45 protein-coding genes and 1 tRNA gene (1 of these 46 cut by a window edge) are annotated in these 42,722 nt (G+C 68.5%); 30 read left to right on the top strand and 16 right to left on the bottom strand.

Annotated elements, in window-relative coordinates; genetic code table 11:
- Positions 1-76: 76 nt before the first annotated feature.
- On the bottom strand, positions 77-691 hold the full coding sequence (locus IEW15_RS07205) for a TetR/AcrR family transcriptional regulator (protein WP_188576259.1): 615 nt from the start codon (positions 689-691) through the stop codon (positions 77-79).
- A gap of 179 nt (positions 692-870) precedes the next feature.
- On the opposite strand from IEW15_RS07205, the gene IEW15_RS07200 reads away from it, so the two are divergent.
- Entirely contained in the window at positions 871-1,854 is a 984-nt protein-coding gene (locus IEW15_RS07200) for an alpha/beta hydrolase family protein (RefSeq protein ID WP_188576256.1), read from the top strand.
- 122 nt (positions 1,855-1,976) lie between these two features.
- Here the strand turns inward: IEW15_RS07200 and IEW15_RS07195 are convergent, their stop codons facing one another.
- The 5 genes from IEW15_RS07195 to IEW15_RS07175 all read right to left on the bottom strand — a co-directional run bounded on the left by IEW15_RS07195 (position 1,977) and on the right by IEW15_RS07175 (position 8,303).
- Positions 1,977-3,203 (bottom strand): PepSY-associated TM helix domain-containing protein, encoded by a 1,227-nt coding sequence (locus IEW15_RS07195; protein ID WP_188576254.1) that lies wholly within the window; start codon positions 3,201-3,203, stop codon positions 1,977-1,979.
- Between the two features lie 10 nt (positions 3,204-3,213).
- The gene (locus tag IEW15_RS07190) at positions 3,214-5,685 is read right to left on the bottom strand and encodes a TonB-dependent siderophore receptor (RefSeq protein ID WP_188576252.1); all 2,472 of its coding nucleotides are present in this window, start codon (positions 5,683-5,685) and stop codon (positions 3,214-3,216) included.
- Between the two features lie 152 nt (positions 5,686-5,837).
- Positions 5,838-6,845, bottom strand: a complete 1,008-nt coding sequence (locus IEW15_RS07185) for a FecR family protein (RefSeq protein WP_229707886.1) — start codon at positions 6,843-6,845, stop codon at positions 5,838-5,840.
- Complete coding sequence (locus IEW15_RS07180; protein ID WP_188576251.1) at positions 6,842-7,369, bottom strand: RNA polymerase sigma factor; 528 nt, start codon at positions 7,367-7,369, stop codon at positions 6,842-6,844. Before IEW15_RS07180 ends, IEW15_RS07185 begins: the two co-directional genes overlap by 4 nt.
- A 130-nt stretch (positions 7,370-7,499) precedes the next feature.
- Entirely contained in the window at positions 7,500-8,303 is an 804-nt protein-coding gene (locus IEW15_RS07175) for an enoyl-CoA hydratase/isomerase family protein (protein WP_188576249.1), read from the bottom strand.
- 116 nt (positions 8,304-8,419) lie between these two features.
- Here IEW15_RS07175 and IEW15_RS07170 point away from each other — a divergent pair, with 116 nt between their 5' ends.
- Together IEW15_RS07170 and IEW15_RS07165 are read left to right on the top strand one after the other, a co-directional pair.
- Positions 8,420-9,139, top strand: coding sequence for a TetR/AcrR family transcriptional regulator (locus IEW15_RS07170; RefSeq protein ID WP_188576248.1), 720 nt, complete (start codon positions 8,420-8,422; stop codon positions 9,137-9,139).
- Positions 9,117-10,322 (top strand): aromatic ring-hydroxylating oxygenase subunit alpha, encoded by a 1,206-nt coding sequence (locus IEW15_RS07165; protein WP_229707885.1) that lies wholly within the window; start codon positions 9,117-9,119, stop codon positions 10,320-10,322. The genes IEW15_RS07170 and IEW15_RS07165 overlap by 23 nt, the downstream gene beginning before the upstream one ends.
- Positions 10,323-10,364: 42 nt before the next feature.
- On the opposite strand, the gene IEW15_RS07160 is transcribed toward IEW15_RS07165, so the two are convergent.
- The gene (locus IEW15_RS07160; protein ID WP_188576246.1) at positions 10,365-10,730 is read right to left on the bottom strand and encodes a RidA family protein; all 366 of its coding nucleotides are present in this window, start codon (positions 10,728-10,730) and stop codon (positions 10,365-10,367) included.
- Positions 10,731-10,883: 153 nt separating this feature from the next.
- Here IEW15_RS07160 and IEW15_RS07155 point away from each other — a divergent pair, with 153 nt between their 5' ends.
- A complete protein-coding gene (locus IEW15_RS07155) occupies positions 10,884-11,774 on the top strand; it encodes an RluA family pseudouridine synthase (RefSeq protein WP_188576244.1) in 891 nt (296 codons plus the stop codon).
- 11 nt (positions 11,775-11,785) lie between these two features.
- On the opposite strand, the gene IEW15_RS07150 is transcribed toward IEW15_RS07155, so the two are convergent.
- The 3 genes from IEW15_RS07150 to IEW15_RS07140 form a co-directional block, all read right to left on the bottom strand.
- The gene (locus IEW15_RS07150) at positions 11,786-13,099 is read right to left on the bottom strand and encodes an adenylate/guanylate cyclase domain-containing protein (RefSeq protein ID WP_188576242.1); all 1,314 of its coding nucleotides are present in this window, start codon (positions 13,097-13,099) and stop codon (positions 11,786-11,788) included.
- 8 nt (positions 13,100-13,107) lie between these two features.
- On the bottom strand, positions 13,108-13,548 hold the full coding sequence (locus tag IEW15_RS07145) for an HIT family protein (RefSeq protein WP_188576240.1): 441 nt from the start codon (positions 13,546-13,548) through the stop codon (positions 13,108-13,110).
- 112 nt (positions 13,549-13,660) lie between these two features.
- Positions 13,661-14,113 (bottom strand): PaaI family thioesterase, encoded by a 453-nt coding sequence (locus IEW15_RS07140; protein ID WP_188576237.1) that lies wholly within the window; start codon positions 14,111-14,113, stop codon positions 13,661-13,663.
- A 164-nt stretch (positions 14,114-14,277) separates the two neighbouring features.
- On the opposite strand from IEW15_RS07140, the gene IEW15_RS07135 reads away from it, so the two are divergent.
- From IEW15_RS07135 to IEW15_RS07105, 7 genes are all read left to right on the top strand, one after another.
- On the top strand, positions 14,278-15,225 hold the full coding sequence (locus IEW15_RS07135) for a hypothetical protein (protein ID WP_188576235.1): 948 nt from the start codon (positions 14,278-14,280) through the stop codon (positions 15,223-15,225).
- Between the two features lie 70 nt (positions 15,226-15,295).
- Positions 15,296-15,955, top strand: coding sequence for a c-type cytochrome (locus tag IEW15_RS07130; RefSeq protein ID WP_188576233.1), 660 nt, complete (start codon positions 15,296-15,298; stop codon positions 15,953-15,955).
- Positions 15,952-16,854 (top strand): phytanoyl-CoA dioxygenase family protein, encoded by a 903-nt coding sequence (locus IEW15_RS07125; protein WP_188576231.1) that lies wholly within the window; start codon positions 15,952-15,954, stop codon positions 16,852-16,854. The genes IEW15_RS07130 and IEW15_RS07125 overlap by 4 nt, the downstream gene beginning before the upstream one ends.
- A gap of 225 nt (positions 16,855-17,079) precedes the next feature.
- Entirely contained in the window at positions 17,080-18,393 is a 1,314-nt protein-coding gene (gene gltA / locus IEW15_RS07120) for a citrate synthase (RefSeq protein WP_188576229.1), read from the top strand.
- A gap of 274 nt (positions 18,394-18,667) precedes the next feature.
- On the top strand, positions 18,668-20,497 hold the full coding sequence (locus IEW15_RS07115) for a PAS domain-containing protein (protein WP_188576227.1): 1,830 nt from the start codon (positions 18,668-18,670) through the stop codon (positions 20,495-20,497).
- A gap of 109 nt (positions 20,498-20,606) precedes the next feature.
- Positions 20,607-21,542 carry a 4-hydroxy-tetrahydrodipicolinate reductase gene (dapB, locus tag IEW15_RS07110; protein ID WP_229707884.1) on the top strand — a complete coding sequence of 312 codons (936 nt, stop codon included), beginning with the start codon at positions 20,607-20,609 and terminating at the stop codon, positions 21,540-21,542.
- Complete coding sequence (locus IEW15_RS07105; protein ID WP_188576225.1) at positions 21,539-23,230, top strand: FMN-binding glutamate synthase family protein; 1,692 nt, start codon at positions 21,539-21,541, stop codon at positions 23,228-23,230. The genes dapB and IEW15_RS07105 overlap by 4 nt, the downstream gene beginning before the upstream one ends.
- A gap of 160 nt (positions 23,231-23,390) precedes the next feature.
- Here IEW15_RS07105 and IEW15_RS07100 read toward each other — a convergent pair whose 3' ends face one another.
- Positions 23,391-23,867: a MarR family winged helix-turn-helix transcriptional regulator gene (locus IEW15_RS07100; protein ID WP_188576223.1), complete on the bottom strand. Its 477-nt coding sequence runs from the start codon at positions 23,865-23,867 to the stop codon at positions 23,391-23,393.
- A gap of 98 nt (positions 23,868-23,965) precedes the next feature.
- Here IEW15_RS07100 and IEW15_RS07095 point away from each other — a divergent pair, with 98 nt between their 5' ends.
- The gene (locus IEW15_RS07095) at positions 23,966-24,187 is read left to right on the top strand and encodes a hypothetical protein (RefSeq protein ID WP_188576221.1); all 222 of its coding nucleotides are present in this window, start codon (positions 23,966-23,968) and stop codon (positions 24,185-24,187) included.
- A gap of 11 nt (positions 24,188-24,198) precedes the next feature.
- The gene (locus IEW15_RS07090) at positions 24,199-24,717 is read left to right on the top strand and encodes a hypothetical protein (protein ID WP_229707883.1); all 519 of its coding nucleotides are present in this window, start codon (positions 24,199-24,201) and stop codon (positions 24,715-24,717) included.
- Positions 24,718-24,830: 113 nt separating this feature from the next.
- Here the strand turns inward: IEW15_RS07090 and IEW15_RS07085 are convergent, their stop codons facing one another.
- Both IEW15_RS07085 and IEW15_RS07080 read right to left on the bottom strand, forming a co-directional pair.
- Positions 24,831-25,658, bottom strand: coding sequence for an alpha/beta fold hydrolase (locus IEW15_RS07085; protein ID WP_188576218.1), 828 nt, complete (start codon positions 25,656-25,658; stop codon positions 24,831-24,833).
- Positions 25,659-25,839: 181 nt separating this feature from the next.
- Positions 25,840-27,069: an ImmA/IrrE family metallo-endopeptidase gene (locus tag IEW15_RS07080; RefSeq protein WP_188576216.1), complete on the bottom strand. Its 1,230-nt coding sequence runs from the start codon at positions 27,067-27,069 to the stop codon at positions 25,840-25,842.
- A 426-nt stretch (positions 27,070-27,495) separates the two neighbouring features.
- Between IEW15_RS07080 and IEW15_RS07075 the strand changes: the two genes are divergently transcribed.
- The 6 genes from IEW15_RS07075 (at position 27,496) to IEW15_RS07050 (ending at position 33,352) form a co-directional block, all read left to right on the top strand.
- Positions 27,496-28,356 carry a branched-chain amino acid ABC transporter permease gene (locus IEW15_RS07075; RefSeq protein ID WP_188576215.1) on the top strand — a complete coding sequence of 287 codons (861 nt, stop codon included), beginning with the start codon at positions 27,496-27,498 and terminating at the stop codon, positions 28,354-28,356.
- 4 nt (positions 28,357-28,360) lie between these two features.
- Positions 28,361-29,500: a branched-chain amino acid ABC transporter permease gene (locus IEW15_RS07070; RefSeq protein WP_188576213.1), complete on the top strand. Its 1,140-nt coding sequence runs from the start codon at positions 28,361-28,363 to the stop codon at positions 29,498-29,500.
- Between the two features lie 6 nt (positions 29,501-29,506).
- Positions 29,507-30,283, top strand: coding sequence for an ABC transporter ATP-binding protein (locus IEW15_RS07065; RefSeq protein ID WP_188576211.1), 777 nt, complete (start codon positions 29,507-29,509; stop codon positions 30,281-30,283).
- Entirely contained in the window at positions 30,270-30,977 is a 708-nt protein-coding gene (locus IEW15_RS07060; RefSeq protein WP_188576209.1) for an ABC transporter ATP-binding protein, read from the top strand. The genes IEW15_RS07065 and IEW15_RS07060 overlap by 14 nt, the downstream gene beginning before the upstream one ends.
- A gap of 109 nt (positions 30,978-31,086) precedes the next feature.
- Positions 31,087-32,304, top strand: coding sequence for an ABC transporter substrate-binding protein (locus tag IEW15_RS07055; protein WP_188576207.1), 1,218 nt, complete (start codon positions 31,087-31,089; stop codon positions 32,302-32,304).
- A gap of 187 nt (positions 32,305-32,491) precedes the next feature.
- A complete protein-coding gene (locus tag IEW15_RS07050; RefSeq protein ID WP_188576204.1) occupies positions 32,492-33,352 on the top strand; it encodes an NAD(P)-dependent oxidoreductase in 861 nt (286 codons plus the stop codon).
- Between the two features lie 21 nt (positions 33,353-33,373).
- On the opposite strand, the gene queF is transcribed toward IEW15_RS07050, so the two are convergent.
- A complete protein-coding gene (queF, locus tag IEW15_RS07045; protein WP_188576202.1) occupies positions 33,374-33,853 on the bottom strand; it encodes a preQ(1) synthase in 480 nt (159 codons plus the stop codon).
- A gap of 121 nt (positions 33,854-33,974) precedes the next feature.
- Positions 33,975-34,050: transfer RNA gene (locus IEW15_RS07040), tRNA-Ala, on the bottom strand.
- A gap of 200 nt (positions 34,051-34,250) precedes the next feature.
- Between IEW15_RS07040 and IEW15_RS07035 the strand changes: the two genes are divergently transcribed.
- The 3 genes from IEW15_RS07035 to folD are packed head-to-tail and all read left to right on the top strand — an operon-like array spanning position 34,251 to position 35,923.
- Positions 34,251-34,565 (top strand): YggT family protein, encoded by a 315-nt coding sequence (locus IEW15_RS07035; RefSeq protein WP_188576200.1) that lies wholly within the window; start codon positions 34,251-34,253, stop codon positions 34,563-34,565.
- Complete coding sequence (locus IEW15_RS07030; protein WP_188576197.1) at positions 34,549-34,968, top strand: DUF167 domain-containing protein; 420 nt, start codon at positions 34,549-34,551, stop codon at positions 34,966-34,968. The genes IEW15_RS07035 and IEW15_RS07030 overlap by 17 nt, the downstream gene beginning before the upstream one ends.
- A gap of 43 nt (positions 34,969-35,011) precedes the next feature.
- Positions 35,012-35,923 (top strand): bifunctional methylenetetrahydrofolate dehydrogenase/methenyltetrahydrofolate cyclohydrolase FolD, encoded by a 912-nt coding sequence (folD, locus tag IEW15_RS07025; protein WP_188576195.1) that lies wholly within the window; start codon positions 35,012-35,014, stop codon positions 35,921-35,923.
- A 36-nt stretch (positions 35,924-35,959) separates the two neighbouring features.
- On the opposite strand, the gene IEW15_RS07020 is transcribed toward folD, so the two are convergent.
- Positions 35,960-36,607 carry a LysE family translocator gene (locus tag IEW15_RS07020; RefSeq protein ID WP_188576193.1) on the bottom strand — a complete coding sequence of 216 codons (648 nt, stop codon included), beginning with the start codon at positions 36,605-36,607 and terminating at the stop codon, positions 35,960-35,962.
- A gap of 151 nt (positions 36,608-36,758) precedes the next feature.
- Here IEW15_RS07020 and ccmA point away from each other — a divergent pair, with 151 nt between their 5' ends.
- The 8 genes from ccmA to IEW15_RS06980 all read left to right on the top strand — a co-directional run.
- Positions 36,759-37,421, top strand: coding sequence for a heme ABC exporter ATP-binding protein CcmA (gene ccmA / locus IEW15_RS07015; protein ID WP_229707881.1), 663 nt, complete (start codon positions 36,759-36,761; stop codon positions 37,419-37,421).
- Positions 37,418-38,131, top strand: coding sequence for a heme exporter protein CcmB (ccmB, locus tag IEW15_RS07010; protein ID WP_229707880.1), 714 nt, complete (start codon positions 37,418-37,420; stop codon positions 38,129-38,131). Before ccmA ends, ccmB begins: the two co-directional genes overlap by 4 nt.
- A 211-nt stretch (positions 38,132-38,342) precedes the next feature.
- A complete protein-coding gene (locus tag IEW15_RS07005; RefSeq protein WP_188576189.1) occupies positions 38,343-39,068 on the top strand; it encodes a heme ABC transporter permease in 726 nt (241 codons plus the stop codon).
- 197 nt (positions 39,069-39,265) lie between these two features.
- Positions 39,266-39,532: a heme exporter protein CcmD gene (ccmD, locus tag IEW15_RS07000; protein WP_229707879.1), complete on the top strand. Its 267-nt coding sequence runs from the start codon at positions 39,266-39,268 to the stop codon at positions 39,530-39,532.
- Positions 39,516-40,088, top strand: a complete 573-nt coding sequence (gene ccmE / locus IEW15_RS06995) for a cytochrome c maturation protein CcmE (protein WP_188576188.1) — start codon at positions 39,516-39,518, stop codon at positions 40,086-40,088. The genes ccmD and ccmE overlap by 17 nt, the downstream gene beginning before the upstream one ends.
- Entirely contained in the window at positions 40,085-42,115 is a 2,031-nt protein-coding gene (locus tag IEW15_RS06990) for a heme lyase CcmF/NrfE family subunit (RefSeq protein ID WP_188576186.1), read from the top strand. The genes ccmE and IEW15_RS06990 overlap by 4 nt, the downstream gene beginning before the upstream one ends.
- 11 nt (positions 42,116-42,126) lie before the next feature.
- Positions 42,127-42,663 (top strand): DsbE family thiol:disulfide interchange protein, encoded by a 537-nt coding sequence (locus IEW15_RS06985; protein WP_188576185.1) that lies wholly within the window; start codon positions 42,127-42,129, stop codon positions 42,661-42,663.
- A gap of 29 nt (positions 42,664-42,692) precedes the next feature.
- Positions 42,693-42,722, top strand: the 5' portion of a protein-coding gene (locus IEW15_RS06980; RefSeq protein ID WP_229707878.1) for a cytochrome c-type biogenesis protein. 747 nt of this gene lie beyond the right edge of the window; only the first 30 of its 777 coding nucleotides appear in the window; the start codon lies at positions 42,693-42,695; the stop codon falls past the right edge of the window.

The following is a 42,722-nucleotide window of genomic DNA, read 5'->3' as shown; positions in this document are numbered from 1 at the left end:
AGGCGCCGGCCGCAGGCTCAAGGGCGGATCTCACTGCGATCGCGACACATTCCGAAGACCCATTCTGCAACAGGCTCTATGGGTGACGACGCAACCCGTCGATCAGCAGATCAACCATGCGCCTGGTATGGGCGATGCCGTCCTCATCCGATGAAACCGACAGATTGCCGATCGCGCGCAGCAGGTCGAAGGCCGGGATGTCGTCGCGGATCCGGCCGGTGGCGGCGGCAGCATTCAGAAGGGCTGTGAGGGCAGGTTCGAAATGGGCGCGGAAATAGGCGGGCAGTACATCGAAGGCCGGGTCGCCCGAATGGAGCGCGGCGGCGAGGCCCTTCTTGGTGGCGATGAAGGCGGTATAGCGGCGGAGCCACAGGACCAGCGCTTCGGCTGGCGGATGACGGGCGGCCAGGGATGCGGCCTCGGCGGCGCAGGCATCGACCTCGCGCCGGAACACCGCCGCCACCAGATCGGCGCGTTTCGGGAAGCGGCGATACAGCGTGCCGACGCCGACGCCGGCGCGGCCTGCAATCTCTCTGACCGGCGCCTCGACGCCTGAGATCGCAAACACCACCTTTGCCGCTTCGAGCACCGCATCCTCGTTTCGGCGCGCATCGGCACGCACGCGCCGTTCCACAGGCGGCATGTCGTCGTGCGGCGTGCCGTCCTGCGACACTGTCGGGTCGTGGGACATCGGGCCTCCATTGCCGGTCGGGCACGCTGCCGTCACCGGGCCTGTTGATAAATGGAACGAAGTTCCGTATATGATTCCCATGCGGATCAACGTTCCGTTTTTCGACAGGCTGGTCCGCTTCTCCGCTCTATAGCGACGTGGCGCCGGTTCCACCATCCCGAAACAGGGGCATCACCGCCATGAACAATCTGATCCGCCCGGCCCGGCACATTCCGGTCACCGATCCGACGCCCACCCTCTCGGTCAATCCGGTGACGTTGCCGGCGGCCGGACGCGGGCTGCCGCTGGAACTGCGGGTCACGGCGCCGGTGAGCGGGCATGATCTGGGCGTCATCCTGATCTCGCATGGCCATGGCCCTTCGCTCTATCTGCCGTCGAAGGATGGCTATGGGCCGCTGGTCGATTTCTATGCCGCGCGCGGCTTCGTGGTGATCCAGCCCACCCATGCCAATTCGAAGGTGGCCGGGCTCGCCCCCGATGCCCCGGGGGGGCCGCTGTTCTGGCGGTCGCGGGTCGCGGATATGACGCTGATCCTGGACCGGCTCGACGATGTCGTGGCGGCGGTTCCGACACTTGCCGGCCGTGTCGATCGAAACAAGGTTGCCGCGGTCGGACATTCCATGGGTGGCCAGACGGTGGGCATGCTGCTGGGCGCCCGGCTGACCGATCCCAACGACGCGACCGCGACCGATGTGTCGCTGATCGAGCCGCGCATCAAGGCGGGCGTCCTGCTGGCCGCCCCCGGCCATGGCGGTGACAGCCTCAGCGATTTTGCCCGCACGGCATATTCGGCGCTGAACCCCGATTTCTCCCAGATGACCACGCCCACATTGGTGGTGGTGGGCGACAGCGACGTGAACCCGCATCTGAGCCCGCGCGGCGCGGACTGGCACACCGACCCGTTTCACCACAGCCCCGGTGCCGACCATCTGCTGACCCTGTTCGGCGGCCGGCACGGGCTGGGCGGGATCGCCGGCTATGACGCCAAAGAGACCGATGACGAAGATCCCGACCGTCTGGAGGTCACCCGGCGCCTGAGCTGGGCCTATCTGCGATCGGCGCTCTATGCCGGCGATCCGGCGTGGGCCCTGGCCTGCGCTGCGCTGGCGGCGCATGCCGGCGCCAGCGGCCGGGTCGACGGCAAGCGGCGCCTCACCCCCTGAAGATCACCCGGCGGTGATAATCCAGAAAGGCCGGGTGCGGGTGCAGATCGCGTGGGCCGCCCGATCCCGCCTCCGGCTGCGCGCAACCACTGTTGATTGCGTCGAGGCGAAATCTTACAGCATCAAGGGGTGGCTCGACCAGGTGCCGCAGCGGGCGGTGCTCCGGCCGACCGGGTGGCGATCTGGCGGCGGGCGCGGCGCTTGTGCCACCAGATCACCACCCCGGTGATCGAGACCAGGGCGAGCGCCACACCCGCGACCGCGATCAGAATACGGCCGGCAAGCCCGCCGATGCGGCCGGAATGCAGCGGGAACTGAAGCTGAAGGAACACATCGCCCACCGTGCCCTGGCCGGGGATGCTGGCCAGCAGCACCGCACCGGTTGAATCGTCGAGATAGAGATGCGGATGGCCGGTGTCGATGGCCCAGGGGCCATGCGGTTCCGGCTCGTCGAGGCTGATGATATAGACCCCGAACGCCGCGTAATGATAGGCGTCGACCGCCTGCGCCGGCAGGCCGCTGGCGGCGGCATGAGCCTCGCCACGGGCCGCGGCCTGTTCGAAACTGAGGCCGGGCGGGGGCGGGTTGGCACGATAGCGGGGCGCGCCGACCTCGCGCGCGCTGGGGGACAGATCCGCCACCAGAGACAACAGCGGCCGCATCACCTGGGCTTCCAGGTTCAGCGACACGCTGCTGATCGCCAGCACCAGAAACACAGCCCACAGCCACAGGCCCGGCGCGCGGTGCAGATCGAGCACCCGGCGATGGCTGCCGGTGCCCCGCAATGACAGGCCGGGCTTGATCTTCCAGGCCGGCGCCCAACCGGCGCCGAAGCCACGGGTGAAGGGGCGGCGGCCGCGCGGCAGGGTCAGCCACAGCGCCACGACCGCATCCAGCGCCCAGATCAGCGCCACCACCCCCAGCAGCCATTTGCCGACCGGCCCGGCGGTCAGCGAATAATGGAAGGTGTAGAGAAAGGGCATGATCGCAGTCATCTGGTCGCGCCGACCCAGAATGTCGCCGGTCACCGGATCGACGAAGACCTGATCATAACCCGGTGACAGGGTTCCCGGCCGGGGCAGGACCGTGACCAGCACCGCCTCGCCCGCCCTGGGTACCAGCGGCAGGGCGGTGACGGCGATGTCGGGATCGATCGCCGTGACCCGGGTCACGATGTCATCGGGCGTCAGCACCGGTCCGCGCCCCGGCACCTGGAACAGCGCCGGGTTCAGCCAGGCATCGAGTTCATGCTGGAAGGTGATGGCGCTGCCGGTCAGCCCGGCCAGCACCAGGAACAGCGCGGTCGACAGCCCCGCCCAGCGATGAACCCTGACCCAGAGACCGCGCATCAGGATGCCCTTACCAGCGGTATTTGAGCGAGGCGGTCACCGCCCGGCCGGCGCCCCAATAGCAGGCATTGGCCGACAGGCAGGTGGAGACATAGGTTTCGTCGAGCAGGTTGGTGGCGTTGACGGCGAGGCTCGCACCCGCGGCATCGGGGCTGAGCCGGCCCAGATCGAACCGCAGCCCGGCATCGAACAGGGTCACGCCCGGGGATTTGAACTGATTGTCCAATTCGCCATAGAGATGGCCGATATAGCGCACGCCGGCGCCCAGCCCCAGCCCGTCGGCGACGCCATTGTCGAAGCTCTTGTCCAACCAGAGGGCGGCGGTGTTGCGCGGCACGAAGGCCAGTTGCCGGCCAAGCTGTGCGTCGCGTTCGGTTTCAGTGATTTCGCTGTCGCTATAGGCATAGCTTGCGATCGCGCGGTAGCCCTCGCCCAGATCGGCATGGGCTTCCACCTCCAGCCCCTTCACCTCGACCTCGCCGCTCTGGATGAAGGCACCGCCGGTGGTGCTGGTGGCGACATTCTCCTGCACCAGATGATAGGCCGAGACCGTGATCATCGAGTTATAGCCGACCGGTTGATAGCGCAGCCCGATTTCAGCCTGCCGGCCTTCCATCGGCTCAAGCGGCCGGCCGTCAGGCGTTGAGCCGCCAAGCGGCTGAAACGAGGTCGTGTAGCTGATATAGGGGGCGAGGCCGTTGTCGAAGGCATAGACCAGGCCGGCGCGGCCGGTGAATGCCTCGTCATCGTGACGGACAATGGTGCCGTTGGTATCGGTCTTGGCCTCGGCGTGGTCATAACGCCCGCCAAGCATCAGATGCCAGCGCCCCAGGCTCATCAGGTTCTGGACATAGACGCCGGTCTGGCGGCGGGTCTGGTCGATGCTGGTGCCGACTGGCGGCACGGTGATGCCGCCCGAATAGACCGGGTCGAAGACATCGATCGGCGCGACCATCGCAAGCTGGGTCTCGTCGAAATGGCTGTTCTCGTGAAGCAGATCGACGCCGATCAGCAGATCATGGCCAACCGGACCGGTCTCGAAACGGGCCTCGGCGCGGGTGTCGGCGGTGAGGCTGCGGGCGGTTTCGGGGAAGGCCCATGCATAGCGGTAGAGGGTCTGATCCGATAGCGCATAGCCCTGCACCCGCCGGGTGCTGGTGTCGACATCGGCATAGCGCAGGCTGTGGCTGACGGTCCAGACATCGTCCAGCCGGTGCTCGACCTCGTAGCCCAGCATCCATTGCTCGTTGGTGAACAGGTCGTAATCGGGCTCGCCCACGAAACGATTGGTGGGGATATAGCCGTCGGGATGCGGATAGAGCGTGCCGATCGAGGGCAGGACCGGCGCGCCGCCGCCGCCTTCCGAGCGGATCTTCTGGTATTGCGACAGCACCGTCAGTGTCGTGTCGTCGCCGGCCCAGGTGAATGCCGGGGCCACGAAGATCTTGTCCTCCTCGACATGGTCATACTGGGTGTCGGCCTCGCGCCCGACCACGGTCAGGCGATAGAGCAGACGGTTGTCGTCATCCATGGCGCCCGAGAAATCGCCGGCCAACTGCCGACGGCCATAGCTGCCGGTGCCAAGCTCGATCTCGTTCAGCCTGTCGGCGGTGGGGCGCTTGGATGTCATGCCCAGCAGGCCGCCGGGCGCGTTCTGGCCATAGAGCACCGAGGCCGGGCCCTTCAGAACCTCGATGCGTTCAAGGCCATAGGGCTCGATGCGCGGCTGGGCATAGCCGCGCGACCCGAAGGGCAGGCGCAGGCCATCGAGATAACGCCCGGGGGTGAAGCCGCGCACCGTGAACCAGTCGAGCCGGAGATCGACATTGCCATACTGGCTGATCACGCCCGGCGCATAGCGCAGCGCCTGGGTGACGGTGTCGGAGCCCTGCATGTCCATCTGATCGCGGGTGACGACCGATATCGCCTGGGGGGTGAGGATGATCGGGGTGTCGGTCTTGGATGCCGTGACCGAATGGCTGGCGGCGATGCCGGCGACCGCGCCGCGTGCCGTGCCCTGACGCCCGGCATCGATGGTGAGCGGATCGAGCCGGGTGGTGCCGGCCTCGGCTGGCGGCAGAGCTTCCAGCATCACCGCCCGCGGGCCGGTGATGCGATAGGTGAGGCCGGTGCCCGACAGCAACTGGCGCAGGGCCTGTTCACTGTCGAGCCGGCCGCGGACGCCTGGGGAGACGATGCCGGCATCGAGCCCGGCGGCGAAGCCCGCATTCCAGCCGGTGGCGCTGCTGAAGGCATTGATCGCCTGCACCAGCGGCTGGCGGGGGATGTCGAAATCATGGCGCTGATCCTCGGCGGCAACCGGCGCACCCGAGATCTGCGCGGCGGCGCGGCCGGTGATGCCGGGACCGGACAGGATGGCGGCGCCGACCAGGGCGACGCCGGCCATGGTCGCGCGGCGCGCCGGCCGTGCGGCGGCGCGCCGTCCGGATGTGGGGCAAAGGGGCTGATGCCGTGTGGTCATGAGGAACGTCCCGCCTGTGCGTCACCGATAGGGTGGGGCGTGCCACATGTCTTGCGATTGCGTCTCGCATGCAATTACGCCCCGGAGACCTGACGCGTCAGGCCGGGGGATCGCGTAAATTTTTTTATGAGGACATGTCCGGGGCGCCGGGATCAGCGCAGGATCAGCAGCATGCCGGTCAGGCGGGTGACGCGCGCGCCGGCCACGGCGGCAAGCGACTGCGTGCTGTCGGCCGGGTCGTCGAGCCGGTAATTGCCGGTGACCCGGCGGCTGGCGAGGGCCGGATCGGTGATCAGGATGCGCCCCGGCAGATAGCGGTCGAGTTCGGCCAGCACCTCGCCGAGCGGCCGGTCGGCGAAGACCAGCCGCCCGTCCAGCCAGCCCAGGCTCTGGGCCGGATCGGGGCGGGTGACGGCGCCGGGGCCGGTGTCGTCGAGACGCAGGGCGTCGCCGGCGGTGAGTGCCACGCTGCGGCCGGCGGCGCCGGCTTCGACCCGGCCGCTGCGGACCTGAACCCTGACGGCGTCATCGGCGGTGAAGCCGACGGCGAAGGCGGTGCCGGTGACCCGGACCATCGCCGGGCCGGCCGCGACCGTGAATGGCCGCGCGCCATCGGGTGACACCTCGAAGAAGGCCCGCCCGCCCAGCAGGCGCAGATGCCGGCCGGTGTCGTCGATGGTGACGGCAATCGCCGTGTCGGTGTCGAGGGTGACGCGCGAGCCATCGGCCAGCATCATCACCCGACGCTCGCCGGTGGCGGTGATCGCATCGGCCTGAAGCCGCACCGGCAGATCGAGGGCGGCGCCGATACCGACCGCCACCAGAACCGAGGCGGCGAGCGCCAGCCGACGCAGAACCGGCCGGCGCCGGCGCGCGGCGGCCGCGTCGGATATAGCATCGGGGCTGCGCGCATCCGCAGGGGCCATGTCGGTGGTGGCAGCCTTCGCAATGGCGGTGGCGAAGACATCGGCGCCCCACATCGCCTCGACCCGGGCCAGAGCCGCGGCATGGGCTGGGTCGGCGGCGGCCCAGGCGGCCAGCGCCTCGGCCTCGCCCGGGGCGGCATCGGGGTCGCGCACGCGGATGAACCGCTCAAGCGCGGCATCGATGATGGCCGCATCGGTTGTGACCGGGTCCATGGTGTCGCGGGTGCCGGTCATTGGCGGGGGCCCGCCATGAAACTGCCCAGACAGGCGGCCATCGCGTCCTTCAGATCCTTCTGAACCGTGCTGGTCGAGACGCCAAGAGATGTCGCCACCTCGCCATAGCTGCGGCCTTCCAGCCGGCAGGCGACCATCACCCGGCGCTGGCGCGGCGTCAACCGTGACATCGCCTGCTCCAGCCGGTCGAGCAACTGGCGGTCGCCGACCTCGGCTTCGGGGGTCGGGGTGTCGGCGGCGATCCGGGCCATGTCGTCATCGGCATCGCCCTGGCCGACCACGGCGCCCTGGCGGCGTTCGCGACGCAGATGGTCGAGCGCCAGATTGCGGGCGGTGCGGAACAGGAACGGCTCCAGATGCTGAACCTGGGTATGCGCCAGCGCGGCGCGGACCTTCAGATAGGTCTCCTGCGCCAGATCCTCGGCCACCGCCAGGCTGCCGACGATGGATGTCAGGCTGCGCACCAGAACGCGGCGCTGGCCGGTATAGACGTGATTGAGCCGGTCGAGCGCCGTTCGGTCCAAGATCCGCGATATCCCGAAGAGCCCAGCGGGCATCACCGGCGGCGGCAGGCCATCCGGATATATCTGAGAAGACCGTAGTTTAGAGAGAATGCGACTTATTTGCAATAACCTGATCGCAGGCCCCGATATGTCAGCGTCCATCACCCCGGCGGGCGGCGAAACGGCCCTGTTCCGCGCGGAAGGCGGCACCGCGCGCAGCACCGGTGAATTGGTCGATATCGATCAGCGACGCAGCGGAAAGCGGCGCGATGCCACTGGCGTTCAGCATCCGCTTGTTCATCCGCAAGGGGGTGGCGGGTTTGGCGGCCAGCCGGTCGGCCATGATCCGGGCGGCATCGAGGGCGGTGGCGTCGGCATCGGCGATGCCGTCGACCAGCCCCAGGGTGAGTGCCTGTTCAGCGGTGACATTGGTGCCGAGCAGCGCCATGCGACGGGTGGCCTGAAGGCCGATGGTGGCGATAAGACGCGGCAGGCATCCCCAGCCGGGCGTGATGCCGCGGTCGATTTCCGGCAGGCCGAACAAGGCACCCGCGCGGGCCACCCGGAAATCGCAGGCCAGCGCCATCACCAGCCCGCCACCCAGGGCATAGCCCTCGACGGCGGCGATGGTGACCGGCGGCAGGCTGGTCCAGGCCTCGACGGCCTCGCCGCCGGCGCGGGCGATCTGTTCGGCCAGGGCCTCGTCCGCGCCATCGGCCAGGGCCGCCACGCCCGGATCCGCCAGATCGAACCCGCCGCTGAAGGCCGTGTCCGATCCGTGCAGGATCACCACCGCGATCTCCGGTCGGCGGGCCAGATGGCGCGCGGCATCGGTCAGGTCGTGCAGCAGGGCCGGGGAGAGCGGATTGACCTGCCGGGCCGGGCGGTCGAAACGCACCGTGGCGACCGGTCCGGCGATCGAGACGGAGACGGCGGAGGATGGTTGATCGGTCATGGCATCGTGTGTCCTGAGAATGAGGGTGGCCCGGATCCTGCGCGTTGCCGGCCGGAACGGCAACCGGCTGCCGGCGCATCTTGACAGACCGACCGATCGGTTGGTTAATGCTCCGTATGACCGACACCGATCGCCTCACGGCCCGCTCAACCACTGCCCGCTCAACCCAGGCTCAGCGCGCGCGCACCCGCCCCGCGCGGCGCCGGGAGCGTGGCGAGGAAACCCGCGCTCTGCTGCTCGACGAGGCCGAGCGGCTGTTCGCCGCCCATGGCTTTCATGGCGTCGGGCTGGCGGCGCTGGCCGCGGCCAGAGGCCTGGGCAATGCCGGGCTGCTGCATCATTTCCCCAGCAAGGCCCGGCTCTATGGCGCGGTGTTGGCGCGGGTGGGCGCCGAACTCGACGCCCTGCTGGACGCGGCCCTGGCCGATGCCGGAGGTCCGCGGGATGCCGCCTGCGCGATGGTGCGGGTGCAGGCGACCTGGACGGCGGAGCGGCCGCAAGGCGCGCGGCTGGTGCTGCGGGAACTGCTCGACAATCTCGACCGGGTGGGGCGGGCGCGCAGCCTGCCGCTGGCCGGCTATGTCGACCGGATGTGCCGGGTGATCGAGGCCGCGCAAGCGGCCGGCCATGTGGCGGCGGGGCCGGTGGTTCTGCCGCTGACCCAGCTTCTGGGCGGTTTCGCCTATGCCCTGGCCGTTCGGCCGACCTTTGCCCAGATGCGGCCGCAAGACGCCGTGCTGGCCAGCGATGCCGCATTCGTCGACGCCCTTGTGGCGCTGGCGGAGGCGGCGTTGTTCACCGGAGGACATGCCCATGCCGACCCCGATGCCCGCTGAGCCGACGCCCCCTGAGCCGATGCCGGCCGCAGCCGACATCCCCGACCGGCTGGCACTGCTGGACCGGGCCTGCGCCAGCCTGGCGCGCGGCCGGCCGGAAATGCCGGATGCGATGTATCACAGCCCGGTCCGCCGCTATATCGACCCGGCGCGGCTGGCGGCCGAACAGCGGCTGATCCGCCGTTACCCGCAGATGGCGGCGGCATCCGCCGAAATCCCGGCACCGGGCGACTGGTTGGCCCGTGACATCTCGGGCGTGCCGGTGCTGCTGGTGCGCGATGCCGACGGCCGGGTGAACGCGCTGCTCAACGCCTGTCGCCATCGCGGCGTGCGGGTGACGGAGGCCGGCTGCGGATCGGGCCGGCGCAGCTTCACCTGCCCCTATCATGCCTGGACCTATGGCGCCGACGGGGCCTTGAAATCGGTGCCCAAAGCCTTCGGCTTCCCGGACCTGGACAAAGCGACGCGCGGCTTGCGGCGGTTGGCGGTGGCGGAATGCGGCGGACTGATCTGGGTGGCAACCGATGCCGATCATGCGGGGGTCGATATCCGCGCGCATCTCGGCACCGTCGGTGACGATCTGGAGGCGCTGGGTTTCGCTTCGCACGTGCCATATGCGCCACGTGAATTGCCGCTTACCTGCGACTGGAAGCTGGTGCTCGACGGGTCGTTCGAGGCCTATCACTTCAAGATCGCCCACAAGGCGACCATCGCGCCGATGTTCGCCGACAATCTGCAGGTGATCGACGAGTTCGGGCTGAACCGCCGGCTGTATCTGGTCAAAGCGGCGCTGGACCCGACGGCCCCGCCGAGGCCCGAAGACTTCACCACCCGCGGCTTCGGCAACATCTTCTATTTCGTGTTTCCGAACACGCTGATCCTGGTGCAGCCCGATCATGCCCAGGTGACGCGGGTGGAGCCGGCGGGTGTCGGCGCCTCTGTGCTGCACGACGTGGCGCTGGTGCCCGAGGTGCCGGCGACACCGAAGGCGCTGCATCACTGGCAGCGCAACATCGACATCTACCGCGCGGCACTGGGCGAGGATTACGTGCTGGCGGAATCGACCCAGTCGACGCTGACCACCGGCGCCAATGACACGCTGATCTTCGGCGGCTTCGAATTCGCCGCCGCGCGGTTCCACGATCAGCTTGAGGCCGAACTGGCGGCGATGGCGTCCGGCTGATCGGGCGATGCCCCGATCAGCCGGATGTGACAGGCCGGTGCCTTACGGCTTCACCGCCGCGGTCACGATCACCTCGACCCGGTATTCCGGGGCGGCGAGCTTCGCCTCGCCAGTGGCGCGGGCGGGGCTGTGGCCGGGCACGACCCACTTGTCCCAGACCGCGTTCATCTCGGCGAAATCATTGATGTCGGCCAGCCAGATGATTGCCTGAAGGATGCGGCTGCGGTCGCTGCCGGCCCGTTCCAATGCGGCATCGACTTCGGCCAGCGCATCGGCGGTCTGCTCGGCGACGCTGCGGCCGGGGGTGCCGACCTTGCCGGCCAGCCAGACCATGCCGTTATAGACCACGCCGTCGCTCATCCGCGGGCCGGGATTGACGCGGCGGATATCGGGGTTGCTGTCGGTCATGATGTCGGGGTCTCCTTGGATCGTCTCGGGATGTCGCGGTGCGCGTTCCGGGGCGTGCGCCCCGATTCCCGCGCCGTTCCGGGCTTCCGCCCGGCTGGTGATAGGTGTACCAGTGTGGTCGACCCGCCGCCAAGCTTCCGGAGCACGCGCGCCATGACCCCGACCGATCTTCGTGCCCGCGTGCTGTATCGCGACCAGCTTGTGGTGATCATCGACAAGCCCGCCGGGCTGCCGGTCCATGCCGGTCCGCGCGGCGGACCCAATCTGGAGTTGTATCTGGATGCGCTGCGCTTCGGATACAAGGAACAGCCATCGCTGGCCCACCGGCTGGACCGCGACACCAGCGGCTGCCTGGTGCTGGGCCGCAACCGGCGCGGACTGGCCCGGCTGGGCCGGATGTTCGCCGGTGGCCGGGTGGAGAAGGTCTATTGGGCGGTGACCGACGGCATCCCCGATGCGCCGGAAGGCCGGGTCGATGCCCCCCTTGCAAAGCATACCCCCGGCCGGGGCTGGAAGATGGTCGTCGACCCGGCGGGCCAGGCGGCGGTGACCGACTGGCGGGTGCTGGGGCAGGCGGATGGCCGGGCCTGGATCGAATGCCGGCCCCGCACCGGCCGCACTCATCAGATCCGCGTGCATATGGCACATCTGGGCTGCCCGCTGGTCGGCGACCCGGTTTATGCCCATGGCGTGGGCGATGCCTTTGCCGATGAGATGCGCGGCCGGCTGGGATCGATGCTGCTGCATGCCCGCGCCATCACCCTGCCGCTGCACCCGGATGCGCCGCCGGTGACGGCGACAGCGCCGGTGCCGCCGCATATGCGCGCCGGATTGCAGGCGGTGGGCATGGATGGCGCGGCGGAAGACGCCTTCGCCCGCCGCCAGCGCGCCGAGGCCCTGGCGGCGGCCGAGGCCAGCCCCGCCGATGACGAGGCCGACGACCGCCTGCGGAGCCGCCGTCATCGCGGCCTGCATCGCGGCCCTGCCGGGCGCGATGATGGAGGCCGCGATAACGGAGGGCGGGGCGGCTTCGGCGGTCGCTGACCGCTGAGCCGTCAATCGGCGGTGTGGCAGACCATGCCGGCGCTGCGGCCGCGCAGCGCGCACAGGCCGATCGAGCGCCAGCCGGGTGGATGGCCGGCCAGATCCAGCACCGTATCGGTGGCGACCACCGCCAGATCCGCCTGTTTGGCGACACTCTCGATCCGGGCTGCCACATTCACCGGATCGCCGATCACGGTATAATCCAGCCGGGCATCATCGCCCACCGGGCCGCAATAGACCGTACCGGCATGAACCGCCACCGCCACGGCGGGGCGGTGCGGGGGGATGCCCTCGGCGGCCAGCGCCGTGCCGGCCCAGGCCTCGACATCGGCCGCGATCGCGCGGGCGGCATGCAGAGCGGCACGTGCGGCGGCGGCGGGATCGGCGTCACCGGTGGCACCGAACAGCGCCAGCACGCCATCGCCCACGAAGCCGGCGATCATGCCGCCATGGACGCCGACCACCTGTCCGACCCAGCGGCGATAATCGCCGAGCAGCCGGCCGGTGGCCTGCGGGTCCAGCCGTTCGGCCATGGCGGTCGATCCGCGCAGATCGACGAAGACGATCGCCAGATCCCGCCGTCCACCCAGCGCATCGGGGCTGGTGGCGGGATCGGCCATCATGGCCGCGATCTCGGCCGGCAGGAACCGGCCAAGCCGGCCGGCGCGGGCGGCTTCGGCCACCGCGCGCGCCACCATGCGCCGGTTGCGGGCGGCGGCGATGGCCAGCGCCACCCCCGCCAGCACCAGCATCAGCAGGCGGCCGATATTGGGCGGGGTGGCGTGCATGCCGTTGATCGCGGCGGCAAGCGCCGCCGGATCGGCCGGGATGTCGTGATTGGACAGCATCGGCAGGCCCAGCGCCATCACCAGCAGGCCGGTGACCATCAGGATGGCCATCGGGCGCAAGCGGATGGCGGCGATCGCAAGCAGCACCGGGGCCAGTGCTGCCGCGGTCAGCATCAGCGCATAGCGGCCGGGCAGTCCGGTCAGGACCAGCCCCGCCAGGACCGATCCGCCCAGCAGCACCGCGTCGGTCAGCGGAAACACCCAGGCCATCCAGCGCCGGTGGCGCCGGCGGATGGTGAGCAGCACCACGACGATGCCCAGCAGACCGAAGGCCCCGAGTGTGACCAGGGCGACCATCAGCCGGCGGTCGACGGCGCCGGTCATGGTCATGTCGGGCCGGATGATCAGCAGCGGTACCACCAGCGAGGCCAGCAGGATCACCGCCATGGCGATGCGCATCCAGCCGCCCAGCCGTTCGGCTTCGCGTTCGGCCGCGTCGATATCAGTGGGTGTGGCGTCGTTTCGATGGCGCGGCATCCGCGCGCTCACCGGCCGGCGAGCGCCGCCCGCAAGGCGTCGGCGGTCGCGGCCAGCGCCTCGGGCTCGGCGCGTGGCATTGGCCTGAAGGTGAGGTCGGTCTCGACGATCTGGCGGCGCGAGATCACGTCGGTCAGCTCGTGCATCGGCACGATATGAGCATGGGCATGGGCGACGTCGATGCCGGTGAAGGCGAAGCTCACCCGCTCCACGCCATAGATCCGCTTCATCTGGCGCGCCAGATCCTGACCCAGCGCCATGATCCGCGCCGCCGTGTCGGCGGGCAGATCCTCGAACCAGGCATGATGCCGGCGCGGAATGATCAGGGTATGGCCCGGCCGGATCGGCTGGATGTCGAGAAATGCCATCACTGTGTCGTCCTGATGGATGACATGGGCGGGCAGGTGGCCGCCGGCAATGGCGCAGAACAGGCAGGGCGTGTCGGTCATCGTTCACGAATCCAGGCTTGCGGGAGGGAAGGGTGGGGCAGCGGCGTGGCTGATACGCCGCCCGCAGTATAACCCGACGCGGTGGCGATGGCGCCTGCCCGGATGGAGGCCGCTACCAGATCCGGCTGGTGACGCTGGCCTGCGCCACCAGATGGCCTTCAGTATCGCGGACCGATACCGCGGTGACCGTGCCACCGCAGCCGCGTGACAGCACGGTGGTCTCGGTCACCAGATCGACGCCCTCGGCCGGACGCAGATAATGCATGACCAGGGTTTGAGTGGCGCCGCCGCGCAGGCCGTCGGGATCTGCCCCCGAGGCGGAAGCGGCGGCCCCGGCGATATCGGCCAGGGTGGCGATGACGCCGCCATGGACGATCCGGCCGGTGGTGACATTGGCCGGATCGAAGGGCAGGCGCAGGCGCACGTCGTCGCGCGCCAGTCTTTCGACCCGGATCGCCAGATGCCGGGCCACGGGGCCGGCGATGAGCACGTCATGGATGATGGCGGCGATCCGCGGATCGACGGTATCGGTATCGCGGTCGGCTTCTGAAATCCCGGGGGACATGATGGCACGGCCTTCCTGTTGCGGGGCGGGGTGGCGTTCAGGAAAGCGCGGCCGGCGCCGCCGGTCGATTACCCTTGAGGTCATGGCCGGCCTGAGGGAGGCGGAGGTGGTACGGCATCAGGAGAATTCGGTCAGGGTTAATTTATCATAGGTTGTGTTTCATCATGTCCATGTCTACCTTCTGGATCGGGGTCACAGGATCGGGGATGGAAGCCATGACGCTGGCCGGAACGGGTGCCGACGCGGTGCGCGCGGTTGCGGGAGAAGACGGCAGGGCCAAGGCGGGGCCCAGCCCCGCTGCGCTGGGGCTGGACGCCGCCCTTGGCTGGGCGGCCAGCCGGTCGCTGGCCGAGGCGATCAATGGCGGCACGTTCGCGCGGTTGGCCGCCGGGCGCGCCGACCCGACCGAGCTGGCGACGGCGGTGGGCCTGTCGGTCGACCGGCTGCTGGCACAGCTTGCGGCGCTGGGCGCGCAAGGGTTGCTCTATCTGGAAGATGATGGGCAGGTGATTCTGAATCCGCAGGCGCGGGATGCCGCCGCTGCGGCGGCGGCCCTGCTGGCGGCGGGCGTGCCTGCGGCACCGGCCGCCATCAGCTGGCCGGTGCTGGACCCGGCGATCGGCGGCTGGGCCGGGGCGCTGTTGCGGCCGCGCGGTCGCTGGCTGGTTCTGGGTGGTGACGCCGGCTTCGCCGAGGGCTTCGCGCGATCGGGCGCGGTCGAGGTGGTGCGGATCGACGAGAACGACCCGGCCTTCGCCGCCGCATTGGCCGATCCGGGGCAGGACTGGCCGCAAGGGTTGGACGGGGTGTTGGTCCTGCGTGGGCTGGGCCGCCAGCACAAATCGCTGATCTCGGCGGCGATCGAGGCATCGGAAGAAGCGCTTGGCCCCGATGGCCGCTTCGCCTGCCTGGATCTGATGCTGGATGACGACTATTCCGGGCCGCGCCATGCCGGTCTCTGGTCATACGCCCAGGCGGACCTTGGCAGCGAGGCACCGCCGCTGACCCTGAACTTTCTGGGGCTGCGGCTGGCCGAAGTGGGCTTCGCCCCGCCATCATCCGCCGATGCCCCGGATGGCATTCACCGTCTGGTGTGGAGCCTGCGCGACTGAGGGTCGCAGATCGATTGTCCGGTCACAGCACCGCTTGCCCGTGCCGGATGGCTGCGCCATCTTCGGCGGCATGAGCACGCGCCCCCAGAACAAGCCGGGTGATCGGCCCGGACCTGAGAGACCGCCGCGATCGCGCCGCAGATGGCGGCTGGTCGCGGGCGCTGCCGGCTGTGCCGCGGTGATCGCGGTCGGTGCCGTCCTGGTGCTGGCGCCGGACAGGGTGCGGGCGGTTCTGGGGCTGGATGGCGGCCATGCTGCAGCCGGCCATGTGGTGCGCAGCTTCCCCGATCCGGCCAGTCCGGATGCCGCCGCGCGGGCGGCGCTGTATGCAGCACTGGCCGAGATGCCGTCGGAACTCGACCCGGCCGACCCGGCCAAGGTGGCCGAGGGCGGGCGGCTGTATGCGACATATTGCGCCGCCTGCCATGGCCCCGATCTCGGTGGCGCGCCCGATTGGGACTGGCGCACGCCCCGGCCATCGGGGCGGATGGCGGCACCACCCCATGATGCGACCGGCCACACCTGGCATCACCCCGACCAGCATCTGTTCGCGCTGACCGCCCTTGGTCCCGGCCCGTTCGCGCCGCCGGGCTATCAGTCCGACATGCCCGGCTTCCGCGATCGGCTGAGCGATGACCAGATCTGGGCGATCCTGTCCTTCATCAAAAGCCGCTGGCCGGTGCCGGTTCGCGAGGCTCATGACCGGTTGTCGGCCGGGATGGCGCGGTGAGTGGCGCAGATGAGACGAGCACGCCGGACCCGCGGCTGCTGGATGCCGGCGGCTGGCGGCGGCTGGTGCCCTGGCTGAATGTGACCGAGGCGGGATGCACCGCAGGCGGTGCCGGTTTCATGGCCGTCGACGATGACGCGCTGGGCCGCGCCGCCGACAGCCTGCACGATCAGGGCTGGTTCGCGCTGCCGCCCTGCCTGCCGCCGGATCTGATCGACGGGCTTGGCCGCGGCATCAGCCGGCTGGCGGCGCTGGGCTGGCCGCCGGTGTTCATCCATGTCTTTGATCAGGCCTGGGCGCTGCAGGCGGCATTGACGCCGCTGGCCCGGCATCTGCTGGGCGACCGCTTCGCCGTGCTGCCGCATCTGTGGGCGTGGTGCGTGCCGCCGGTGGCGGGCGCGCGCGGCTGGCCCGGTCATCGTGACCTGATCGGCAACAGTGTGTTTCCGGGCGGCATTCACATGACGCTCAGCCTGTGGGTGCCGCTGGTCGATGCCACCCTGGACAATGGCTGCATACGGGTGGTGCCGCTGCCGGTGGAACGGGCCCTGCCCGATCGGCTTGAGACCATGATCGCCGACGGGCGGCTGGCCGCCGAACCCGAGGCGATCGGCACGCCCCTGCCGGCCGCAGCCGGGGCGGTTCTGGGCTGGCGCCAGGATCTGTGGCACTGGTCGGGGCGCGCCACAACCGCCGCTGCCGGCCCGCGGATCAGCATCGCGATCGAGATGCAGAACCGGGCCTTCGATGCGGTGGCGGAGCCGCTGATCGCGGCGGGCCATGGCCCCCGGATGCAGATGCGCGTCGACCTGATCCTGCGTGCGCTCCGAACCTATGCGCGGATGGAAAGCCTGCCCGGGCAGCTTCCGATTGACACTCTTGCGCAAGAATTCAAGTAAAAGATCTATTCAGGCGTGTGGCGCGATTTAATCTCTGTGGTTCAATAAGACATTTCATAATCGCCCACAGGTCGGGTGACGTTTCTGCTAAAATTGGCGCCTGTCTCGTAACATTGATGCCCTTGCCATTGTGCTTTCGTGCCTGGCGGCTATATTCAGCCCGACAACATACCAGTCGACGCCTCCGCGCGGTGTCGCGCGGAGCGGCTCAAGGAGTCCTACCGCATGACCGAGAACACCGCCGTCCGTGCAGGTACCGTCACGATCACGGACGATATCAGCGGGCAGAGCCACGAATTGCCGATCCTGAACGGTACGTCGGGGAATATGGTGATCGATATCCGCTCGCTCGGCGGGAAGACCGGCTATTTCACCTATGATCCGGGCTTCATGGCCACCGCCTCGTGCGAGAGCCGGATCACCTTCATCGACGGCGACAAGGGCGAGCTGCTCCATCGGGGTTACCCGATCGACCAGCTTGCCACCAAGAGCAACTTCCTTGAAGTCGCTTATCTGATGATGAACGGCGAGTTGCCCTCGAAGGACGAATACACGACCTTCGAGCGCAATATCACCCGCCACACCATGCTGCATGAGCAGCTGACCAAGTTCTTCACCGGTTTCCGCCGCGATGCCCATCCGATGGCGGTCATGGTGGGTGTGGTCGGCGCGATGTCGGCCTTCTATCACGACAGCACCGATATCAACGATCCGGCGCATCGGGTGATCGCCTCGCACCGGCTGATCGCCAAGGTGCCGACCATCGCCGCGATGGCCTATAAGTATTCGGTCGGCCAGCCTTTCGTGTATCCGCGCAACGATCTGGGCTATGCCGAGAATTTCCTGCACATGATGTTCTCGGTGCCGTGCGAGCCTTACGAGGTCAACCCGGTTCTGGCGCGGGCGATGGACCGGATCCTGATTCTGCACGCCGATCATGAGCAGAATGCCTCGACCTCAACCGTCCGTCTGGCCGGCTCGTCGGGGGCCAATCCCTTCGCCTGCATCGCCGCCGGCATCGCCTGCCTGTGGGGGCCCGCACATGGCGGCGCCAACGAGGCGGTGATCAAGATGCTGGAGGAGATCGGCTCGGCCGACAAGATCCCCGAATTCATCGCCCGGGCGAAGGACAAGGACGATCCGTTCCGGCTGATGGGCTTCGGTCATCGCGTCTATAAGAACTTCGACCCGCGCGCGACCATCATGCGCCAGACCTGCCACGAGGTTCTGGGCGAGCTTGGCATCAAGGACGAGCCACTGCTCGACATCGCCATGAAGCTTGAGAAGATCGCGCTTGAGGACGACTACTTCGTGCAGCGCAAGCTGTACCCGAATGTCGACTTCTATTCGGGCATCATCCTGCGCGCCATGGGCATCCCCACCAGCCTGTTCACGGTGCTGTTCGCCGTGGCCCGCACGGTTGGCTGGGTTGCCCAGTGGAACGAGATGATCGAGGATCCCACCCAGAAGATCGGCCGCCCGCGCCAGTTGTATATCGGTGCCGCCGCCCGCGATTATGTGGAACTGGGTCAGCGCTGATCCACGGACCCCATCGGGGGCCGCACCAGCGACCGCAGACAAGCGACCGCCCTCCGAGCCAGGCTCGGGGGGCGGTTTGCGTTGCGGGGGGAGGGAGCGGTGGCGTCGCGTTTCACGCGTGTCGGGCGGGGGCGCATACGACCATCGCGCGCCTTTGCCGCTGGTGCTAGTCTGGTCGCCGACGGCTCCGGGGGGTAAGCCGGGAAGCCGATAGCCCGGGAAGCCGGCCGGGGGCGGGCGCCGCAGCGCGCATGGGGGAGGGGAGCGACAGCGAATGGATCGGAAGATCTGGGGCGTGACGCTGGCGGTGCTGGCATTGGGGTGTGCCGCATTCCAGATCGTGCGCATCCAGGACCAGCGTCGCCAGGTGATCGTCGAAACCGAGCGGCAGCTTCTGCATGATGCGACCGGCCTGGAACGGACGGTCCAGGGTGTGATGCAGGGTGTGGAGGCTTCGCTGACGCTGGCATCTGCCCGGCTGCTGGCGGCGGGTTTTCCGGCGATGGATGCCCCGACGGTCGTGCAGATCCTGCAGCGCGCCGTGTCGCCAGGGCTTGTGCCCACCGCCATCTGGGCGATGGATGACCAGGGACAGGTGCGCGGCGGCGTTGGCGATGTGCCATCGCCGGCGCTGGCCACGGCCGATGCGCCGGTTTTCGCGGTGCACCACCGTGCCCGGCCCCTGCAGCCGGCCTATGCCCAGCAACTGATGCGCGACGGCATGTTCCTGACCATCGCCGGCACCGGGGAGGCCGGCGGCAATGGCGACGACCGGCACGTTCTGGTCGCCAGCCGGGCGATTGCCGCCATGGAAGACGAGACCGGCGGCCGGGACGCGGCCAGTGGGGGATTGGGCCTTCAGGGCGCCGGCTTCAAGGGCGTCGTGGTGATGATGCTGTCGCGTGACGTCCTGGCCGGGCCGCTGGTGGCGGCGGCCGATCCTGGCCGGGTGGCGCTGGGGCTGTCGGATGCGGGTGGACGGCTGCTGCCGCTGACGGCGTTGGACCGCCCCCACCGCCGCCGCATGACAGCCGATGCCGCGGCGGGCGCGACGCCAGCCGGCCCGGTGTCGGCCGATCTTGTATCGGGCGGCCCGGTGTCGGCCGATCTGGTGGCGGAACGGCCGGTGGCGGGCTTTCCGATCTCGGTCACGCTCGGGCGGTCGCGGTCGCAGGTGCTGGACGGCTGGCGCGACCGGCTGATGGCCGATGCCGGCATGGGGTTGATGCTGGGACTGATCGGCGGCGCCGCCATCATGCTGATGGTGCTGCCGCGCCGTGGCGGTCCGCCCGGCACCCGACAGGCTGCCGGTGGAGACGATCATCTGCACGCCCTGGAACGCGGTGCCGCGTCGATCTGGCATTTCGACGCCGATGGTCGCCGGATCGCGGTGATGCCGGCGATCGCGACGGTCGGTGCCGGCCGGCATGATCTGGACGATCTGCTGAACCACCTGCATCAAGCTGACCGAAACGCCCTGTCGACTGCCATCGACGACGTCATGGCCGGTCGCGACAATACGCTTGAGGTGGTCGTGACGGTGCCCGCTGCGGGTGGCGGCGTGCATTTCCTGCGGTGGCTGGGCGGGCTGGCCCGCGAGCCCGCCGCCACGGCCGGCAAGGATGGTCCCCGGCCCCCGACCCGGCATCTGGTGGGCGTGATCCACGACATCACCGCCCAGGAAGCCCGACACCGCGAGACCCAGGAACGCATCCGGTCGCTGCATGAAATCCAGTCGCTGGCCGGCATCGCCTCGTGGAGCTGGCCGATCGGCGCTGCGCGGGTGTGGTGCGCCGCCGAATTGTTCCAGGCCTTCGGTATCGAGATGTCGGCGGATAGCGGCATCGACGCCCCGCAATTCCAGGCGATGGTGCTGCCCGAAGACCGGCCGCGGGTGCGGGACGCGCTGAGCCGTGCCCGGCGTGGCACGCCGGCGCCGCTGGATTTCCGGCTGCTGCGGGTGGACGGGCAGATCATGCACATGGTGGGGGCGGCAGCGCCCGGCTTCGATGCGGCCGGGCGGGTGGTGCGGATCAATGGTGCGCTGGAAGTGACCCGAACCGCCCGGCCGGCTCAATCCAGGGCGGCAGACGGCGTGGTGTGACGGCGGTCGCTTGCATCCGGTGGCCGGGGCGGTCAGGCTTGGCGCCGGGGTCCGCCTGCTCGGCCGCGCCCCCGCCGTCCATCCATGCCCCGTCAGGAACGCTTCATCAATGGCTCAATCAATGATTGCAGGTTCCATCCCGTCCGCCTCGTCTTCCGCCTCTGCCGCGGCACCGCTGCGGGTCTGTGTGGCCGGGGTAACCGGCTGGACCGGCAATGCCGTCGCCCGCGCCATCGCCGCCAGCCCCGATCTGGTGCTGGTGGCCGGGGTTGCGCGCAAGGCCGCCGGTCAGACGCTGGCGGCGGTGGTCGGCCAGCCCCAGGCCGGTCACGCGGTTGGCGATGTGATGGTGGATGCCGACCTGGCTACCGCACTCGCCCGGGGTGGCATTGACGTGCTGGTCGATTACACCCATCCCACCACGGTTGCCGGCCATGTCGAGGCGGCGCTGGCGGCCGGCGTGCATGTGGTGATCGGTACCTCCGGCCTGGATGCCGCGGCTTATGACCATATCGATCGGGCGGCCAGGGCGGCCGGGCGCGGCGTGGTCGCCAGCGGCAATTTCGCGGTCACCGCGGCCCTGGCCACCCGGTTCTCGCTGATCGCCGCCCGCTATATTCCGCATGTCGAGGTGGTCGAGATCGCCGGCCCCGCCAAGCCCGATGCGCCATCGGGCACCGCGCGCGAACTGGCGGAGCGTCTGGGCCGGGTGGCAAGGCCGCCGATGCCGGCCGGCACCGAACCGGTGGCGCCCGACCGGGTGATCGGCGACGCCGCCCTGCGCGGCGGCACCATCGGCGGCGTGCAGGTGCATTCGCTGCGCCTGCCCGGCTATGCTGCATCGATCGATGCCCATTTCGCCGTGGCCGGTGCCCGGCTGGTGGTGTCGCATGATGCCGGCAAGGATGCCGCGGCCTATGTCGACGGCACGCTGCTGGCGGTGCGGCGGGTGCCGGGGGTGACCGGGCTGGTGCGCGGGCTGGACGTGCTGCTGTTCGGGCCTGATGAGGCCGACGGCGCGGCCATGACGGCGGTGCGGGCATGAGCAGCGCCGGCACCACCCGCACCGCCGATGGCGGCCGCGCGCAACCCCACGCGACCGGCGGCGCCGACCGGCCGCTATTCCTGGACCGGGCGGTGCGCCATGCGGCCTTCGCCCTGCTGGTGCTGGCCGGGCTGCTGTTCCTGGTGCTGGCGCTGGCGGTGGATGGCGATTACGCCTGGCCGCTGCTGGTGATCGCGCCGCTGATCGCGGTGGGTGTGGTCGACATCCGACAGACCGTTCATGCCATCCGCGTCAACTATCCGGTGGTGGGGCATCTGCGCTGGATCTTCGAGGATCTGCGCCCCTATCTGCGCCAGTATATCGTCGAAGACGATCTGGAGGGCCGGCCCTATAACCGGCTGGCCCGCACGCTGGTCTATGAACGCGCCAAGGGCGACGAGGATGCCCAGCCGCTGGGCACCCAGCTGGATGTCTATGCCCAGCGCTATGAGGTGCTGGTGCATTCGGTGGCGCCGCATCCGGTGGCGACAGAGCCGTTCCGGGTGATGGTGGGCGGCCCGCACTGCCTGAAGCCCTACAGCGCCCAGGTGCTGAACATCTCGGCGATGAGTTTCGGATCGTTGAGCGCCCGGGCGATCGAGGCGCTGAACGCCGGTGCCGCGCGTGGCGGATTCTATCACGACACCGGCGAGGGCGGGCTCAGCCCCTATCACCGCATGCATGGCGGCGATATCGTCTGGGAACTCGGATCAGGTTATTTCGGCTGCCGCGACGATCAGGGCCGTTTCGATCCCGACCAGTTCGCCGAGACCGCCCGGCTCGATCAGGTGAAGATGATCGAGATCAAGCTGAGCCAGGGGGCCAAGCCCGGCCATGGCGGCATGCTGCCCGGCCCCAAGGTCACCGCCGAGATCGCCGCCACCCGCAAGGTGCCGGAAGGGGTGGACTGCATCTCGCCGGCCCGTCATTCGGCCTTCGACACGCCTGAAGGCATGATGCGTTTCGTGCAGCAATTGCGCGACCTGTCAGGCGGCAAGCCGGTCGGCATCAAGCTGTGCGTGGGCCAGCCTCATGAGATCTTCGCGATCGTCAAGGCGATGCTGAGCACCGGCATCCTGGTCGATTTCATCGTCGTCGACGGCGCCGAGGGCGGCACCGGTGCCGCGCCGCGCGAATTTTCCGATCATCTGGGCCTGCCGATGCGCGAAGGGCTGGTGCTGGTGCGCAACGCTCTGGTCGGCGCGGGGCTCCGGCCGCATGTGAAGATCGCGGCGGCCGGCAAGATGACCAGCGCCTTCGATCTGGCGGCGGCGCTGGCGATCGGCGCCGACTGGTGCAATGCCGCCCGCGCCTTCATGTTCGCGATCGGCTGCGTGCAGTCGGTGAAATGCCATACCGGCCGCTGCCCGACCGGTGTCGCCACCCAGGATCCCGATCGCCAGAAGGGGCTGGTGGTGGAAGACAAGGCCGAACGGGTGCGCCGCTATCAGGCCCGCACCGTGCACGCGCTGGCCGATCTGGTCGCGGCCGCCGGCCTGGACCATCCCGATCAGCTCGAACCGCGCCACCTGCTGCACCGCCGCTCGCCCAACGAGATCGTGCCGATCGACCGGCTGTATCCGTTCCTGAAGTCGGGCGTGCTGATCGAGGCGCCCGATGCCACACCCTATGCCGCCGACTGGGCGGCGGCCGACCCTGCCAGCTTCGCGCCGCGCCGGATCGGATAGGTGCGTGATCCCGGGGATTGTCCACAGGCTCCGTTCAGGGGGGGGCGGCGCGATTGTCCCAAGGTCTCACGCGACGACACGCTGGCACGAAGCGTCCCCGCGACCGCTCTCATCGGCGCGACTTTCACCTATTGGTTCAATTGAGCCCTGACCCTGCCGGTCAGGGCTGCCTTTCAGCATCCAATTCTCCCTCAAGTCTGTCTCGCAGCATCGCCACGACGCGGTGCGCTGTCGTGATGTCTTCAAACGAAAGACCCTCCGCCAGCATATTGACCCTGGGGCTGTAGGCGTTGATCGCGGCCTCGTAGGCCCGGCGGCCTTTGTCGGTCAGCACCACCAGATGCGCTCGGCGATGGTGAGGGTTGGGCTGGAACTCGACCAGTTCCTCCTTGTGCAGATCGTTGACGATGCGCTGCACATTCTGCCGATTCGCGCCGAGGTCGCGGGCGATCCACGCCACCGGCTGGGATCGCTGTGAAAGGACGATCGCGCCGAGAACCTGCCATCGGGCGCTTGTCAGCCCGAAGGGTGCGACCAGCCTGTCGCCCCATGCGAGCGTCAGGTTGTTTGCCCGAAACATGGTCAGGATCAGGTCGGTCAGGGCGTCGGCCTTCGGAGTCGTGGTCGCTTCGCTCATTCGTTACCATCTATCTATATTGACATCATCATGTCATTTAGGTATGTATCGATCATATCGAATTGACACCATGGATACAACATGAACGGAGCCGCGAGATGTCTCTGGTGAAGCCCATGGACGAGAAACTCCCCATTGAACGCCAGTTCGCGGTCGACGCGGCGCCAGTCCTTCCCGTCAACCTGTTCACGCTCGATGCTGCCGACGAGACCCGTCTTCTCGACGTCTGGAAGGACAATGCCGGGTTCATGATCCACGATCTTCGCCGCGCGCTTGCCTCTGCTGCCTCGACACCTGGTGCATGGGCCATCAGCCGGTGACAGGAAACGTCATGCCAAGGATCATCCATCCGGTTGCCGGGATCATGGCCATCCTGACAGTTTCGACCTTCTGGCTCTCGACGGCGATGTCGGAATTGTTCCTCTCCGGATCTGCCGTTGTGGCCGTCAAGGCGGCTATTCCGTGGGGCTTCCTGCTGCTTGTGCCGGCGCTGGCGGCGACGGGCGGTTCCGGCTTCTTCCTCTCGCAAGGGCGGCGGGAAGGGCTTGTCGGCACAAAGCTGAGACGTATGCGCTTCATTGCCGCGAACGGCCTGCTTTTGCTGATCCCGGCGGCGTTGTTCCTCGCCTCCAAGGCGTGGGCGGGCGAGTTCGATAGGATCTTCTATGTCGTGCAGGCCGTTGAGCTGATCGCCGGCGCGACGAACATCACGCTCCTCGCCTTGCAAATGCGCGACGGCATGAGGCTCACCTCGATGGAGGCGCGGGAGCTTGCTGCGGCCGGAGGCGCGCCACAAGACCGCCCCCACCGGCAAGCGGGAGATCGCGCGTGGAACGGTCGCGAAGCATGATCCATGACGCGGCGGCGCGTGGCCTTTCCCGCGACGTCACGCTCTTCTACAGCAACCGCGGCGCTGGCGATGCCGCCTTCCTGTCGAAGCCGGTGACGGGACAGGGGCGGCGGTCAGGACCGCAACTGGTCCAGCACCGCCGCCACCAGCACTGCCGGCGCATCCAGTTGCAGCAGATGGCCGGCACTGGCGACGCCGGTAAAACCGCAGCCGATCCGGTCGGCGAGCGCCCGGCCCTGATCGGCTGGCAGCCAGCGATCGTCCAGCCCCCACAGCACCTGAGCCGGGGCCCGTACCTGCCCTAGCAGCGGCGCCACCGCATCGGTGGCGGCCGGGTCCATGCGGGCGATCTGGTCATAGAACGCCCGGGCGCCATGATCGTCGCCCCAGGCATCCAGGATGTCGGCCAGGATCGCGGGCAGGATCGGCCGATGGGCGGCCTCGGCCACATAGGCCGCGACCAGCGCGCGGTGCAGATGCGCGGGCAGCCCGGCGAAGGCCGCGGCGTGATCGCGGACATGGGCCACGAAGGCCGAGCCCCAGGGCCTCAGCGCCACCGCATCGACCAGCACCAGCCTGTGCATCTCCACGCCGTCGAGCAGATGGGCGCGCAGCACCGTGGCGCCGCCGAAATCATGCCCCACCACCACCGGCGGCCGCGCCAGCCCCAGATGCGCCACCCAGTCGGCGAACACCCGGTTCTGCACATGCAATGAGATGTCGGTGCCAGCCGCGACCCGTGACTGGCCATAACCCGGCAGATCATAGACATGCACCCGTGCCCGCGCCGCCAGCGCCGGCATCACCTCGGCCCAGACGGCGGCATTGAACGGCGTGCCATGCACCAGCACCAGATCCGGCCCGTCATCGCCGAACCGGTCCCAGAACACCGGACCGATGCGATGATCGAACCGGCGGGTGAGCGGAAGAGTGCGGCGCATTGGTAACATTCCCCGACTGATGCATGCCTGACTGACCGGCACCCCGCATCCCACCACGGCCCCGGGCCCGCCGGCCAACGCCGATGGCTGATCCGGTCATCACGGATGGTGATGAAGAGACCTACGGCCGCTGCGGACGTCTTCGAATGTCTCAATGGGCATTTTCAGAACGCCGGCCGCATCAGAAATGCCCGGAACTCCGAGACGACGTCGACCGGGTCGTCGTGGGTGTCGCGACGTACCGGAGCAGCGGAACCACATTTCGGGGCTTCACGCCGAGAACCTTGCCGGCCTTGGTGGGAGTCAGGCTGCCTTCACCGAGCGTCCGTTCCACAAGACGCAACAGTGCCGTTCCAATACGGTGTTGCCTGACGGTGTAGTAGTTTGGCCCGCCATTGGCTTGGCGGTTCTCGTCGCGCTGTGTCGCCCTGCGCTGGCGCCACTCTGCCCTGAAGCGATCGGACAACGCGCGCCAGTCGGCCTCGGACAGCCGGTTGTCGCGGAACAGGCGGTAGATCACCAGAGACCGGCTGATACGGCGCTCATCGGCAAAGCTCTCGACACGGGACGCGATGTCGGCGAGATTCATCTGCCGGTCGATGGCAACCGTCGCCAGATCCGGCGCCGGCAGCAGGAATCGGCTGGCGACATCGTTGCAGAACTGTTCCACCCGGCCGTCGGCGTGCGGGCCACTGACGCCGCCGGCACCAATCCAGAGATGGGCCAGTTCATGCAGCAGCGTGAAGGACCATGCAGATTTCGCATCCTGGTCGTTGATCACGATGAAGGGGGCGACCGGGTCGGCGAGGGCGAGGCCGCGGAAGGCATCGGCATCGATGGCGGTGTGGTGGCTGCCCAGACTGCCGATCAGCAGGACGAACACACCCACGGCCTCCACCTTCGCGCGGAGGGCGTTGAATGCCGCCTCGACTTTCGGTTCGGCCCGGAAGCTGTCGGCGTCGAAACCGATCCGATGCTGGATATCGGCAACGACGGCATCCGGGCCGGCCGCGACCGACATCCCACCCACGAAAGGCAGCGGTTGGGCATCCTCGTCGTCGAGGAGCGAGCGGACCATCGACTGGCGCGCCCTGACATCGCGGATCAACGCATCGATCAGCGGCTCGGCATCGGTGTGGCGATCCGGCAGGGTGCGGAAATCCTCGCCGCGATCGCCGGTCCTGGGAGGTGCCGCCAGATAGAAGGTCAGGAGCGGCCGGTGATACAGCGTGGCCATCTTCACCAGCATTGCGCGGGATATCTCGGCCTTGCCCGCCTCCATAGCGGATAGCCGCTCACGCGCCGTGCTGCCCCGCGCGTCGCCAATCGGCAGTCGACGCGCAGCCTCGTCGACCGTGAACCCTGCGGTTTCACGTGCCCAGACGAGGATTTCGGGGGCCACGGCAGGCATAGTTGGGTCGGTCTCCATGCAGTGTGGGCGATCGGGATCGTGGATCGAGTGTAGCTGGTGGGGCGTGGCCGATCCACTGAACCATGGCGATGCCGCAACGGCGCCGGGCGGGCGTGGCGGCTGTGGCGTGCCGATCCGTTGCAGATGATGAAATGAGACATATTGCGCTGCGTGTCCGCCCACGGGCGGCGCGAACCCGCCATTCCGGCCACGCCGCACGCAGAAATATGCTGCAACGCAGAATTCCGCAGAGAACACCTATTTCAATTGTACGTTTGACCGAATCAGGAATGCGTCGTTACTCTTCTCGGATGCCGACCGCTTTTGCGGCGCCGGCGACCGGAGGGCCCTGAACAGAATGCGCGCGGCCAGGCAGCCGCCGCCGGCGGGGCCCCGGCCGGGTACACCCTGGGAGGGATGCGCAAGATGGAGCTGTTTGCCCAGCAGGTCATGAACGGTCTGGTCCTGGGCAGTGTCTACAGCCTGGTTGCCCTTGGCGTGACACTGATCTATGGCACGATGGAAATTCCGAACTTCGCCCATGGGCATCTGTACATGCTGGGCGCCTATGTCACCTTTGCCGCCGTGACCGGGCTGGACGTCCATTACTGGATCGGCATGCTGATCGCGGTGGGGGCGCTGGCGGTTGTGGGCATGGCTGTCGAGCGGCTGGCTTTCCGGCCGCTCCGCCACGCGCCGCATGTCAACATGATGATCGCGGCCGTGGGGCTGATGCTGTTCTTCGAGGCCCTGGCGCAGATCGTGTGGGGCGCCGATTTCCGGCGGTTGGCCTCGCCCTATGGCGCGGTGGTCGACCTGTGGGGCACCACGGTGACCGAACAGAAGCTGATCCTGATCGTGGCCGGCATCGCGCTGATGGCGTTGCTGTTCCTGTTCCTGAAGCGCACGCCGCTCGGCGCCGCGATCGAGGCGGTGTCGCAGGACCGGGTGGGTGCGCAACTGGTCGGTATCGATCCTGAGCGGATCTCGATGATCACCTTCGCGCTGTCGGCGGGGCTTGCGGCGGCGGCGGCGGCGCTGATCGCGCCGATCAACCTGATCTCGCCGTCGATGGGGCTGGTGGTCGGGCTGAAGGCCTTCGTGATCGTGGTCATCGGCGGCATGGGCAGCGTCGCCGGCGCCATCATCTGCGGCTATGGCCTGGCGCTCGCCGAAAGTCTGGGCGGCACCTATGTCGCCACCGGCTATCAGGATCTGATCGCCTTCGCCATTCTGGCGCTGGTGCTGACCGTGCGGCCCTCGGGCCTGTTCGCGAAGGGGGCCTGAGGCCATGGCGATCCTGGAGACGCCCGGCGCGCGGCTGTCGTCGCCCGCGGCGGGCAGCCCGGCCCATGCCGGCCCCCGGCACGCGGCACCATCGGCGGCGATCGCCGCCGCCGCGATCCGGCCGGTCAACCCGACACGGCGGCTGCTGACCCGGCTGCTGCTGCTGGGCTTTCTGGCGCTGGTGCTGGTGCTGCCGCTTCTGGTCACCAACCCCTATCACATGCAGGTGGTGCTGACCGGCTTCATCTTCGCGATCGGCGCCTATGGGCTGAACATCGCCCTTGGCTATACCGGGCTGCTGTCGCTGGGCCATGCCGGCTTCTTCGGCATCGGCGCCTATGCGGTGGCGCTGCTGACCTCGGAACAGGGCTGGTCGTTCTGGCCGGCGCTGGTGGTGGCGATTGTGATGAGCGGCGGGGCCGGCTTCATCGTCGGCAGCATCTGCCTGCGCGCCAAGGGCCATTACCTTGCCATCTTCACCCTGGCCGTCGGCATGATCATCTATCAGGTGCTGGACAAGTGGGAGAGCCTGACCAACGGCCCGATCGGCGTGGTCGGTATCCCCGGTCCCAGCCCGATCGGCCCGATCACCTTCGACAGCTTCACCGCCCGCTATTACCTGACCGCCGCCTTCCTGCTGGTCGCCATGCTGGGCGCGTGGCGGATCAGGGCGTCGCTGTTCGGCCGCACCCTGCTTGCGATCCGGATGAGCGAACCGCTGGCGGCTGCGTCGGGCGTGAACGTGATGGCGGCCAAGCGGCTGGCCTTCACCATGGCCTGCATCTATGCGGGTGTCGCCGGCGGGCTTTATGCCAGCTTCATCGGCTTCCTCGGCCCCGATATCGCGGTGGTCGAGAACACCTTCAACATGCTGCTCTATGTGCTGCTGGGCGGTATCGCGTCGGTGGCCGGGCCGCTGGTCGGCACCATGCTGGTCTATACGCTGACCCAGTTCCTTCAGGCCTTCCAGACCTATCAGATGCTGGTCTTCGGGCCGGCGCTGATCGCGCTGGTGATCTTCCTGCCCTATGGCATCACCGGGGCGGTAACCATGATCGCACGCCGGCTGTTCCCCGACGGGCCGGCCCGTCGGGGAACAGCATCGGCCGCGACGAGCGCCCCCCAGCCCAGCAGCAGGACGTGACCAGCCATGGCAGCGATACTTGAAACACGAGGACTGACCAAGGCGTTCGGCGGACTAGTCGCCGTAGGTGATGTCGACTTCACGGTCGAGGAGGGCGGCATCACCGGCATCATCGGCCCGAACGGCGCCGGCAAGTCGACCTTCTTCAACCTGATCAGCCTGTTCTATCGCTCGACATCCGGCACCATCACCTTCCGGGGCGAGGACGTGACCCGGTTGAAGACCCATGACATGCCGCCGCGCGGCATGGCGCGCACCTTCCAGACCACGCATCTGTTCTCGGAGGCGAGCGTGCTGGACAACGTGATCGTCGGCTATCGCCACCGCACCCGCGCCGGGCTGCTGGATGCGCTGGTCAACAGCCCGCGCGAGCGGCGCGAGATCGCCGAGGCCCGGCTGCGGGCGATGGAGGCGCTGGATTTCGTGGGGCTGGCCGATGTGGCGCATACCCCCGCCGGCCTGATCAGCCAGGAACAGCAGAAGCGGGCGGCCATCGCACTGGGGCTGGTCGGCGGGCCGCATCTGCTGTTGCTGGATGAACCCGCCGCCGGCATCAACCCTGAGGAGACCGACGAGCTTGGCCGGCTGATCAGGCGCATCGCCGCCGCCGGGGTCACCGTCTGCCTGATCGAGCACAAGATGAAGATGGTGATGGGGCTGTGCGACCGGATCATGGTGCTGCATCACGGCCGCAAGATTGCCGCCGGCACGCCTGATGAGGTGCGCAATGACGACGCGGTGATCACCGCCTATCTGGGGAGTGACGCCCATGCTCACGCTTGACGCGGTCTCGGTGCAGTTCGGCGCCTTTCGGGTGCTGACCGACGTCTCGATCCAGGTGGGCCAGGGCGAGTTGGTGGTGCTGCTGGGGTCGAACGGCGCCGGCAAGAGCACGCTGTTCCGCACCATCAGCGGCCTGCACCGCCCGACCCGCGGCCGGATCGTGTTCGACGGCGACGACATCGCCAGGGCGGCACCGGCGCGGATCGTGGCGCGCGGCATCGCCCATTGTCCGGAAGGCCGGCGGCTGTTCCCCGATTTGTCGGTGCACAAGAACCTGATGCTGGGCGCCTATAGCCGCCGCGACAGCGGCCAGGCGGTGGACGAGACGCTTGAATACGTGAACGCGCTGTTCCCGATCCTGGTCGAGAAGGCGGGGCAGCCGGCAGGGTCGCTGTCGGGCGGCCAGCAGCAGATGGTGGCAATCGGGCGTGCGCTGATGGGCAAGCCCCGGCTGCTGATGCTGGACGAGCCGACGCTGGGGCTGGCGCCGCTGGTGGTGCGTCAGGTGCTGGATGCGGCGGCGGAAATCTGCCGCGGCGGCACCACCGTGCTGCTGGCGGAACAGAACGCCCATGCAGCACTGGCGATCGCCGATCGCGGCTATGTGATCGAGACCGGCCATATCACCACGCAGGGCACCCGCGACCAGTTGATGTCGGATGACGAGGTCCGCCGCGCCTATGTCGGCGCCTGATCCGACGCCGGAGCCGCAGTGACAGCCAGAGCCACAGTTACAGCCAGAGCTACAGTTACAGTCTGAGAGATCCCGGCACAGAACCGGGCACCACGGGAGGGAAGACCCAATGAAGGCGATGATCGACAAACGGCGCACGCGCCGCGAGACGCTGCTGGCCGGCGCCCGGTCGGTGGCGGGGGCACTGGCGCTGGTGGCGGCGCTGTCCGGTCTGTCGACCGCGGTGACGCCGGCCATGGCGGCCGACACCGCGGTGATCGGCTATTCCGGCCCGCTGTCGGGCGGGGCGGCGCTGTATGGCCGCAATGTCCAGCGCGGCATGCAGATGGCGATCGACGATGTCAACAAGGCCGGCGGCATGGACATCAAGGGCGAGAAGGTGATGCTGGAGCTGGCATCGCTGGACGACCGCTATCTGCCCAACGAAACCGCCGTGAACGCGCAGCGCCTGGTCTATCAGAACGGCGCGCGGATCGTGTTCATTCCCCATAGCGGCGGTATTCTGGCGGCGCAGGGGTTCAACACCAGGGGGCCGCAGAGCTTCATCATCGGCGCCTATACCAGCGAGCCGGCGATTCTGAACCAGAAGAACCCGCTACAGATGATGATCCCGCCGCGCTACAACGCGCTGTTCGAGCCCTATGCGAAGGCTGCGATGGAACGGTCGGGCAAGCGGTTGGGCATGATCCCCGGCACCCATGCCTATGCCAAGGAATGGACCAAGGGCTTCAGCGCCAAGTGGAAGGAACTGGGCGGCGAGGTGCTGACCGATAACGCGGTCGATTACCGCACCACCACCGACTTCTCCAGCGCCGTCGCCAAGGCGCTGTCGGAGAAGCCCGACGTGCTGTTCATCGGCGGCCCGTCGCAGCCGACCGCGCTGATCGTGCAGGCGGCGCGCGAGCAGGGCTTCAAGGGCGGCTTCGTGATCATGGATCAGGCCAAGCCCGAGGAAATGGACAATATCGTCCCGATCGAGATGATGAACGGTCTGGTCGGTAACCTGCCGCTGGAATACTACCCAAGCAAGAACGCTCCGGCCTTCATCAAGAAGTATCAGGACACGTTCGGCGCGAACGAAGAGGCCGTGGCCGAGATCGGCCTGCCCTATACAGCGATCATGGTGTTCGTGCGCGCCATGGAACTGGCCGGCACCACCGAAGATCCCCAGGCGATCATGGCCAGGCTGGCGGAAGCCTCGGCAACCCTGCCGCCCGAGCGCAACCCTTACGAGCTGACCGGGGTCGACGACGACAACAACATGGCCAGCAGCTTTCAGATGACCGTGGTCGAGAACGGCAAATACGTGCCGTTGCCGTTCAAGTAAGCGGCGGTTGCCGCGTCTCTGATCCGGCAGGCCACGGGGGCCGATGGGGAACCATCGGCCCCCGTGGCGCATTATCGGCGATCTGCCGGGCTGTTGGCATGCGACCGACACACTATATTAACAGACAGATTATCTACGAGTGGTTGCATGCCGGACTCAACCGGCAAAAACAGAGGCGTGACGTGGAATGGATGTGGGATTTGTCGGACTGGGCCTGATGGGCCGCGCCATGGCGCGGAATACGGTGGCGGCGGGGCATCATGTGCGGGCCTGGAACCGGTCGCCGGTGATGGCATCGGCGCGCGAGGGTGTGGTGATGGTGCCCGAGGCGTCGGCCGCCTTCGAGGCGGATGTGGTGTTCACCATGCTGGCCGACGACGCGGCGATCCGCGCCGTGCTGCTCGACGAGCCGGTCCTGGAACTGGCGCGGCCGGGGGCCGTGCATGTGGTGACCTCGACCCTGTCGCTCGACATGATCGAGGAGCTGCGCGCCCATCACGAGGCGGTGGGGCTGCGCTTCGTGGCGGCGCCGGTCTTTGGCCGCCCCGACGTTGCCGAGGCCGGACAACTGGCGATCATGGCCGCCGGCGACCCGGCGGCGATCGCGATCGTGGCACCGTTGTTCGACGTCATCGGCCGGCAATACTGGGTGATGGGCGATGATCCGCGCCAGGCCGGCATCGCCAAGATCGCCGGCAACATGATGATCGCCATGGCGATCGAGGCGATGGCCGAGGCGGCGGCGCTGACCGCGGCGCACGGGCTGGATCCGGCAGTGTTCCTGGAGCTGATGCAGCAGACCCAGTTCGGCGGCAGCCGCGCCTATCAGGGCTATGGCGACAAGATCACGCGTGAGGCGTTCGAGCCCGGCTTCCGGATGGATCTGGGCCTGAAGGATCTGCGGCTGGCCACTGCCGCCGCCGAGGCCGTGGGCGCGCGCCTGCCGCAACTGGCAGCCGTGCATGACCAGATGTCGGGCGCGGTGGCGGCCGGCATGGGCGATCGCGACTGGTCGGCAGTGGCCGCCTATACGCGCAACCCCGGCTGACCCGGCCTTCCGCCGACTGGGTCAGCCGCGCCCGCGATAGGCGGCAACGCCCTGGTCGGGGATCCACAGATCGGCCGGCACCGGGCCGGTGGCCCAGAACACGTCGATCGGGATGCCGCCGCGCGGATACCAGTAGCCGCCGATGCGCAGCCATTCCGGTGCCAGCAGATCGACCAGCCGTTTGCCGATGCCGACCGTGCAGGCCTCGTGGAAATCGCCATGGTTGCGGAAGCTGCCCAGATAGAGCTTCAGCGACTTGCTTTCCACCAGCCAGTCGGCCGGCACATAGTCGATGACCAGATGGGCGAAATCGGGCTGGCCGGTGATCGGGCACAGCGAGGTGAATTCCGGGCAAGCGAAACGCACCAGATAGCGCGTGCCGGGATGCGGATTGGCCACCCGCTCCAGCACCGCCTGATCGGGGCCGGTCGGCAGTGCTGCCGCCTGTCCCAACTGGGACAGGTTGCTATAGATCGAGGGTGTGCCGGGCTGGTCGCTCATCGGTCGGGCTCCGGATGGGTAGGATCGGCTGGCGCCACCGGGGGTATGCTGCGGCCAAACGCGAAAAGCCGGCTTGAAGCCGGCTTTTTCGTGTAGGCATTCCGATGGCGTTCGGCGGGATTGGTGGAGCCGAAGGGAATCGAACCCTCGACCTCTAGAGTGCGATTCTAGCGCTCTCCCAACTGAGCTACGGCCCCGCACCCGCGCCGGGGCAGGCCTTGCGGGCTGCCTCGGTGAACGGCGCGGATATTGGCGCGGGTCTGATCGCCTGTCAAGCGCCCGTTGACGCGTTGGCGTCACAATCGACTGGCCGACCGCGCAGGCCTTGCTATACTCCGGCCGTCTCGTCCGAACGCCGCATGAAAGCTGCGGCACCCCACGTATGAGGGAGCCCCGCATGGCGCCGCTTCTCCAAGGCCTGCTCTTTCTGTTCAATGCCGCGATCGAGATCTACACCTGGATTCTGATCGCAAGCGTGATCCTGAGCTGGCTGGTGGCGTTCAACGTCGTCAACACCCGCAATCAGGTGGTCTTCATGATCGGCAGCGTCATCGAACGGATGACCGAGCCGGTTCTGCGGCCGATCCGCAATTTTCTGCCCAGTCTGGGCGGGCTGGACCTGTCGCCGCTGGTGCTGCTGCTGCTGTTGAACTTCCTGAAGATCGTGGTCAATGGCTGGCTGGCGCCGATGGCCTATGGCGCGCTGTATTGATCCGATGATCACCACCGGCACAGAGATGGATGGCGAGGGGGAGGGCCGCGGCCTTGGCCCCGCCGTGGAACGCGAAGGCCCGGCCAATGTGTCGATCTTCGTGAAGGTTCAGCCCAAGGCGCGCCGCGCCGCCATCGAACCCGCCCGCGACGACGGCCATGGCCGCCTGCGCCTGCAGGTGAAGGTGACCGCGGCGCCTGAGGACGGCAAGGCCAATGCCGCCGTGGAGCGGCTGGTGGCCGATGCTCTTGGTGTCGCCCGCAACCGCGTGCGGGTGGTGCAGGGCGTGACCGACCGCCTGAAGCGCATCGGCGTGGAGGGCGACGGCTTTGCCGATGCTGAGGCGATCGCCGCCCGCGCGCGCGGCCTCGCACCCGACAGAGCGATGCCCGACGCAGAGTGACGCCCGACGCGCCCTGATGCGGCCCGGCGCGATCATGGAACTGATGGAGACTGCCCCGATGCCTTCCGCACAACTGATCGACGGCAAGGCCGTCGCTACCGATCTGCGCGCCGCCGTGGCCGCGCGCGTGGGTGGCATGTATGCCCGCCTGGGGCTGCGCCCGGGGCTGGCGGTGGTGCTGGTCGGTGAAGACCCGGCCAGCCAGGTCTATGTCCGCAACAAGCACAAGCAGACCGAAGCCTGTGGTATGCAGAGCTTCGAACACCGCCTGTCCGCCGATACCTCTGAAGCCGATCTGCTGGCGCTGGTGGCGCGGTTGAACGCCGATGACGCGGTCGACGGCATCCTGGTGCAATTGCCGCTGCCGCGCCAGATCGATGCCCAGAAGGTGATCGAGGCGATCGATCCGGCCAAGGATGTCGATGGCTTCCACCCGATCAATGCCGGGCGGCTGGCGACCGGGCAGCCGGCGCTGGTGCCCTGCACGCCGCTGGGCTGCCTGATGCTGCTGGACCGCACGCTTGGTGCCGACATGGCAGGGCGTCATGCGGTGGTGATCGGCCGGTCGAACATCGTGGGCAAGCCGATGGCGCAGTTGCTGCTGGGCCGCGACTGCACCGTCACCATCGCCCATTCCCGCACCCGCGATCTGGCCGAGACCGTGCATGGCGCCGATATCGTGATCGCGGCGGTCGGGCGGCCGGAAATGGTGCGCGGCTTCTGGATCAAGCCTGGTGCGACCGTGATCGATGTCGGCATCAACCGGCTGCCGCCGGCGGTGGCGGGCGGCAAGGACCGGCTGGTGGGCGATGTGAATTTCGAAGAGGCCAAGGCGGTTGCCGGGCACATCACCCCGGTGCCGGGTGGCGTGGGCCCGATGACCATCGCCTGCCTGCTGTCGAACGCCCTGCAGGCGGCCTGCGCCCGGCGCGGCATCGACATGGCGACCCTCTGACCGCAAGGCGATGGGGCACGATTTGGCGCCACGCCGTCATGCCCAGTACTCGAACCCCGCATAAAGCAGCACGCCTGCGCCGATCACCGCCAGCACCACGCCGGCGCCACGCTTGATGCGCAGCGGCCAGCGCGGCGCCAGCTTGCGCCCGGCATGGGCCGCCCCCCAGGCGAGCCCCGACCACCACAGCGCGCCGCCGACGGCGATGCCGCCGAGCAGCGGGATCTTGTCGTCGGCGAAACGGCCGATGGTGGTGAACAGGGCCAGGAAGGCCGCGATCGCGGTGGGATTGACGATGGTGACGGCGAAGGTGGCCGCACAGCCCGACAGCCCGGCGACCAGCCGGTTGCGGCCCTGATAGCTGGCATTGGGCAGGGCGGTGATCTGGCCGCGATCGCGGCTGAACACGCCGGTGGCGCTGATCAGCCCCATCGTCAGCAGCAGCAGCCCCGCGAACAGTTGCAGGGGTCGTTCGAAGGCGTGGATGCGTTCCATCCAGCCCATGCCGGCAACGGCGATGCAGGCATAGACCAGATCGGCGAAGACCACACCCATGCCGGTGGCGAAGCCGACCCGCCATCCGCGGTCGAGGCTGCGTCCGATGACCATGACCGCCGCCGGCCCGACCGGGGCCGCGACCACAAGGCCGATGCCGATGCCTGCGAGGAAGCTGGCCAGAATCATGCGGTCGTCGTCCGCTCCGCCATTGCGCTTCGGTCCTTCCGGATGTCAGCCGCCCCGGGGGCTTTCCCGTGGCCGTCCTTTGGTCTATCCATTGTGGCGGCATGATGGCAAGCCGGGAAGTCACCCGCCAGGGCCGTATCGTGAGGATCCTGTGACCCAAACCCCGCAAAATGACGGCCCTGACCAACTGGTCCTGCACGATCTTGCCTGTTTTCGTGGCGACCGTCCGATCTTCCTGCATCTGGACGGCGAACTGCGCGCCGGCCATGCTCTGGTGGTGACCGGGCGCAATGGCAGCGGCAAATCCACCCTGCTCAGGATCATCGCCGGCTTCGTGCGCGCCGATGCCGGCCAGATCCTGTGGAATGGTCTGGACCGGGACGACCACGACCTGCCCTGGCGCGAGCGGCTGCAGTATCTGGGCCATCGCGACGGCATCGCCGGCGAGTTGTCGGCCGGCGCCGATCTGGGCCATTGGGCGGCGATCATGGGGGTGGCGCGCGCCGGGCGGGCCGATCGGGTGGTCGCGGCGCTGACCGCGCTCGATATCCCGCATCTGGCGGACCTGCCGGTCAGGGTGCTGTCGGCCGGCCAGCGCCGCCGGCTGGCGCTGGCGCGGCTGCTGCTGGCCCATCGCCCGCTCTGGGTGCTGGACGAACCGACGACGGCGCTGGACCGCAGCGGCAGCGCGCTGGTCGCCGGGCTGATCGGTGACCATCTGGACCGGGGCGGCATGGTGGTGACCGCCACCCATCTGCCACTCGGGTTGGGCGATCGGGCGATCGGGCTGGATATCGAGGAGGCGGCGCCATGAGCGATCCGATGGCGCCCGGACCGTCCGGGGCGACACCGGGTCTGGGGCGGACCCTGCTTGCGGTGCTGCGCCGCGACCTCGCGCGCACCGCCGGCCGGTCGGGCGATGTGGTGGCGGTGCTGGCCTTCTTCGTGGTGGCGGCGACCCTGTTCCCACTGGGGGTGGGGCCGGGGCCGCAGGTTCTGTCGCGGATCGCATCGGGGGTGGTCTGGGCCTCGGCGCTGCTGGCGGTGCTGCTGTCGCTGGACCGGCTGTTCGATACCGACCGCAATGACGGCGCGTTAGAGGCCCTGGCGCTGGCCCCTGCGCCGCTGGCACTGGTGGTGGTGGCGAAGGTGGTGGCTCACTGGCTGACGACCGGCCTGCCGCTGATCGTGGCGGCGCCGGTGGTGGCGATCATGTTGCAGATCGACAGCGCGGTTCTTGGCACGTTGATGCTGTCGCTGGCGGTTGGCACCCCCGCGCTGTCGCTGATCGGCGCGATCGGGGCGGCGCTGACCCTGGGCGCCAGGCGTGGCGCCGCCCTGATGCCATTGCTGCTGTTGCCGCTGTATGTGCCGGTGCTGATCTTCGGCGTCGGCGCGGTGGAGGCGGCGGCAAACGGCCTGCCCACTGGCCCGCATCTGATGCTGCTGGGGGCCGGATCGGTGCTGGCGCTGGCGCTGGCGCCGCTGGCGGCGGCGGCGGGCCTGCGGGCGGCACTGGACTGATCGGGCCCGACGGGCGAAGATGACCGACTGACCATGCGGACCGGCGCGTCCGATCGTCGCGCAGTCCCGGGCGGGATTGACAGGGGCGCCGAAAGCGGGCACCTCCTCGACCGGCGGCCGATGATCGCCAGCCCGTCCGTGTGACAACCACCTGTCCGTGTGGCGACCACCCGAGTTATCGTTTCCTCCAGCCGGCGGGGTGCCGTTCCCGATGCACCGCTATGCCAACCCAACCCTTTTCGGCCGCATCATCGACCGGGTGCGCGGGCCCGCGACCCTGGCCGGGCTGGCGCTGATCGCGGTCGGCCTGTATCTTGGCCTGTTCGTGGCGCCGCCCGACTACCAGCAGGGCGAAAGCTTCCGGATCATGTATGTGCATGTGCCGGCAGCCTGGATGTCGATGTTCGCCTATGCGGGGCTGGCGGTGTCCAGCGCCGTCTATCTGATCTGGCGCCATGGCGTCGCCGATGTGGCGGCCAAGGCGATCGCGCCGGCGGGGGCCGCTTTCACCGCCATCGCCCTGGTCAGCGGCGCGCTGTGGGGGCAGCCGATGTGGGGCACCTGGTGGGTGTGGGACGCGCGCCTGACATCGGTGCTGCTGCTGTTCTTCCTGTATCTGGGCTATATGGTGCTGCGCGATGCCTTCGACAGCCCCGAGCGCGGCGCCAGGGCGGCCGGCATCCTGGCGGTGGTGGGCGTGGTCAACCTGCCGATCATCAAGTTTTCCGTCGACTGGTGGAACACGCTGCACCAGCCGGCGACGATCTCGAAGCTCGACGCGCCGTCGATCCATCCCAGCATGCTGTGGCCGTTGCTGCTGATGGCGCTGGGCTTCACGCTGCTGTTCGTTGGCATCGTCTGCCTGCGGGCGCGGGCCGAACTGCTGGAACGACGGGCGCGCACGATCGAAATGCAGGCGGCGCTGGGCGGCGAGTGACCGGTGACAATTCGCATGCCGGTTCCGCGACATAGCAACGCAATCATCCGCTTGCACTGGACGACCGGGCGGTTGCGGCACTATCTACAGGGCCATAGGGGTGCCATGACGCGGCCAGACCGCCTCCGGGCGGTTGCCATGGTCTTGAACCGGGCGCATATGGCGGCCACACCCGATCTCCTGGGGATCCGACGGCGGTGAACGACCTCGACACCTTCTTCGCCATGGGCGGCTATGCCGCCTTTGTCTGGCCATCCTTCGGCTTTGCGCTGGTGGTGCTGGCGGGGCTGTGGCTGCACAGTCGCGCGGCCGTCCGGCGCGCCGAGGCGCGGCTGGCGCGGCTGGAGGCGCTGGGCCTTGGCCGTGGCCGACGGCGTCGCGCGCGGGCCGGCGCGCCCTCGCCCACGGCGCATGAGCGCCGCCCCCATGACGATGGAGCCGCCGACGATGTCGCCCGCGCCTGACCGGTCCGCCAGCGCCGACCTGCCGCCCCGGCGGCCGGTCTCCGGCACGCCGCCCCGCCGCTTCACCCGCAAGCGCCGGCGCATGTATGCATTGGGCGGCATCCTGGCCCTGGTGGCCGTGGCGCTGGCCCTGGTGCTGGGCGCGTTCCGCGACAATCTGCTGTTCTTCTACAGCCCCAGCGACATCATCGCCAAACAGGTGGAACCCGGTACGCGATTGCGGGTGGGGGGTCTTGTGGAGGCCGGCAGTGTCGCCCGCGGCCCCGGCACCAATGTCGCCTTCGTCGTTACCGATGGCGCGGAAACCCTGACCATCCGCTATGACGGCCTGCTGCCCGACCTGTTCCGCGAGGGGCAGGGCATCGTCGCCGAAGGCCGGTTCGAGCCCGATGGCACGGTCACGGCCGAACAGGTGCTGGCCAAGCATGACGAGACCTATATGCCGCCCGAGGTGGTGGACGCCATGAAGCGCGCCGGCACCTGGAAGGGCGACGGCGCCGCGGCTGGCGATCACCAGGGCCTGATGAAGCCGGCTGATGGCGAGGCACCCCGATGATAGCCGAACTGGGTCATTATCTGCTGGTCCTGGCGCTGGCCATGGCGCTGGTTCAGGCCGTGGTGCCGCTGATCGGTGCCGCGCGCGGCGACGCGGCGCTGATGGCCGCCGGTCGTGGCGCCGCCATGGCCCAGATGCTGGCGATCGGCGCGGCTTTCGCCTGCCTGACCGTGGCCTTCGTCACCAGCGATTTCTCGGTGCTGCTGGTGGCATCGAACTCTCATACCGCCAAGCCGCTGCTCTACAAGATCACCGGCGTCTGGGGCAATCATGAAGGGTCGCTGCTGCTGTGGGCGCTGATCCTCAGCCTGTATGGCGGCGCGGTGGCGCTGTTCGGCCGCAACCTGCCGCCGACCCTCAGGGCGCGGGTGCTGTCGGTTCAGGGCATGATCGCGATCGGCTTCCTGCTGTTCATGCTGCTGACCTCGAACCCGTTCGAGCGGCTGATGCCGCCGCCGGCGGAAGGTCGCGACCTGAACCCGCTGCTTCAGGATCCGGGCCTCGCCTTCCATCCGCCCTTCCTGTATCTGGGCTATGTCGGCTTCTCGATCGCCTTCGCCTTCGCCATCGCGGCCCTGATCGAGGGCCGGGTCGATGCCGCCTGGGCGCGCTGGGTGCGCCCCTGGACGCTGGCCGCCTGGGTTTTCCTGACCATCGGCATCGCGCTGGGGTCGTGGTGGGCCTATTACGAACTGGGCTGGGGCGGCTGGTGGTTCTGGGATCCGGTCGAGAACGCCTCGCTGATGCCCTGGATGGCGGGAACCGCCCTGCTGCATTCGGCGATCGTGGTGGAAAAGCGCGACACGCTGAAGTCGTGGACCATCCTGCTTGCCATCCTGACCTTCTCGCTCAGCCTGCTTGGCACCTTCATCGTGCGCTCGGGCGTCATCACCTCGGTGCATGCCTTTGCGAGCGACCCGACGCGCGGTGTGTTCGTGCTGGTGTTCATGTGTGTGGTGGTCGGCGGGGGGCTGGCGCTCTATGCCTGGCGGGCGCCGGCGCTGAAGCCCGGCGGGCTGTTCGCGCCGGTCAGCCGCGAAAGCGGGCTCGTGGTCAACAATCTGCTGCTGGCGGCGCTGGCCGCGACCGTGCTGATCGGTACGCTGTATCCGCTGTTCCTGGATGCCTTCGCCGGCACCAAGGTGACGGTGGGCCCGCCGTTTTTCGACGCCACCGTGGTGCCGCTGGCCGTACCGCTGCTGATCGTGGCCGGGATGGGACCGTCGCTGGCCTGGAAGCGCGGTGATCTTGGCGCCGTGTTGCAGCGCCTGCGCTTCGCCATGGTCGCGGCCCTGCTGGCGGCGGCGGCCGGCTTCGCGATCGGCGGCTTCGGCGTGGATGGCGCGCTGGGCGCCTTGGGCATGATGCTGGGCGTATGGCTGGTGGCGGCGAGCCTGACCGATATCGTTGAGCGGGTGTGGTCGCGCCGTGGTGGCGGGGGACGTGGCGGCGCCTGGCGGCGGGCACGTGGCCTGCCGCGATCGGCCTGGGGGACGGCGATTGCCCATTGCGGTGTCGGTATCCTGGTGCTGGGCATCACCGGCGCCTCGATCTGGCAGTCGGAGCGCACCGTGACCCTGGCGCCGGGAGATCGCGCCGAGATTGGCGGCCGGACGCTGGAATTCCGTGGCGTCAGCCAGCAGCCTGGGCCGAATTACCGCAGCACCATGGCCGATCTGCGGCTGATATCCGGTGGCAGCACAGTCGATGGCGCCATGATCGGCGGCCGGGTGGTCGGCAAGCTGACGCCTGAAATCCGCTTCTACCCCACCCAGGGCACCACGACGACCGAGGCGGCGATCCGCACCAACGGCGTCACCGACGTTTATGTGGCGCTGGCCGGTGCCGAGCCGGTGGACGGCAAATGGAGCTTCCGGCTGTACCACAACCCGCTCACGCCCTGGATCTGGGCCGGGGCGCTGGTCATGGCCGCCGGCGGCATGGTATCGCTGAGCGACCGGCGCCTGAGAGTGGGCGCGCCACGGCGCGCCCGCAACCCGGCCCCCGGCACCGTTCCCGCCGAGTGAGCTGCTGACAGATGCTGCGACGCCTGATCTATGTGCTGCCGGTGCTGGTGTTCGTGGCCCTGGCGGCCGTGTTCATGACCGGATTGGAGCTCGACCCGCGCGCGGTGCCGTCGGGGCGGATCGACAAGCCGGTGCCGGCCTTCGACCTGCCGCCGATCGAGGGCCGCGATGAGGGCCTCGCGGCCGCGGATCTGGCCGACGGCCGGCCGGTGCTGGTGAATTTCTTTGCCTCGTGGTGTGTGCCCTGCCTGGCGGAACACCCGCAGCTGATGAAGATGGCGCGGGAGGACGGCGTGCGGATCGTGGGCGTGAATTACAAGGACCGGCCCGAGGATGCCCGGCGCTGGCTGGATCGTCACGGCGACCCTTACGCGCAGATCGGCGCCGATCTGGATGGCCGCACCGGCATCGAATTCGGCATCTCGGGCGTGCCCGAGACCTTCGTCATCGATGGTCGCGGGCATATCATCGCCCAGCATATCGGGGTGCTGACCGCCGAGGCGCTGGAGACGCGTATCCGGCCATTGCTGCGCGAGGCGGCGGAATGAGCGGGGTGGGCCACAGGCGGTACCGCGTCTTGATCGTTTGCGTCGCCGCCCTGTTGGCG

Origin of the sequence: Tistrella bauzanensis (genome assembly GCF_014636235.1) — a bacterium.
GTDB classification, from domain to species: Bacteria; Pseudomonadota; Alphaproteobacteria; order Tistrellales; family Tistrellaceae; genus Tistrella; species Tistrella bauzanensis.
The sequence above is the reverse complement of the archived record's forward strand: the minus strand, read 5'-3'. Positions and strand labels throughout refer to the sequence as shown.

Excerpts from the sequence above, each read along its gene's own strand:
- IEW15_RS07160 (WP_188576246.1), bottom strand. The coding sequence starts at position 10,730 with ATGACCGACAGCAACCCCGATATCCGCCGCGTCAATCCCGGCCCGCGG.
- IEW15_RS07035 (WP_188576200.1), top strand. The coding sequence starts at position 34,251 with ATGGCGCCGCTTCTCCAAGGCCTGCTCTTTCTGTTCAATGCCGCGATC.
- IEW15_RS07065 (WP_188576211.1), top strand. The coding sequence starts at position 29,507 with ATGGCAGCGATACTTGAAACACGAGGACTGACCAAGGCGTTCGGCGGA.
- IEW15_RS07205 (WP_188576259.1), bottom strand. The coding sequence starts at position 691 with ATGTCCCACGACCCGACAGTGTCGCAGGACGGCACGCCGCACGACGAC.
- IEW15_RS07060 (WP_188576209.1), top strand. The coding sequence starts at position 30,270 with ATGCTCACGCTTGACGCGGTCTCGGTGCAGTTCGGCGCCTTTCGGGTG.
- IEW15_RS07185 (WP_229707886.1), bottom strand. The coding sequence starts at position 6,845 with ATGACCGGCACCCGCGACACCATGGACCCGGTCACAACCGATGCGGCC.
- IEW15_RS07200 (WP_188576256.1), top strand. The coding sequence starts at position 871 with ATGAACAATCTGATCCGCCCGGCCCGGCACATTCCGGTCACCGATCCG.
- IEW15_RS07055 (WP_188576207.1), top strand. The coding sequence starts at position 31,087 with ATGAAGGCGATGATCGACAAACGGCGCACGCGCCGCGAGACGCTGCTG.
- IEW15_RS07070 (WP_188576213.1), top strand. The coding sequence starts at position 28,361 with ATGGCGATCCTGGAGACGCCCGGCGCGCGGCTGTCGTCGCCCGCGGCG.
- IEW15_RS07150 (WP_188576242.1), bottom strand. The coding sequence starts at position 13,099 with ATGCCGCGCCATCGAAACGACGCCACACCCACTGATATCGACGCGGCC.
- IEW15_RS07020 (WP_188576193.1), bottom strand. The coding sequence starts at position 36,607 with ATGATTCTGGCCAGCTTCCTCGCAGGCATCGGCATCGGCCTTGTGGTC.
- ccmE (WP_188576188.1), top strand. The coding sequence starts at position 39,516 with ATGTCGCCCGCGCCTGACCGGTCCGCCAGCGCCGACCTGCCGCCCCGG.
- IEW15_RS07085 (WP_188576218.1), bottom strand. The coding sequence starts at position 25,658 with ATGCGCCGCACTCTTCCGCTCACCCGCCGGTTCGATCATCGCATCGGT.
- IEW15_RS06985 (WP_188576185.1), top strand. The coding sequence starts at position 42,127 with ATGCTGCGACGCCTGATCTATGTGCTGCCGGTGCTGGTGTTCGTGGCC.
- IEW15_RS06990 (WP_188576186.1), top strand. The coding sequence starts at position 40,085 with ATGATAGCCGAACTGGGTCATTATCTGCTGGTCCTGGCGCTGGCCATG.
- queF (WP_188576202.1), bottom strand. The coding sequence starts at position 33,853 with ATGAGCGACCAGCCCGGCACACCCTCGATCTATAGCAACCTGTCCCAG.
- ccmB (WP_229707880.1), top strand. The coding sequence starts at position 37,418 with ATGAGCGATCCGATGGCGCCCGGACCGTCCGGGGCGACACCGGGTCTG.
- IEW15_RS07170 (WP_188576248.1), top strand. The coding sequence starts at position 8,420 with ATGACCGACACCGATCGCCTCACGGCCCGCTCAACCACTGCCCGCTCA.
- IEW15_RS07105 (WP_188576225.1), top strand. The coding sequence starts at position 21,539 with ATGAGCAGCGCCGGCACCACCCGCACCGCCGATGGCGGCCGCGCGCAA.
- IEW15_RS07075 (WP_188576215.1), top strand. The coding sequence starts at position 27,496 with ATGGAGCTGTTTGCCCAGCAGGTCATGAACGGTCTGGTCCTGGGCAGT.
- IEW15_RS07140 (WP_188576237.1), bottom strand. The coding sequence starts at position 14,113 with ATGTCCCCCGGGATTTCAGAAGCCGACCGCGATACCGATACCGTCGAT.
- IEW15_RS07115 (WP_188576227.1), top strand. The coding sequence starts at position 18,668 with ATGGATCGGAAGATCTGGGGCGTGACGCTGGCGGTGCTGGCATTGGGG.
- IEW15_RS07145 (WP_188576240.1), bottom strand. The coding sequence starts at position 13,548 with ATGACCGACACGCCCTGCCTGTTCTGCGCCATTGCCGGCGGCCACCTG.
- IEW15_RS07175 (WP_188576249.1), bottom strand. The coding sequence starts at position 8,303 with ATGACCGATCAACCATCCTCCGCCGTCTCCGTCTCGATCGCCGGACCG.
- IEW15_RS07050 (WP_188576204.1), top strand. The coding sequence starts at position 32,492 with ATGGATGTGGGATTTGTCGGACTGGGCCTGATGGGCCGCGCCATGGCG.
- dapB (WP_229707884.1), top strand. The coding sequence starts at position 20,607 with ATGGCTCAATCAATGATTGCAGGTTCCATCCCGTCCGCCTCGTCTTCC.
- IEW15_RS07080 (WP_188576216.1), bottom strand. The coding sequence starts at position 27,069 with ATGCCTGCCGTGGCCCCCGAAATCCTCGTCTGGGCACGTGAAACCGCA.
- IEW15_RS07165 (WP_229707885.1), top strand. The coding sequence starts at position 9,117 with ATGCCGACCCCGATGCCCGCTGAGCCGACGCCCCCTGAGCCGATGCCG.
- IEW15_RS07190 (WP_188576252.1), bottom strand. The coding sequence starts at position 5,685 with ATGACCACACGGCATCAGCCCCTTTGCCCCACATCCGGACGGCGCGCC.
- IEW15_RS07100 (WP_188576223.1), bottom strand. The coding sequence starts at position 23,867 with ATGAGCGAAGCGACCACGACTCCGAAGGCCGACGCCCTGACCGACCTG.
- gltA (WP_188576229.1), top strand. The coding sequence starts at position 17,080 with ATGACCGAGAACACCGCCGTCCGTGCAGGTACCGTCACGATCACGGAC.
- IEW15_RS07030 (WP_188576197.1), top strand. The coding sequence starts at position 34,549 with ATGGCGCGCTGTATTGATCCGATGATCACCACCGGCACAGAGATGGAT.
- IEW15_RS07135 (WP_188576235.1), top strand. The coding sequence starts at position 14,278 with ATGTCCATGTCTACCTTCTGGATCGGGGTCACAGGATCGGGGATGGAA.
- folD (WP_188576195.1), top strand. The coding sequence starts at position 35,012 with ATGGAGACTGCCCCGATGCCTTCCGCACAACTGATCGACGGCAAGGCC.
- IEW15_RS07090 (WP_229707883.1), top strand. The coding sequence starts at position 24,199 with ATGCCAAGGATCATCCATCCGGTTGCCGGGATCATGGCCATCCTGACA.
- IEW15_RS07195 (WP_188576254.1), bottom strand. The coding sequence starts at position 3,203 with ATGCGCGGTCTCTGGGTCAGGGTTCATCGCTGGGCGGGGCTGTCGACC.
- IEW15_RS07155 (WP_188576244.1), top strand. The coding sequence starts at position 10,884 with ATGACCCCGACCGATCTTCGTGCCCGCGTGCTGTATCGCGACCAGCTT.
- IEW15_RS07005 (WP_188576189.1), top strand. The coding sequence starts at position 38,343 with ATGCACCGCTATGCCAACCCAACCCTTTTCGGCCGCATCATCGACCGG.
- IEW15_RS07130 (WP_188576233.1), top strand. The coding sequence starts at position 15,296 with ATGAGCACGCGCCCCCAGAACAAGCCGGGTGATCGGCCCGGACCTGAG.
- IEW15_RS07095 (WP_188576221.1), top strand. The coding sequence starts at position 23,966 with ATGTCTCTGGTGAAGCCCATGGACGAGAAACTCCCCATTGAACGCCAG.